We start from the raw sequence: 57,671 nt of genomic DNA, 5'->3' as shown, positions 1-57,671 counted from the left end.
CGCCTCAGTGACCGTCATCGGATTGGGCGAGCGGGCCGGAAATGCCCCGCTCGAGGAAATCGCGGTCGCACTCAAGCAGCTCTACGGGCGCGAGACAGGCATCATACTCCCGGAGCTCGAGAACGTCGCCGCGGTGGTAGCAGCCGCGGCCGCACGTGCGATTCCTGTGAACAAGGCCATCGTCGGAGAGCATGTATTTACGCACGAATCCGGCATTCATGTCGACGGCCTTTTGAAGGATCAACGCACCTATCAATCGCTTGATCCCGTTTTGTTTGGCCGCTGCAACCGCTTTGTGATCGGCAAGCATTCCGGACTTGGGGCGATCACCGCGTTACTCGATGAACTGCAGCTCGTCGCCAGCGCCGATGAAGCCAGACAGATTCTGTCGCAAGTCCGCAAATACGCCATTGAGCACAAGCGGCCGGTCGAGCGCGAAACCGTGGCGGCGATCTGGCGCGACGTGTGCGGATGCCTGGCAACCCACCCCGCGTGAAAAGCCGTGTCCAGCAGCGTTTGCGTAAACAGACGCGCCGCAAGGATGGCGTCGATATCGCTGATGGGCCCGGACGGCGTCCAGCTTTCGCACGTCAGGTCCCCTGGCGCGATCTCACCTCCAGATCTTACTTCCCGTTCCGCCATACATGCTGTGATCTCCTACCCAATGGCGAGCCGCCCCGCACTGCCAATCGGCGTCTTCTCGCGCTGAGTTCCGGTCCGGCGACCGTCCTGACTAGCGTCAGCCTCGATCGTGGTCTGGCCATTGATCCCGCCAGCAGTCAACAGGCGCACCCCATCTCATTTACCGTCCAGAGCTAATCCGAAGGAGAATTTTCCATGATCAATTCATCCCCGGCAGCCGGTATCCTCGATCGGCTCAGCAAGGCCTCATCGGCGGAGGATTTTTTTTCGCTACTTGGCGTCGATTACGACCCTAAAATCGTGAATGTCGCGCGCCTTCACATCTTAAAGCGCATGGGACAATACTTTGCAAAAGAGCAATTTGCAGGTGCCGCAGAGCCGGAAATCAGAGCTCGGTGCAAGGCGATGCTGGAGCGGGCCTATGCCGATTTCGTGGCATCGTCACCGATCGACCAGCGAGTGTTCAAGGTTTTGAAGGAGGCGGCCGCAGACCCTAAGAAGGCGGCGGCCTTTGTCCCATTGAGCGAGCTGAAGTGATCTAGCGTTCCACTGCAAGGTGTGCCCGACGGGCACCGTGGCAACCCGATGTGCGGCCTTTCGTCCTTATCCGGGTCAACTCTCTGCAGCTATCACCCGAGCGGCGGCTGTCGTATTCCCGACCCATGTCTGGACTGGTCGTGTCCACGGTACCAGCGGATATTTCAAGTGTCTGCCAAACCATTACTTTCGACTGACTTTCAGTGTTTTTTGCAACTGGTACGACACTTGCTGTTGTCCTGCCGATCCGATCATCGATGCCGACAGATGGTAGTCGTCCGAGATGAGATCGAAGGAAGACTTATGATGCTGCTTTTAGTGCCTGCCGAGCCCTGCGCCATCATCTCGTGGCCTACGATCGCGCCAGGTCCGTTCGAAACGGTCGTTGACACGATCAAGGCTCCGTATGGACGGTGAGATGGTGGTCAATGGATAAGTCGCCCGTTCGCGCTACACCTGGAGAGGGTATGCCCAGCGTCGTCCGGATCAAGTCGGCCCCGGATTCCGCTCAGATTTGTATCCATCTCATGGCGGATAGCAACATGCGTCAGGAAGAGGGCCAACGTCGGCCCATACGGGCTGTCCGCGCTGGAGGCTCGGCATGGATCGCGTGACAGGTGCGTTGCCAGGATCGCGCTCGTCGTCACAGTCAATGTGGAGCTGGTGGGCCGAAAGTGAGGCGCAGGTTTTGCGCAGCGAACGGACTCGCCAACTCAGGCATGGAAGCGACCGGTCACAACCACCGCGGCGCCCTGGCCGCTGCGGTGGCGCTCGTCGAACCTGGCGCGCAAGCGTCCAGTGTGGAAGACCGCTCCAAATCCGGCCGGACCGGTACGTCTATCGCGACGACGCCTCTTGTTGTGCGGCCGGTCGGACCAAGCAGACGGGGCAGAGCAGCCGGCCCCTCGCTGACCAAAAGTGATCTTCAGTTATCGAAGCTAAAAAGCAAACCTGTGGCGCGGGCGCGCCTATCTTTGAGGGGAATTTAGAGTATGAGCAATGTCACAAGAACGGCCATGCCGGCGGCGGCCGGTCGCGCAGGGGCCAAAAAAGAACTGCCGGAGCACTTTAAGGCCTACAAGCACGTCTGGGTCTTCGTTGAGCTGGAGCGCGGCCGGGTGCATCCGGTCTCCTGGGAGCTCATGGGGGCGGGCCGCAGGCTGGCCGACAGGCTAAAAGTGAATCTTGCCGCTGTCGTTATCGGTCCGGAGGGGCAGCACACACGTAACGCCGCGCTTGACGCATTTTGCTATGGCGCCGATATGGCCTATCTCGTGAGCGACAATGTTTTGTCGGATTACCGCAACGAATCCTACACCAAAGCGCTAACCGAACTCGTCAACACCTACAAGCCCGAGATCCTACTGTTGGGGGCGACGACGCTCGGTCGCGATCTCGCAGGTTCCGTGGCGACGACTCTGTCGACGGGGCTCACAGCCGACTGCACCGCGTTGGACGTCGACGCCGATGGTTCGCTGGCGGCGACACGTCCGACCTTTGGCGGCTCGCTGCTCTGCACGATTTATACCTTGAATTATCGTCCGCAGATGGCAACCGTCCGCCCGCGGGTCATGCCGATGCCTGAGCGCGTCGTACGCGATGCCGCTCGTATCATCGTCCATCCGCTCGGTCTTGTGGAAGATGACATTGTCACAAAGGTATTGTCGTTCCTACCCGACCGCGATGCAGAAACCTCCAATCTGGCCTATGCCGATGTCGTGGTTGCGGGCGGCCTGGGACTGGGATCGCCTGAGAACTTTCGGTTGGTGCGCGAGCTCGCAACTCTGCTTGGCGCTGAATATGGCTGCTCGCGTCCTCTCGTGCAAAAAGGGTGGGTTACGTCTGACCGGCAAATCGGCCAGACGGGCAAAACCATCCGGCCGAAGCTCTATATTGCCGCCGGCATTTCCGGCGCGATCCAGCACCGGGTTGGCGTGGAGGGTGCGGATCTGATCGTCGCCGTCAATACTGACAAGAACGCTCCGATCTTTGACTTCGCCCATCTCGCGATCGTCAGTGACGCCATTCAATTGCTACCGGCGCTGACGGCCGCATTTCGCGCTCGGCTTTTGCCGAATTCGCGCGCCCGGATCGCTGTCTAGAAGGAGATGATAATGATTGGAGAGAGATTCGATGCGATCGTGGTCGGAGCCGGTATGGCCGGCAACGCGGCGGCATTGACCATGGCCAAACGCGGCATGAAGGTGCTGCAGCTCGAGCGCGGCGAATATCCCGGATCGAAGAATGTGCAGGGCGCCATCCTCTATGCCGACATGATGGAAAAGCTGGTCCCCGAGTTTCGAGAGGAGGCGCCGCTCGAACGTCACCTGATTGAGCAGCGGTTCTGGATGATGGACGATCGCTCCCATGTTGGCATGCATTACCGTTCAGACGACTTCAACGAGGAACGGCCGAACCGGTACACGATTATACGCGCCCAGTTTGACAAATGGTTCTCTTCCAAGGTGCGAGAGGCTGGCGCGACCTTGCTGTGCGAGACGACCGTCACCGAGCTCGTACGGGACGAGCGTGAAAGGATCGTCGGTGTTCGTACAGATCGTCGAGACGGCGAAATACATGCCGATGTCGTCGTGCTGGCCGAGGGGGTCAATGGCCTGCTCGGGACGCGCGCGGGCCTACGCGCGCGGCCGAGACCCGACAACGTTGCGCTCGCGGTGAAAGAGATGCACTTCCTGCCCCGCGAGACTATCGAGGCCCGCTTCAATCTCAGGGGCGATGAAGGCGTCGTGATCGAGGCGGCCGGTACCATTTCCCGCGGCATGACCGGAATGGGTTTCATCTATGCCAACAAAGAGTGCATTTCGCTCGGCATCGGTTGTCTCGTCGCCGACTTCCAGCGCACGAGCCAGACGCCCTACGGCCTGCTCGATCAATTCAAGAGTCATCCTTCCGTGGCGCCCCTGATAGCAGGGTCCGAAGTCAAGGAGTATTCGGCCCATCTCATTCCTGAAGGCGGGTACAAGTCGATCCCGCAGCTTTATGGGGAAGGCTGGGTCGTAGTGGGCGATGCGGCCCAACTCAACAATGCAGTTCATCGTGAGGGTTCCAATCTCGCGATGACTTCCGGCCGCATCGCCGCCGAAGCGATAGGTCTGGTGAAATCGCGCGGCGAGCCGATGAGTGCAGCAAATCTATCGGCCTACAAGAAGATGCTAGACGATTCCTTCGTCATCAAAGATCTGAAGAAGTACAAGGATTTGCCGCCCCTAATGCATACCCAGTCACAAAATTTCTTTCTCACCTATCCGCAGCTAATCTCCAAGGCGATGCAAAACTTTGTGCGCGTCGATGGTACGCCCAAGGCTGAGAAGGAGAAGGCGACCCTGAAATCCTTTGTCAGGGCGCGGTCGTGGACAGGTCTGTTCGGTGATGCATGTCGTTTTGCCCGGGCCTGGCGCTGACCGCGACAGTGTGAAGCCCAACGATGGAAGGTCAAACCATGAATGTCGAATCCCCAGTGCGCGTCGAAGACAAGCTGTATTACAACCGCTATCTTGTCGACATCGGTCACCCTCACGTCAAGGTCCGTGCGCACACGACACCATCGCCGCAGCTACTTGCACTTTTGAAAGCCTGCCCCGCGCGATGCTACGAGCTCAACGACGATGGCAAAGTCGAGATAACAGTTGACGGCTGCATCGAGTGCGGTACCTGCCGCGTCATCGCCGAGCCCACCGGCGATATCGAATGGAGCCATCCGCGCGGCGGATACGGGGTACAGTTCAAGTTTGGGTGATGGTGAAACAGGGGGCCGTGGTGCGACTGAGTTAGGCGATAGGGTCACACCGCATCAGTGGCGCAGTCCGCGTCACTTGCGCGGCGGCTGGAATTCGAGCAAGACACTCTTCGTGGGGACGCTGCACAAGCCATGGCGTGCAGATGTGCCGCTCGTTCGGGAGCCGCGAAGGACTGGTTGTGGCGTTACTGAGTGGCGCCACAACGCAATCGATCGGATGGCAGAGGAAGGATCAGCCCCTCGCCTGAGAGGGGTTGGGCCTAGCGGCCTCGATTGCGATCGCCACTGACTGCATGATCGCGGCAAAGCGCACGGCGGTCTGGATCGCTTCGGAATTGACGCCCGCGGCTCTCAGTGTCTTCTCATGGGCATCGATGCAGGCACCGCAGCCGTTTATGGCGGAGACCGCAAGCGACCACAGCTCGAAATCGGACTTGTCCACGCCGGGATTTCCGATCACGTTCATACGCAGCCGTGGCGGCATCGCTTTGTATTCCGGGTTGGAAACAAGGTGAGCGAAGCGGTAGTAAACGTTGTTCATTGCCATCAGGCTGGCTGCGGCTTTCGCTGCGGCGATCGCCACAGACGTCATCACGGCCGACGCAGCCGATTCCATCGCGGCAATCAGGGCTGCATTGCGGGTGGCAATCGCGCTCGCCACCAGCAGCCCGTATTTTCGTTGCGGCGAAAGCGTCTCATCGGCCACCAAGGAGGTCAAGTTAAGCCTGACATCCTTCGCGAAGTCGGGAATCCTGTCGCTTATTTGTTCGATCGACGACATGCCTCAAGCAACCTTCAAGGTTTCGCCGCCGATTTCGCGGTTGCAGGGACAGAGCTCGTCGGTTTGCAGCGCGTCCAGAACGCGGAGCGTGTCCTTAGGACTGCGCCCGACACTGAGGTTGGTCGCATAGACGTGCTGGATCGTGTTTTGGGGGTCAACAATAAAGGTGTAACGATAGGCAACCCCTTCGGGAGAACGCACCCCAAGACCATCGACGAGCGTTCCCTTTGTGTCGGCAAACTGCCATATGGGTAGATTGTGCAGATCGACATGTGAGCGCCGCCAAGCGAGCTTGCAGAACTCGTTGTCAGTCGAACCACCCAGTACAACCGCATCGCGGTCGGCGAAATCCTTGGAAAGCCTGGCAAACTCAGCTATCTCTGTTGGGCAGACGAAGGTAAAATCCTTCGGGTAGAAGAAGATGATCTTCCATTTTTCTGGAAAACTCGATTCGGTCAGCGTCTCGAATGCACTCTGTCCTTCTTCTTCCTGCGCTTGAAAACACGGCTTCACCCCTGTGATTTCGAACGGCGGCAACTGACTTCCAATTCCGAGCATGCTGTCCTCACAAATTTGCTTTGAGTAGATCGTGACCTCACTGTTTAAGCAAACTATATGCCATCCGTTCTCAGGAGTGGAGTCCAGCGGCTTTGGTACAGGCATGTCTTCGCGCGCTTGAAGCGTCGATCAGCGCTAAGTTCAGAAAAATCTGTAGCCAAGCGCTTCCTTGCAAAGCTTCAAGTGGTTGACAGTCGTAGGCAGCGCATACAGAAATAATGAGAACAGCCTTGCTTTGCGCGGCCGCCTGAGATGTTCGCCTGCAGCGTCTGGTCAAAGCTCGTTCTGCGTCGTTCAGAGCAAACTGCCTCATTTCGCAATGCGCCGAATGAGTCGACTGCCGGCCTGCCAAGATCTAATGAAAATACTGAACCTGACGAAGCCGCGAGGTTTTGTGGAACCAACAAGAGCGGCTGTATCGCCGCGACAACAGATTGCGCTCATAAGGCCGCAGATTCCCGCCGTTGCCAAACAAGATGCGAGTAATCATCGGCTGCGGCGCCTAGCGCATTAAGGCGCTTGAAGCGGCGGCAGATCACCAAGCTCGAGGATTTGCCGGATCCTGAAACGCTTGAAAGCCAACCAGGCCCGCCGTCGGCGGCGATTGGGGCTTGAACTCAACGTAGCGTCAGGTTGTGCAGTCTGGATCATACATGCGGCGATCACTCTGAAGCTTCTTGATCACGAGACCTCAAGGTCTCAAGATCTTAGGTGCATTGGGTATGTGGCTGTGCAGGCACGACCGGCTTGTCGTGGATGTGAGGGAATCGGCGTAATTGAATGCGAAGCAGAATTTTCAATCGCAAGTATCAAATCCCGGTAGGTCTTCGAACGGCAATCGATCAGCCCAAGTTCGACCCCGATGTGCCGCATGCGATCTTGCCCGGGAGCAGTACGCGTTGCGCTTCGGATGAGGCAAGTTCCGCCTGAGGCGAGTTCCCCCGAGGCTTCAGCCGCCCGGTCGCATGAAAATATCCACCGTACGGACATTGGTGGTTCGATGCGGATGCCGCCTAGGTCCAACCTGCGGGACAACTCCTTCAGCAGTACGCGTTATAGTGTCGATGTTCCGCACGCTCACCTTGGCTCGACCGCAAACGCTTATCGGAACGCCGCGGCTATACTATCGTCATCGCGCCGACAACACGGCCCGTAAGGCCGGCAATATCTCCGAGTGGATCACGCGGTTCGGCGCCGTCTACGACTTCATGATCGTGCTCGACGCCGACAGTCTCATGAGCGGGCAGACCATCGTCCGATTGGTCCATGCCATCGAGACCAATCCCACCGCCGGCCTCGTCCAGACTCTTCCCATGGTCGTCAATGCGCGAAGTCTCTTCAGCCGCGTCCAGCAGTTCGCGGGCCGGCTGTACGGGCCGATGATCGCCGCCGGCGTCGCCTGGTGGCACGGCTCCGAAGGCAATTACTGGGGCCACAACGCGATCATTCGGGTGAAGGCGTTCGCCGAAGCGGCGGCGCTGCCGCAGCTGCGCGGGCGCAAGCCGCTCGGCGGGCACATCCTCAGCCACGATTTCGCCGAGGCTGCGCTGATGCGGCGGGCCGGGTGGGGCATCTACATGCTGCCGACGCTCGGCGGAAGCTACGAAGAGGTGCCGCCTTCACTGCTCGACTTCGCGGCGCGCGACCGGCGCTGGTGTCAGGGCAATCTTCAGCATCTCGCCGTGGTCCCTGCGCGAGGGCTCCACTGGGTCTCGCGGCTGCATTTTATGGTGGGCATCGGGGCATATCTGACGGCGCCGCTGTGGCTGCTCTTCCTGCTACTAGGGATGCTGATCTCGCTGCAGGCCCGCTTTGTGCGGCCGGAGTATTTTCCCAAGGGTTTCTCGCTGTTTCCGACCTGGCCGGCCCAGGATCCCGTGCTCGCCATCTGGGTGTTCGTCGCCACCATGGGGCTGCTGCTGTTGCCAAAGCTGCTCAGCCTGGTCCTCGTCTGGATGCGGCGCTCGGAGCGGCGTGAATTTGGCGGCGCGTTGCGTGCTTCGGCCGGAGTTATCGCAGAGATCATCGTATCCGCGCTGATGGCGCCGGTGATGATGATCTTTCAGTCGATCGCGGTCGTCGAGATTCTGGCCGGCCGCGATTCCGGCTGGCAGACGCAAAGGCGCGACGACGGCACCGTGGAGCGCCGCGAGCTCTATCGGAAATACGGCTTTCCAACCCTGTGCGGCGTTGCGATGGCGGCAAGCGCCTACGCCGTTTCGCGCCCCTTCTGCTCTGGATGTCGCCGGTCATCGTCGGGCTGCTGTTCGCCGTTCCCATAGGCGCGCTGACCGCCATGCCCGTCTCCGGAAGATTGTTTGTCACTCCCGAAGAACGAGAGCCGCCCTCCGTCCTGCGGCGAGCGAACGAACTAAACGCGTCGGCGGACCCAGGGGGCAGCCCCGCCTTGGTGGAGCTGCGCCAAGACGCCGCGCTCCTGGCCTTCCACCTCGCGCAACTGCCGCCTCCTCGCCCCACCAGACCCGACACGGTCGACGCCATCTGGCGGTCGGCCGTGCCAAGGTCGATGCCAGCGAGACTTTCGAGGAGGCCGCAGATCATCTATCCTCGCGGGAGATCTTCTCGATCTTGAACGACGGCTCAGCCCTCTCGACCGTATTGCAGAAGCCATGAACGCGCACCGAGTGCTTGGCGGACCTCGCTCGGACTCGAACCAGTCCTTGACCCGAGACAACTCCCGTGCGCTGCGCGCAACGGCGCTCTCGCCTCTGAGGGGGCGTACTGACATTGCTCGTGACCGATTCACCCTCAGCCAGTTGCGCGACGTCAGTTTTTGCCAGGTAGTGCTAGCTAGATCTCCCATCTTTGTATTTGTCGTGGAGCTTCACTAACTGGTAAAGCACCAACCCGCATATTCCGAAAAAGGCTGCTAAGAATTCTACGACGTGCAATGTCGCCGGCTCGAGGGTCCCTAGGGGGTCGTCGCATCGACAATTGTCCACTTTCATTGGAGGTATTAATGCCGTCCTCGCTTTGTGGCGTTCTAGCGCTCCAGGCAGAGGCTCTGCGACGTCGCGGGCTAGCAGAATTGGGGTCGCTGCCGCGGATGTCTCGGAGGCGGCGGATGGCAGCGCAAAAGTCGCGGCGGATGCAGGTGCCGCTGCAGAGAGCGAAACGATGGTCGAGGCCAGGAGCAAGATGAGTTTGCTCTTGCAAGCGACATATTTTGATTCATAGCCGTAGAACATTGCTCGTGCCAGACCCGATGTACTCTCAGCGCGCCGGTTCTTCTTGCATGCTTGAGCCAGCCGCGAGATGGTAGCAAAGATCGTTCCAGCTTTGGCACGGGCACTCATCAACATGCACCCACAGCCTGATTGATGCGATGCGAGTTGGATGAAGGCCGGGTAGTTGGCGGTGAGTTTGTCTTCGCGTGTCACGCGCCGGTATGCTCGACGTTGTTGAGGAAGCGCTCGACGGAATTCCGGGTCAAATAGAGATGCGGGCGAAGATTGATTGGATCTCAGCGATTGCAGCGCGGCGGAATGTTGGCCGATGCGCCTTCTTCCGGTCCGCATCATAACCTCGGCCGTCCAGGAGCATTGCTCCTGACTTTAGGTGAGATACAAGTCTTTCGGCGAGTCATTCGCCTCACGCGAACGTGCTTGTGACCAAATCGTCGGCGTTACTTCATCATCGCTTCGACCTCTGCACGAAAAGCTTGGCGCGAGGTATCTCGTGAATAGAACATATGGCCGCCCGGATAGACTACAAGCTTGAGGCGCGGCGCCGAGGCAAACGGCGGCAACTGATCCAGCACGATCTGCGATGCGAAATAGGGGGTGACGAGGTCAAACAGGCCGTGTGCGACGAGCAATTTCATCTTCCGATCCGTTGCCAGAATCTGGCGCAGCTGTGAAAGGGACTCTGGAGAGCCGCGACCGAAATCCCAAGCCCGCCCAACCGCGCCGTTGCGCAGCTCGTAAGACCCGTCCGGCCGCCAATTAAGCTTGCGCGTAAGCAGATCGACAGTGGCGCTGGTCAGAGGCGCCAATAGCGTATCGCTGGAGGGATCACCGGAAAGTGGGAAATCGGAGTCCGGATACGGATTGAGGCCACGCACCGAGGCGTCATAATTGCCAATTAACTTACCGTTTTTACGCTCGAGTTCACGGCGGAACTCCGGGAGGCCGAAGCGGCCCGCCAGCCTACGACTGACCTTCTGGTCGATGCCGGTCAGCGCTGCAGCCTTGTCGGCCAGGCGCGTGGTCGCTTCATTGTCCGCCTGGCCTTTCATGAGATCGACCAGAAACTCGCCGCGTGCATAGGCTTCCACGTCGGCAAGATCAGATCGCTTTACCGGACCCTCGGCTTCGCGCAGGGTCGCGACATAGCTTGGCAGGGTTGCGACGTATCGCAGCAGGCTCGTGCTGGTAAACTGACTGTAGTCGAACAGTGGCGAGACCATAATCAGTCCCTTGATGCCTATGCCCTGCTGCATCTGCAACTGCTGGACAACCTTTGGCCCGCGAATCCCGCCATAGCTTTCACCCACGATGTATTTCGGCGACAACAGCCGGTCATGCATTTCGAGCCAGCGGCGGACCACCAGCGCGAGCGCGTTGACGTCGCCGTCAACGGAATAGAGCTGCTTGCGCGCATCATCGCCGGTTCCGACGAAGCGGCTATAGCCGGTGCCTACGGGGTCAAGAAACACGAGATCGGTGAAATCAAGCCAAGTTTCCGCGTTTGGCCGCGCCTCCGGAAAGGTCGATGGCGTGACCTCGTCCGCATTGATCGGCAACCGCCACGGTCCGGCATTACCGAGGTGCAGCCAGGCCGATGATGAGCCAGGTCCGCCATTGAAGAAGAATGTTACGGGGCGCGAGCCGCGGTCGGCTCCGTCAAGCTGATAGGCAGTATAGGCGATGTCGGCCTGGGGCTCGCCCTTGTCGTCGAATAGGCGGATGGAGCCGGCGGTCGCGACGAAAGAAAGCGTCCGCCCGGGGAGCTCAAGCGTTTGCGCGGTGCTGGAGTCCGGCGGCAGGCGATGCTGCTCGGCCGGCGATCGCATACTCGGCGTTTGCCCAGCGCCAGCCTTCTGGCCGGGCGGCGTAGTGACCTGAACAGGCGCCGAATCGGCGGCTAGAGCGCTCTCCATTCCCCCGCAGGCAAACAGGATCAGCGCAAGAGAGGTGTGGCGCAGCGCGGTCAAATGCATCGAGTTTCTCCTGTCCCGGCGCGCACCCTGCGCGCGGAACCCATCTGTCAGAGCAATTCTGATCGCTAACTCATTTGGGGGTACAACAAACCTACTAGAGCCAGTAGTCGTCATCATCACCGCGTGCGCGCACAAAGGGGGAATTCCCTCCGTGCATACAAATCTAACCGGGTGGACCCCCAACTCGCCGACGAGCATGCGGTGTTATCGATGCGTGCTTCTGCCGGCTCAAGGAGGTTTCAGCGCGTTACAACCGGCTACGACAAGATTGCGAGAAATCTCCTGGCCGTCGTTTACCTTGCCGCCATCGTCAGAGTGAGTATTGGATCCTTGGCCTGACTCCTAGTTCAGCTTCGCTAAGAACCAATGGATCGCCTCAGCCCCTTGTTCTGGCTGCTGGCAACTAATGACCTATCTCTTCCGAAATAGTGAATTCTGTGCCGGCGCGCTCGGCACAGGGGCGCGCGAGCGCCTCCTCGCCGCAGAAAGATGGTCTTCTGTTGCGATCCAGCGCTTGGCTAGGTGTGGCGGCTCCCCCTCGCAAGCCCATCCCGAGATCACGATCGGTTGCGCGGCTGATGTGTACATGCGCCGGGATTGCCTTGCCCATCTCGTCTTGCGAACCAGCAGAGACCCTCGGCGCGATTGCCGTGATTATACCCAAGCTCTCATACCACTGGGCTAGCAACTGAGATGTCCACTGCAAGCGCATGATTTGTCCCCCACTCCAGTTATGCCGCACGAGATCAATCGGTTGCGTCAAGTTTCCGAGTTTGCTCCAAACCGGTAGCGATAAGCATCAACAGAACAGTTAAGTCGAGCGGGCCAGCTGCCCCAAATCTGGAAGGAAGAGCCAAACAATTTTCCTGGTCGCTCAGATGGGGCACCAGATCTCCCCAGATCGCCTCGATTTTGGACGACGCCACCGATGCGTACGCGTTGCTGCGCGAGATCCTAAGCAAAATCGGCCCGTAGCCTACGGTTACGGCGGTCGACAATTGCCCCACGGTATTCGAATCTCATCCATTCATAGTATCGATTCTCGAACGGGATCTGTTGATGTGGTTCTCGTATGAGGCACAGCTATCGAACGTTCTCATGCCAATTTGGCAAACGCTGCAAGAGCGGCTGGGCAGCCCCGAGTGGAACAGCGCGCGTGATTTCCGCCAATACGTCCGCTCCATCGCTGAGCCGCAGTGCATCAAAGGAGCGACGCGCGATGCGGGCCAAAAGCGGCACGCCAGAATTGCAAGCTCCCAGAGACAGAACCAAGGTGACCTCAGCCTCGTCGAACGGCAGAGAGGCTTTGATGCGTGCCGGAAATACATTAAGGATAGAGCTTGTACGCTGGGGCTTGCACGCAATGCTGACGTCGCCGGCTGCGATCCGGAGCCGCAGTCTCGTGCCGGGTCTCAGCGGCGCTCCAGGTATCAGAAGCCGCTCTCCCTTGAGGCGGAGCTTGAGCAGGCCATAGCGTCCGTCATAGCCGCCGACCAGGGTATCAAGACAGACTGCCGCTTCGTCCCGCCAGCCAAGCTCCGGAGCGCTCTGAACGACATTGAGCGGTCCGGCTGCAGTCACGGCGCCATCTTTCATCATGACAAGATGATCGGCAAAATGCTCAATATCAGCCATGTCATGACTAACGTATATCATCGCCAATGGGAGCTTGTCCCGCATGCGCACGAGAAATGGCATGATCTCGCATTTGGCGGAGCGATCGAGCACAATGAGCGGATCGTCCAGCAAAAGCAGTCGAGGCTGGCTTAACAACGCTCTGCCAAGGGCAAGTCGTTGTCGCTCGGCCATAGAAAGATGTGACGGCAAACGCTCGAGCAGCGGCGCCAAGGCGAGTAATTCGACCACACCATCAAAATCGATCAGTGCCGATGTCGATTTTGACGTGTTGTAGAGAAGGGTGCGCCGTACAGACCAGCCAGAAAAATGGGTAGGTAGCTGGAATACGTATGCGACGGGACGCAGATGAGGCGGTCGAAAGGTTGTCTTATCCTGCCAAATCTCTCCATCGATCGCACAGAACCCGTCGGGCAGACGCTGCACGCCAGCTATGCAGCGCGCGAGCGTGGTCTTGCCGCACCCGGGCGGACCAAAGATCGCTGTAACGCCTTTGGCTGGTAAGCTGAATTGCGCATCCAGCGGAATGTTCGCGAGAGAGCCGTTGAAGTAGACCTCAATATAGCCTGCTTTTGCTTCTCTCATGAACCTGTGCCTGTGCTGTATCTTTCCATCAAGCCGCGAACACAAATCGCAAATGGAGATGATGGCTGTGCCGTTGACCATTGACTCCGTCGCTCCAGAACAACCCCTCTGCTAGGAAGGGCATAGGTGCGGCGACGAACTGCAGAGCGATGTTAAGACCAGAGGCTTGTTGCATCCTCGCGCGGTGAGGATCGAGACAGTCGGTGGCGTCGCGTGCGCTTGCCAACGAGAAGCAAAGCCCCTTTCCGGCAGGCCAGGCTGTCAGCTCGCTTCGGCTCGCCAAGGGCTTCTGCTGAATGTCCAAATAACGCGCCTTGAGACTTGACGGCACGCAGGTCGGCTCACGCCAGAGTTGAATGCTGGCCTCGGGGCCGGGAATCCCTATCAAGGATCCCGTAGCTTTAGTAGCTGATTTGAAGTTTCCGCCGCGCGCGATAGTGATGGCGTGTGCATTCTCGTGTCCGAGGAGCGTCAAAGCCAGGTCGATCAGAATGTATCGGATAAGCCACATTGGAACTCCGGTCCTGCCGCCACCACTTTCTTCGCAGCAATTTGTTGTTCCTTGCCAGCAATTCGCGTGCCGCTTCTAGCGGCAAGGGGTGGCCTTGTATCGGTCTCCACCGGACCTCTTAAATCGCCGCATCTCATTGTAGGGCTTTGGACGCTCGCGTCACCAACCGCACATGCAGGAGCTAGGAGATGAAGCTGAGGATGAACCATCGCCTCTTGCATTTGAGATGTGCTTTGGCGAACACGCGGCCGTAAAACTCGTCAATGATGCACAAGTCCATGCGCCGATTTGGCACACCTTCCGATGTGCGCGCGGGAGAAGGTCGGCTGCCGGGCGCTTGGAAAAAGGACTGATCTGAAATGAAATGCGGTGCCCGCGAACTACGGGAAAGAATCTTCCTCGCAGCAGCGGCTACGCCGCGCATTTCAGCGCGCAGAGTCGTTGCAATGCCAGGTGACCCAGGATTGAGCTGCCAAAGATGGACAATTTGACTGGCCCCCTCAGGAATTCTTGCGTCAGCGACCAACGGGTTGGGGCTCGAGGCTCGCAAGGTGGGCCCACTGAATGCTCCAGCTTGGATCGCAACATCGCCTGATTTCGTTGCGGCAGCGCTATCTCCCTCCTAATCACAACGTAGCGTGTCGCTATCGTGAAGGCCTATTGTCTAAGGAGGGCCTCGGGATTGCAATGGTCCGGGTGGGCAGTACAGGGTAATCGATCTTTGGCAGCTGCCCGGTGAGCGAATTCAGAAAGGCGACAACCTCGTCAGCTTCTTCATCGCTGAGCTTTGCACCAAGCTGAACCGCACTCATTACGCCAACCGCTTGCTTAAGACTCCAAACCTGACCAGAATGGAAGTAGGGGGGCGCAATGCGACGTTGCGCAACGGCGCCGAGCGGAAAACATACTCATCGCCGAGATCCTTGGTGACGGAAAAACGACCCTTGTCTTCCCTCGGAGCAGGCTTTCGGCTGGCCTTTGATCATGCCGAACGGGAAGTAATCCTGTCCACCGACGTTGATCCCGTTGTGGCAAGAGGAGCATCCCTTTTCGATGAATAGTTTCAGCTCGGCTTTCTGCTGATCAGTGAGAGCATATCCGTCGTCATCGAGGTACTGATCGAGGGGGCGGCAGGAGTAGTCAAGGTCGCCTCGAAAGCCTCGATGGCCTTCGAGATTTTCAAACGTCACGGGCGCCGCATCATTGGGAAAAGCCTTACTGAACATAACGATAATCAGTCATTGAATTCAATGTGCTGAGCACGCGTTCGGGCGTCGCATTCGACCCTGGACTGGACAGGGCCTGCGGCCTGCGCCTTAAGATCGGCCGCGCGCCCATCCCAGAACTGCGCCACGTTGAAGACCGCGTTATAGACTGTTGGCGCACGACGCGACCCCAGCTGCCAGCGAGACCAATCGACATTGGGCCGGCATCTACCCCGCCAGTCCCAAGGTTATGGCACGTGTTGCAGCTAATAACCCCGCTCGCCGATAGCCTCGGACGAAAAACAAGGATTTGCCAAGTGTGACCTTTTCATGGGTGATAGGATTGTCCTTCACCGCAGGAACGATTGAGGGAATCGGCTTGAAAATCAGCTTGGCGGCGCTCATCTAATCCTCATTGGCGCCTGCTGCTCGCAAAATCAGAATGGCTGCGGCCACAACACTTAACCTGCCGGCCAAGGAAAGCTCGCGTACCGCTAATTTCCTCATGTGAAGGCTCGCTTTTGTCCTAGATCGTGGAATCGCGAACGTAACGCGCGGTCCGCGCCCGTCCGCAGAAAGACGTCGACCACGCATGGTGTCTTCCGGGTTCCGGCTAGGCTGCACCCAGGCTGACGCGCTGTCGGTGTTTGTAGCAATCGGCATGCCAGCGGCTCGAGGCCGCTGAGCTGGTTTTGAGCAATTGCCCACCGTGAATAGCAGCAGCCGGCTTGAGGCTGTGGTATCGACCGTAGGTGACAGTTACGACGATCACCATGCAGCCATGGTACCTTGGCCTGTCGGTCCAAACCTCTGTACTTCTCAAAGCCCATCGTACGAAACTCTTCTCTGCAGGTCAGCTGGTTGGAGCCGCGAACAAGCGAGCTGCGTCCACCCAGCTTGTCGCTGATCGTCTCGATGCGTGCCCTTGACGCCCTCAACCCAACACCAGGCAGAGCGTCATCGACCAACATCGGGGACGTTCGTCCCGAGGGCAGTCGGTCAGGCGTCCCGTTGTCGGGAGTTCGTCCTACTGCCCCTAATGTGGGTATGCTGCCCGTCTCACACATTTGACGACCCTCAAAGTGCTTGAATCGATCGTGGCGTCAGGTTGTAGCATTGCGAAGCAAAGCGCCGTATTGGGAGCCAGCATCGACACACAAGCGGTAAACGGCAGATCTCTGCTGTATCTCGGTCTTTGCATCAGCGTGCTGCGCGTGGCGCGACGATGATTCGCGAGCCCGCAATCATGGCGTCGGCCCGCAACAGCGAGACAGAGGCGGCCCAATCCGGTAAACAGGTTATGCTCGCGCGGCCGAGAACAATAGTGATGGATATGCGGCTTAAGAGAGGTTTGGTGAATCAAGAGCGACGAATGGGCTGGACTTGCAATGCGCGTCGCTGTGCAGCCGCCCTCGCCGGGATCGCGATCGCAGCGACCTGGTGCACAGGACACGCTCGCGCGCGAGATCGGCGGACCGAGCAAGTCTTGATGTCGTGCAGATCAGACGTGATCCGCTTCTGTGACCGCTTTACAGGGCGTAGCGAAGTGGACGTAGCGATGTTTTGTCTTAGGGACAATTTCAAAAACTTGCGCGGCGAATGCCGCCGCATGGTGCCAACCGCCGCGGAGAGAAACGACGGACCGAGACGACGTCTCAACAGGCTTCCGGTCGTCCTTCAACGAGAGTGAGGCGTCCGAGCGGCAGTTGCAAAAATGGAGCGGCAGTGAGGTATTCAGGCTGTCGGGCGCCGGAGTTTGGCCCGCTTGGTGGCCGAAAGTCGAGCGGGCTGGAAACTTCAGCCTGCCGAGCCGCAGTTCATCTATCAGGGCGGCTGAGCACGGTGAATCGATTGGCCTCGATCAGCCATCGATAGTGCGCCCATACGTGCTACGAGGTTGTAATGCGCTCTGAACCTCGATTTCGTGCTGCAGCAGTTGCGCTTTTTTCAGCGCTGCAGCCATCCGCCCACTTTAAGGCCGTCGTGAGATTGCCATCGGCCCCGCTGTAACCGGTCGAGAGGACAATCTGCGTAAACTGTGGTGGGTACAGCCGGACATCTGCAGGAATCCGTTCTGCGCATCAATCTACGGCGTTGTGGTCGGCAACCAAGTATTTTCCGGCAGATGGCCCAAATCGGCTATAACTTGCAAACGATCGGCGAAATGTGAGCATTGGAGGTTTGTTCGATCGCGTCTTCCTCAGATTTCTCAGCTGGGGATCAGTTTCGTTTCGACTGCCCGGCTCAAGGTACAGATAGATCGAGGAAACGTTTTTGTTAGCCCCCCATCGACTTCCCGAAGGAACCGCTTGATGCCATTGCGGCGTTCTCGACGGGCGCTTCAGGCGAGTCGCTTCGCCCGATCGTGGTGCTCTTGGCCGAATACACTTTAGGGCTCAAGGTCAAAGGAAACGCCGTCGACAAGAGCCGTTCAAAGGCAGAAAGCTGTTCAAGCAGACGCTTCTCAACGGCCTTGCGCTCCGCCCCAGGTAGGTCCCTTTTAAGGAATCGACGGCAGCGCCAGATTTCGTTCCGCAGCCATCTGATCTCACTCAGTGGATCATCAATTGAAGCCATCACAGATATAGTTCACTTCGTGTCCATGGAGTATCAATTATGGCGATCGTCATCGAGGGGCCATTCCTTGGCTCCGCATTCCTGCATAGCAACTGCATCCTAGGACTTGCGACGTCCCGCCCGTCTTTCGGCGAGCAGTTCAATGTATGCCACTCTTATCATCAATATCACCCTACACCGCGCGCGCGACGAGAAATCGAGGCAGATCCTCGCGTTTTCACGGCGCTGCGATCCTGTGCCTTGCACAATTCCTGCGCTCCACAGAATTGATTGCGGCGCGAAGAAAAACCGAGAACCGGAGCAGTTAAATTCATGTGCGACACGCAGACGGCTCAAGCAGGAACTGTTAACGCACGACGCATGTCCCCATGGTCGATGGCGGCGGAACTTGCAAGGGCTTGACGGCTTTGTTGCCTGTTGAGTCGCTGGGCGCGTCCTGACTTGGGCCACAGCTCGCGACTTGGACCTTAGCGATGTCGAGCTCTTGCGGCCCAAGCGGCGTAAAGCGGCGGCGGCTTCTTGCGCACGCCTCCTCTCTGATGCTGTCAGTCCCGCGGTGGTACCCGGCATTCGCAATCGCTTACCCGATAAATAATTTATGAGCGAGGTGGACCATCAACAACATGAGAAAGCCATGGGGACGATTGCTTAAGGAAGGAGAGCCAGCCTGACTGCGATCGTAGGCACGCGCCATCCAATCAAAGGACGCACGTGCCGGGATTGGGATCTTAGCAATCCGAGGCAAATGTCGGCTAGACGCAGTGTCGAGCCAAATGAGCAGTCCATGGACAATCTTGCTATCGACATCCGCTGTGCACAGTCCGCCTCAGAAGACCGATTTAATAGCTTGAATCTCACGCTGCGACAGGTTGTAGGCGTGCTGATGCGTAAAAGATAAAGGCCCACTTGGCAGGCGTTGATGGCGCATCGCAAGTGGAGGTCGATGGGAACGGCCTGCTGATTACCAGTTTTCTCGCTTGCGGGCGATGGCCAGGGAGCCATTTGCATCGTCTGCACGGGACGTCGGGTCAAAGTACATTGACCAGTTGGAATCGCGAGATGGCCTTGATGATGGAATGATACCGGCAGCAGAATATGTCTGACCCCAGCCGTAATCGTTTTTTTAGCGGTCCAGAGAAAGCGCGCTGGGTGAACAGCCCGCGCTCGCAAGCAAATACTCCAGCGGAATAGACTGTTCATATCCGGCCAGAGGCGATGACCGGCAGCACTGATGGCCGCACAGAGCGCTGCGGTGAAAGCTCGGGAGGTCTTATGTCCTTCCAAACCAGCCTCACGGGGGCGCTAGGCGAAATAGATCGCGCCAGCGTCATCGTTGCATTCTCAATAGTGGTGGTCACGCGCGAGATTGCGCAACGTTGACCATTCGGTGTTCCAGCAAAAGGCGGCGGTTGAGCTTCAATCTAGATTTCTGCCGAGCTTCGAGGAAAGCATCCGCGCCAAAAGATCGTGGGGCTACGCCACGACATGCAGCGCGTTGAGCCGAAAGGCCGGAGGTCAGGCCGGCCGGGACGTTTGCGAGAGAATAGCTTCTCGTGTGTCGCAACTTGATGATGGGAGCCGTCCAGTTTCGTCGCTCCGCGTCGTCAGCTTATCGACAGCTGGCTCTCGTATCATGAACATCGCTACTCGCTGGCAGAGTCGCCTCAAAGGGCCAATTTGGCAGGGGACACCGGGATAGACTCCAATATCAACTGATCCACGAGCGAGACTTCGGCTGGGTTCGCTGCCCGTCTGAAGTTATTCGGTAGCACTCGCAGCAGCATATTCGCGCCAGCGGTGCGTGACGGCCCCGCTGTGGTGATCGCACCTCATTGCAGTTAGCCGGTGGAGCGTTCTCCATGGCCGGTTACCAGTTCTAAGACGCGCCGCCCCGGCGCGTTTGCTTCATTTTGCTACCCATGAGACGACATCGATGAATGCAGAACAGCTCGGCGCTGGTACTCCTTCCGCAACGTCCGATTCGGAAAGCTCCGAGCCGGGCTCTCCGGCCGCATCGCAGTGGGGAGAGGCCTTAACGGACGTTCAGGCGTCCGCTGCTGAGGTGGCTGCCTCGCAGGACGAGATGTTGACGGACTGGGCTGCCGAAAACGGGCAGGGGCAACATGAGGATCGGCAACAGGCGGTAACGAGGGCTTGGCGGGGCGCGGGTGATCTCAATGAGCCGTTAGATCTGTCGTCTCTGTCCCTGACCGCCTTGTCGGCGTCCATTCCGGCCGGGTTGCGCCGCCTGAATGTCGACGATAATCAGCTTGACAGCCTGCCCGAGACCCTTCCGGCGAGCCTCCAACGGCTCTACGCCAGCAATAATCGGCTGACCAGCCTACCCGAGCTTCCACCTGGGCTGCGGCGGCTCTATGCCATCAGCAATGGGCTGACGCGCCTGCCCACAGAGCTGCCGCGGGGATTGCGGCGGCTGAATGTCGACAACAATCAGCTGACCAGCCTGCCAGAACGCCTTCCAGCAACGCTTCAGGAGTTGGACGCCAGCGGTAACCGCCTGACCCACCTGCCCGGGCTTCCAGCTGGGCTCCAGCGTCTGAACGTCGACTACAATCAGCTGACCGACCTGCCCGAGCCTCTTCCGGCCGAGCTCGAATGGCTCAGCGCCAGCCACAACCGGCTGACCAGCCTGCCTGAGACGGTCCCGCCCGAGCTGCTGTGGCTCGGCGCCAGCAACAACCAGCTGACCAGCGTGCCCGAGACCCTGCTGACGCAGCTAAGTCGTGACTCGAGCGTTGATCTGGAGAATAATCCGCTCGCCGATTGGGTGCAGGCCGGCCTTGCAACAGCGATGCATGCCGGACACTATGCCGGCCCGCAGGTTTTCTTCTCGACGGCGGATGGAGCGGTGGAAGTTCAGCCGCGGTCCCTGCAAGAGGTTGCCGCGGACTGGCTCGAGGACGAGCCCATGGCAATGGCCACTTGGCAGCACTTCGGCCATGAAGCGGGGGCCGCGGACTATGCACGCTTCCTCGACAGGCTCCGTGGCACCGTGAACTATGGCAACGAGGCGTTCCGCCAGGCGGTCGCCGAAGATTTGCGGCAGGCAGCCGTCAGGCCGCGTTTGCGCGAGCAATATTTCCAGTTGGCTTCGGGGGCGAACGCGAGCTGCGAGGATCGCATTACTTTGGCCTGGAACGGCATGCAGACCGCACGCCTGAACGCTGATGTCGAGGACGGCGTCTATGACGGGCGCCTTGGCGAACTGCTCCAGCACGGACGCGTCATGTTTCGCTTGGAAGCGCTAGACGAAATCGCGCGCGAGAGGGTCAACTCGCTTCGTCGTGCCGATCCCGACGCGGACGTCGATGAAATCGAGGTCTACCTTGCCTACCAGACCCAGCTGCGCGACCAGCTCGAGCTGCGGCACATCGCTCCCGACATGCGCTTCATGAACGTCTCTCACGTGACCGAGGATGATGTGGCCAGCGCTGGGGCATCGGTGCGGAATCAGGAAGCGGCGGAATTTGCCGATTATCTGGCAACACGCTGGCAACCGTGGGAAAGCGTGACCAGGCGCATCGCGCCCGAAGATTATGCTGCCATGCAGGAGCGGCTCGTCGACGCGATGGGCGAAGAGTTTCAAACCCGTCTGAATCTCCGACTGGCCGAGGAAGGTTTGACAGGCGATGCCGATGCCGAGCGGGTGCTCGGAGCCCAGATCCGAAACGAGATCGCCCGCGAGATCAAAAGCGCGGTCATGCACCGGGTGCTCGGGAAACTCGGCCTTGATCTATGAGCCTCCTCTGATGGAAGGGCCCGTCGATCCGCCTAGCCGCTCACAAGGTGAAGACAGTCATCGATCCTTTCGAGGACGGGCGTGTCTGCATGAGCTATTCGGCCAATGAGCTGCCGTCCCGCCGGTCGCGTGATCGGTGCGGACGATCACGGTAAAGATGGGCAATCCACTGCAGATTCGTACACCGCAATTCATGCGTTCGCGTCGCGTTGAGAACGCTATTGAAGACTGCTCATAGCCGGACGAATAGCTGGCAGGCAGATCGGAATCTCAAGTAGCCCTTGTGGAACGTAGGCTGTCGATATCCGTGCCCCGAGATCGATAGGCGTTTCGCAGCATCACACTCGTATCCAGATCACGAAACATGCTGTAGTTCCGTCGGATCCATTGATGCAGCTCGGTGGACCAGTCCTTCTCGTTGCGCAGATATCCAGTGAAGGAAAAGCTAAGCCGATCTATATATCTTTTGAGGAACAGCGGAAGCGCGGGAATCCGAAGTACCCGCTCGCCATCCATCGCTTCAGGTAATTCGCCGCGCAGCACGAATTCATTGTGGACGGTGACCAGCGATGCCGGCGGAATTCGCCGCCGCAGCATTTCATAACCGCGAAAGGAGATGCGGTCAGCGCCCGCGACGAAGAGGATGATAGGAGCGACATAGCAGCGGGCCGTCTCCTTCATGAAGCCGATCTCCTCGCACATCTTGAAGAATTCGTCGAAGGCGTGAAAGCCGAGATCGATTACCTTGGGTACCCGATCGTGGATGATAAGAGGGTCCATCAGCTGCATCTTGCCGTAAGTGTCGATCACATCCGCGGTCTCCGTGATATTGGGGAGGTAGTCGAGCAATGACGGCTCTTTCAAGTTGACATCAAACGACAGCGCTGTGCCGTTTTTCAGCAACAAGAACTCGCTCATGGCCCGAGCGATGAGAGTTTTACCGACCTGCGGGCTAGGAGAGCAGATGATGTAGATGGGGGTCGCTAACATAGCCAGCAGATCAATTTTGTTTCGTACGTGGGCCCAACCTGAGCTCGCCGAATATGCGACTACTTCTCGCCGGCCCGGGTTGCGGACTTGGCGCCGGCCAATTCCGTCAAGTTGATGCGATCAAACTCGCTCCAGACGTTTGCCAGCCAGTGCCGGACATAGCCGCGCAGCACGAACGAGTTGTTCGCGGGTTCATCGTTCCGCCCCTTGTTTGCGACAAAGTCTATGAATGGGACGGATGCGACTTCCACCTGCTCATAAGCCATCTCGTTAAGCTTCGGTATGACCAACTCAGTCGCATGTTTGATGCGGTGAAAATAGGAATTATAGGTCGCTTGATCCCACTGGAAGAATTGAGTGTCGTTGATGAAGTTCTTGACCAGGTAGTACTTTGCGCCGCTCATGAACGTCGCGGTTTCCGCGATCTCGTCTAGCGAAGCGATGGATGATCCCAGGATATGGAATACGGCAAACGTGATCTGGCCGGACCGCGCCGAGTCCAGAAATCCGATGTCGCGCAAGGAAGCCAACGCAGAGGACAGTAATCCTGCGCGAGCATCGATGACAGTGACGGACAGCCCTGAGTTTAGGGTATCGAAGATCTTCATCTGATCAGCCGTCGTCGTCATGTCGACGATCTCGGTGATCTCGGGATAAAAGCGCTTCAGCGTTCCCCGCGGCGACTCCGTGTCGAATGCGCGTATTTGCACGTTGTTGACGCTGAAGTAGTCCAGTAGCGTTCGTGATACGGTCGTCTTGCCGACTCCTCCCTTGTCCGCACCGACCACAATTACAACTGGCTTCACCATGGAAATCTCCTGAGATACTCGCTGTTGCCGCGCGCAAAGTGCGCACCGGCGCGTCTCTGCTTTGGGTGCGAACATGGCAGAAAGAAGGGGCAATGAACCTTCGATGCGAGAGCTCTGCAACCGATGAACTTTTTCAACATCAAGCGAGTGACGTCGTTGGATCGCAACGACGATGCGGGCTGAGAGTGGGGAGTAAATCACTTGTACTGGTGATCTACGTGAGGTTTGTGGGCGGCTGGAAATGCGCACCACCAAGAATCAACTGTTGCCTGTGGTGGTCGTTCGCGATTGCCATAGGTTATATATATATCGCTGCCGCTATCCAGATTGGCATGAAGCGACCGAATCTTACGTAGCGTCAGACTGCGAGCTGGTGGAAGTGCAATCGAGGCGGTGCTACGCTGTTCGGCTATGGCTTGGCAGATCATCCAAGGTCTGCTGGCTCAGATCGTCGTTTCGGCAGATAGCGAAGTGGCTGGTCAATTACCGAGAGATGACCCTGAACGACGAGCTCTCACTCTGCTGAGCGCTGAAGCGGGCTGGTGACGCAAATGGCAAGCATGCAGCTGCTCGCGCCGAGGCGAGATTAAAGTGTCATGGAGAACAAGATCGAAGGGTGAGCGGGGCCTCGGCCGGCGGCTCAACATCGCTCGCGAAGCGATATTGAGGACGCTCCGTCAAAAGAAGCCGGCGTCGTGCGATCGGAACCGGAGCGCAGATTTCGCCGATAACGCTGCGTGGTGCGGGTGCAGAAGAACCTTTACGGATGAACGATGGGCTGGCGCATGTGCGCTCTCGCTGGGCCGCTTCCTTGGGGGCGGTGTACATTACGGTTTGAAGCGCCCACTCTGATCACCACTACTAGGCAAGCGCGCCTGAACTGGGTTGCTAGGTGCGCGTCCAGTTCTCGTTCTTCTGGACGGTCGCGCTTTAAGATAATTCGTCTGCATATTCGGCCTCGGCATAAAGCGGCATCACGCTCGCTTTCATATCGGACAACCACCGAAGCGTTGCCAGGCGTCCCCCTTGAGTTTCTGCTGTAGGCGTCGATCCCGCTGGCGACACGGTACAGAGCGCCAGCCTACCAGGGCAGGGCAGCTCGAGCACAACTGAACGCGACTAAGGCGGATACTTACTGCAAATGAGGGGAGGCGTGGAAACAGAAAGCATCAACCTCATAGCTGCCGTTGAAGGCCGCCGAAAGTAGCGATCCCCTGGGACTGCGAAGAGCTCCGATCCGGGCATCGCTGGTTAAGCCGGAACTGAAAAGAATGAGGACCAAGCCATTTGGTAAGCGGTTATCTCTACGTCCGAGCCATTCCCCAATGGCACGACCACAGTGGAAGCTCGTCTCAGCGTAGCCCTCGCTGGGGCCGTTTTCTTGGTGATATCGCTATTTGCATATCGTTACCCTGATGACTTCAAGCCGGACTGCCGCCTTGTTTGGCAACGAGATTGAGCAAAAGCGGCACTCGACCGGCCGCATGGTCACTGCCCGACGAGCAAATATCTCCGCGCGGTGGCTAGACGCACTCTGCGCGCAACAGGGAGGCGCTTGCTAAGCGCTCGGGCTGCTAGAAGGTTAATTGGGTGGCGCCGTCGGGGCGGCGTCTAGCTGCTCGGCGCCTGGCGCGGGCGTGGTCCCCGATGGCACGGTGGTCGGCTGCGCTGCGTCCTTTGGGGAGCGGCCGACGATAATTGTGAGCAGACCCTCGCCCCACAGCCGCCGCGCTGCTCTCTTGGCGTCCTCCAACGTCACCCCATCGACCACGGCGTTGTGCTTTTCGAAATAGTCGATGGGCAGTTGGTCAAGCTGATGCCGCAGCAACCTTCGCGCAAGCTTTGATGATGTGTTGAGAGTCAGCACTTGCGAGCCCTTCAGGTAGGACTTTGCATCATCGAGTTCCTGCTGTGTCGGTCCTTCCTCGGCGATGTAGCGGACCTGCTTCTCGATTTCTTCCACCGTTTCGCCGGCACGATCGGCGCAGGTGCCGCTATTGCCGAGAAACATGGCTGAACGATCCAACCAGACCAGGTGCTCACGGACGGAATAGGCCAGTCCGCGCTTCTCGCGGACTTCGCGGAACAGGCGCGACGTCAGGCCGGCGCCGCCGAGGATGTGGTTGACGACATAGGTGGCCATGAAATCGGGGTCGCAGCGGCGGACGGCTGGACCCCCAAAAGTCACAACCGTCTGCGGCACGTCGAACGGAATGAAGACCCGGTGCGGCGGCTTTGCTGCCACGATTTCGGGAACCGGCGTGGCGTCCGCTTGGGCTGGCAGGCCGCCAAAGGTCTTGTCGAGCAGTGTGCAGAGGACCCCTGGATCGACGTCGCCGACCACCGAGATTTTGAGTGTGTCTTTTGCGATCACGCGTCGGAGATAGCCTTTGAGATCCCCGACCTCGATCTTCGGCACGCTTTCCAGAGAGCCCCGGACAGGGCGAGCATAAGGATGATCGTTAAAGGCGGCTTCGAAGAACTTGCGATTGGCCAGAGACGAAGGATCGGTCGAGTCGTGCCGAAGGCGCGCAAGCACGGTGGCACGGATCCGTTCGACATCTGCCGCGTCGAAACGCGGCGAGGTTAGCGCCATCCGTAAAAGGTCGAAGGCCTCGTCCGCGTTGTCCTCGAGCGTGCGCAAGGCACCGCGGAATTGATCATGGGTCGAGCGGAAGCTTAGCTCAATGGCACGACGGTCGAGCCGTTCATGAAAGGTCTTGAAGTCAAGGTGGCCGGAACCTTCCTTGAGGAGGCCAGCAACCATGTGGCCTACGCCAGGTTTTTGAGGGGGGTCCTGAGTCGCGCCGCCGGTGAAGGCATATTCCATCGCGATCAACGGGACAGTAGAATCTTGGACGAACCATGCTTTGATACCGCAAGACGAAACCAGCCGCTTGATCCTGGTCCGCGCATGCGTGGCGGCAAGTGAATTTTGCGAAGCGAGCATCGCGATTGAGAGCGAGGCTCCCCCGAGGAGGATCCCACGTCGTGTGCAAGGATGGATCACTAGGGCTTCTCCCCGTCTTTTGGCGTAGACTCTCTGATGAGATAGCCGGTCACCGATCGTTTCATGTCGAGCCATTTCCGCACGGCCCCGTGCACCTGCTGTGCACCGACCGCGCGGACGCCGTCCGACCAGCCTCGAATATCGTCGATGCATAGTCCCGTTGTCAGGCCGCGGCCATACCAGCGCGCGAGCATTTCCTGATCGTCCTGGGCGTAGGTTACCTGCGCGATCAAACGCGTCTTGACCCGCTCGAGATCTTCGGCGCTCGCGGGGTTACGTGCAAGGTCGGCGATTACCTCGTCGATGGAGCGCTCGATCTGGCTGAGTTTGACGCCAGGTTTTGGTATGGCAGAAATCTCGAATAGCGAGGGATCGAGCGCGGCAGAGTGGTAGCGCGCTCTGGCAGTGACCGCGAGCTGCTTTTCGACCACCAGCGAGCGATAGAGATATGAGTTGACGCCGCCGCCCATCAACTGCTCGAGCACGTCAAGCACTGGACCCTCGCCTGCGGCCGCGGTGCGAGCCGACGGTACGAGATAATAGCGGTGCAGGGCTGGCTGCTCGACGCGGGGATCGGCCAACGTCACTGTGCGCGGCGCGGCCGGCGTCGGCTCCTGCGGCCGCAGGCGTTCCAGGGGAATCGATGGTTGCGTGGGGATGCCGCCAAACGTCTCCTTGACCATCGAGCGGACTTCCTTGGGGGCGACGTCGCCAGCGACAATCAGGATCGCGTTGTTCGGTGCATAGAATCGCTGGTAGAAGGTAACCGCGTCCTCTCGGGTAAGCTTTTCGATTTCCTGGCGCCACCCGATAATGGGGCGACCGTAGGGGTGGTTGAGGTAAAGCGCCGCCATCATCTGCTCAGCGAGCCGTTCACCTGGATGGTTGGCGACGCGCTTATTGAATTCCTCCAGTACGACGTCCCGCTCGGACAGCACGTTCTCATCTTTGAGAGTGAGGCCGGTCATGCGGTCGGCTTCAAATTCCATCATCTTGCCGAGGTGCTCGCGCGGCACGTGCTGGAAGTAGCTGGTGTAGTCGAATCCGGTGAAGGCGTTCTGATTGCCGCCCGCGCGCAGCACGGCCTTGGAAAATTCGTTCGCCGGATGTTTGGAGGTGCCCTTGAACATCAGGTGTTCGAGGAAATGCGCAAGCCCCGATTTGCCAGGCGGATCGTCGGCGGAACCGACCTTATACCAGATCATCTGAGTCACAACGGGTGTGCGATGATCCGGGATCACGACCACATGCAGGCCGTTCTGAAGCGTGAAGCTAGCTGGTCGATCTGATCTGATCGTGTCGGCAAAGACGCTATCCTCATCGGGAAGGTATACCTCAGTGTGATCATCTATTCTGTGCTCGACCGCCGGCGCCGTGCGCCTCGTCGATTCGGAGGCATTAGCGGCGGTACTTCCCGCCTTGGCGGTGACCGAAATCCGGTTCTTCATGGCATCGCCTTCGTTGCAGGGCAAATCCGATAAGCGGGGAGCCGCAGGTCGTTTTGGAAAACAGCAGAGCAAAAACCGGACCAATTGCCGAATGGCGTGCTCAGAGCCGCGCGCACCTCAACTGGACACAAAACACAACCGGCGCATAATTGTTTGGCCAAAGGTGAACCGTCGACAGTCGTGAACACGACATTGCGCACAATGCGTCAGGACAACTTGGCGTCAACTGACGGAATGGAAACTTGCAGAAAGGGTGGATTGAGCGGCGATATGGCGCCAGTGCACTTTACGCAGGCTCGCTGTTACACATCTCGCTTTACACGATGAGTGGCTTGGCAATATTTCTCAGGGTCGCGAGGCGGGAGTCGGCGAGCAGCTCCTTGGAGTACACTGCGCCGAAATAGTCTAGGACGAAGGTGCCAGAATAGCGTAGATTATGCGACGCGCGGATTAGGTTATGGAGAATTGTGGCGGCTTGGTCGATGCGGTCGCGATAGCGTGCGCGGATAACGTTAACAGCGTTCATCGAGTGGACCGCCTCGTCGGCAATAACCTCCCGCAGCCAATGATGGAACGTGTTGTTCCCAAGGGCATCATAAAATGGCTTTTCTGCCGCATAGGCGCGGCAAGTGCACATCTCATCAAACGCGATTATAACCATTAGGGAGAATTCGTCCTTCAGGTGTTCAGCGATCGGACCAAAATCATGCGTTCGGGCGTCCAATCTCGCCCGAAGATCCTTTTCGGACCCGTTAGCAACAAGTTCAATGATTCGGATGAATCCGTCGGTGTGGCGCTCTTCGTCAATCGCCCAAGCGTTGAAGAATGCCGCAGCTTCATCGGAAGCAATAAGATTTCGCGCCACTAATTCTTGTTTTAGATACCGGGCGTCATATTCCGTGTACAGATCAGGCCACAATTTGTCCCAACGTTCTCGGACAGCCGACGGCTCGGCGGCGAACATTGCTGGCGTAAGAGCATCGAATAATTCTTTTGGACTCCAGTTCCGTCGAAACGGCGTGATCATCCGAGTGCCCCTAATCTCTTATCGTGCGAGCGCTCCGGCGCAACATTGTTGTCATCTGTTGTCAGCCGTACGCTCGCACAGCATATGCTACAAACAAACAAGAGATGCCGTCGTCTCCCTGTTTTGGTAGGCTGATGGCCAGAGGCCTTTCGGCTGGCTGACGCCTCCTCTTGAATGGCGCAGTAGCCTTTCGTGATGCACACGGCCGCAAAACCGGGGACACTCGTCATTGCTAGTCGCCGGTCCAACACGGCCTCACCTGACTCCGGCGGCGCCGCCATGCTGACAGGCACCATAGTTTCAGCAGATCCACGACGCCGCCTGTTGAGGGGGAGGACTGCGGCACGGTTTGAAGCACAATGAGCGGCACACGTGGCGTCGGATGGGAGGCCCGGGCACTAATCAGATGTGGACCATGGGGTGGTTAGTCTACGTCCCAGGAGATCCCGGCCGTTAGCCTCGCTCCAATAGGAACTTGCGGCGAATGAATCCCTGTGTACTCCCGCCGCGCAAGCGCACTGCTAAATCAAGTAAACCGAGCCACGGAAGGTTATGCGATTACCTACACGAGCTGGTAGATCGCCTAGTGTTGCGAGATTAAGAGGATTTGTCCCTAAGCAGCATTTCGGTTGTCGACCGGCGAGGTAAACAACTGCTCAGTCTCCCTAGCGTCGATGAGACGGAGGAAGTCACAGTTGTGTGCCGTTTGCTGTTTAAGGAGGCAAAGGGATGCTGACAAAGCACCGGCCCTCTTCGTCCTTCAAATCACCAATAAACGGATTGCTCATTACTCCTGAGGATTCGAAAGACAGGCCAGATCACAGTCGTCTGATTGAGATTGGAAGCCGAAACGTGCCTCGTTCCCGTTAGCTATTTCTACATTCCGCTATCCAACCAATAAGCTGAGGCAACGGGGTGCAGGAGTGCCCGGATGGAGCACTGCCGAGCCGGGTTTTATGTGGATGTGCTCCTTGTGGAAGACGTTCATTGTCGGTCCCCCTCATGCCGACAAGATTCTGCCAACCATTCACGCCTTCCACTCCGACCGCTAACGGATCGAAAATGGTTTTCGAGCAAGTTCTCGCCCGGGATAGCAGGGGAGGAGATCCACACATGACCGGACCGGCCGTTATGGAAAACGTGCGCCGCTATCGCGCGATAGCTTCGTTGTGCCGTCAGTCCGCCGCATTTCGGCCAATCCAACGGGACTCATTACTAGCGCAAGCTGCAGAGTGGGAGGAGCGCGCGATCGCGGAGCTCGAGAGATACTTTAGTTCCTCGGCCGCATGTTTTCGTTAACGGCAGCGGGCGCTTCGCAGATCCACGATCGAACAATAAGTAAGGTTCACGAGGGCGAACGGTGGCCAGGTGATCCGGTTGCGCAAGCCAGCCGTCGTGAAATCATGTCGGCGTTGGCGCTACTGTCTTGAGCTGCGGCAAAGATATAAGCTGCCTGCTCGCGGATTTGGCATCTTTGTTCTTGTTCCACTTGTCGCCCTGCTTGGCGGGATTAAGCGCCATCATCGAGTCACTTACCTCAGCAAAACACAACGCTGCTGCGCGAGCTTTCGCTGGGCGATTGGATGTGTAGAGAGGACGAGCGGTTCGTCGCCATTGAGCCGGAGCTGACGTTCCAGGAGGATATCGCCTGGGTTATTGGCCAGCGGATGAGTGACGCTGAGATCTATCGTCGAGGTGCTTTCATCTCATCCAACAAACTTAAGATTTTGAGATATCAACCACTGGCGGCTTGGAAATGAGCGAGTACGGCGGGTTGCCATCGAAGATCGACCCGGAGGAAGAATTCGATGGCGCCGAATTCTTAGTAGAGACTATGTCCTGGAAACGTTTGACTATCAGTTCAGTACTGAGCCATGTTCGTGGGTCGTCTCATTCATCCGTCGCGGATACACTTGGCGTGTGGTTGGGTTACTGATCCTGGTTATACATGTCGGTTTCATTGTACGAACGATATCTCTTCGCAGGGAATTTAAGTCTTGAACCTCCACGGCGGCTGATAATCGGCTAGCTGTCGGTAAGCTGAAAGACAGGCACCGAGCAACTGCGATCCGCTCTTGTTCGTTGACTACCTCTAACGGTGCGGGGCGTGCCGGCCATCCGCTTGCAGTTGTGGGTCCGGATTGCCGTTCTGCGTCGTCCCTTCAAGGGCGAGCGACAGCTTGAGATTGTTGCTCAACATCAGATTTGCTGGGTCAATTGCCAGAGCTTGGCGGTATAGCATTTGCGCCTCGTGATGGCGGCCCTCGTGATCGAGCACAACACCTTTGGCATTCAGTGCGCGCAGGTCGCCGGGTGCTGCAAGCAAGATGTTGTCGAGCACCTCAAGCGCCTCATCAGCGCTTTCACGCATCAGCAGGCCCCGCGCAAGGGGAATCGCCGCATCGACATTGTCCGGTCGTTGCTTCAGCGCAGCGCGCAACGCCTTCTCGTCAGCATCCCGACCGAGGGCGTGAGAGATGCGCTCGCGCATAGCTGGATCGACCTCCTTGGCCCCAACCAGCTCTGCCGTAGACGTCGGCTGCTGTGAAAGACCCGAGGTGTGCGAGTTAGCGCAACCCGCGAGCAGCACAATGGCAAGCATGGGGAGAAAGGCCGAGCACGAATGGCGACGAAAGTTACGCCAGCGCCGCAGAAGATTGATCTTACATGAATTCATAAGCGACCTCACGACCCCACACCTGTGCTCGTCAGCCGGCCGCAGGGAGGAGGTCACGATGCCCGCCTGTAGGAGTCTTGTCCTTGCCAGGCGCAAGTTTGACGGAGCCAATCGGCTGGACGGTGAAATCCGAGGCGAGATCCTGATACGAGAGAACAGGTAGGTCTATTCCATTGCGGGTGAGAAAGCCGCGGACGAAGCGCCGGATATCCATCGAGCCCAGGATAACTGGCTGGTTCTGACTGCGCGCGATGCTCGAATGGATCTGGCGAAATTGTGCAAGTAGCATCTCGCTTTGCCGATCCTCTAAAACGAGGTAGGGACCGACAGCGGTCTCGCGCACCGCACCCCGCACGATATCCTCGGTCTCACGCTCGACGATAAAGGCCGCCACAACACGATGGGCGTTGGCATAGCGGTGACAGATCTGCCGCTTCAGAACGGAGCGCACATATTCGGTGAGCAGTACGGCACTTTGCTCCCGTTCGCTCCATTCTGCAAGCGCCTCCAGAACCAAGCGGGTGTTCCGGATCGGGATGCCCTCGTCCAGCAAGCGACGTAGCACATCCGCGATGCGAGGGATCGGTGTCGTGCGCAGCACCTCCTTCACCAGATCGGCATATTCCTGCTCCATCCGGCTAAGCAGCTGACGCGTTTCCTGAATGCCCACCAGGCGCTGTGCATAGCGTGTCAACGTCGACTGGACGCGCAAGGCGATGATTTCGCTCGGACGGTGGTGCCCTATTCCGGCAGCTTTGAGAGCGGGCGCATGGCCTTGTTCGATCCAGATCCGATTCGTGTCTGGGTCCTGCCAAAAGGGGATCCCGCTCAGTTCAATGTTCGCCACGTCGTCGTTAAGTAAGAGTTGTGTCGGGTCAATGGCGCCCTCTTCCACCGGCACTCCTTCGACATCCACCCGGAATTGCGATTGGGCCAGGTGCTGTGCGCTTTGGGCGGGAATGCGTGGAATTGTGATGCCAAGATCAGCTGAAACCAGTGCCGAAACCCGTGCGACGCACTGCTCGAGTTCCCCTACGTCGATTGCCTGCATCAGGCTCGGCGCTAGCAACAGCGTAATCGGAAGTGCCTCCACGGGCACGGTTTGCTTCTGACCTTGTGCGGAAGCGGGAGCCGAACCGGTGGGACCGGCGCCTGCCTTGAGAGCGGTCTTGCCCTCTTGCACGCCAACCTTGAGAAAGCTGGCAGCGGAGAACAGCGCGGCCAGTATGACAAAGGGCGGCAAAGGGAAGCCAGGAACGAACCCCATCACAAGCAAGACACAGGAGGCCAAGCGTAGCGCTTGTGTGCTGGCCGTAAGTTGGTTGACGATATCGGCGCCGAGATTGAGTCTGGAAGGACCGTTGACACGAGTGACAATGGTTGCGGCTGTAATTGACAGCAGCAGGGCCGGAATCTGCGAAATGAGCGCATCACCGATCGTCAGGATGGTATAATGATGCACCGCCTCCTCGAGGGACATGCCCTTGGAGAGCGATCCGATCGTGATGCCACCCAGCATGTTGATGCAGATGACTATTAATCCGGCTATGGCATCGCCCTTCACGAATTTCATAGCGCCGTCCATCGCGCCGTGCAGTTGGCTTTCTCGCTCCAGCGCGCCGCGCCGGCTGCGGGCTTCGTGCTGATCGATATGGCCGTTGCGCAGCTCCGCGTCGATCGCCATCTGCTTGCCCGGCAGCGCATCGAGCGTGAAGCGCGCAGATACCTCCGCCACCCGCTCGGCGCCCTTGGCGAGAACCATGAACTGCACCATGGTCACGATCAGGAATATGACAATGCCGACGGCGATGTTGCCGGATATGACGAAATCGCCGAACGTATGAATGATGCTGCCGGCATCGCCCTCGGCGAGGATCAGTCGCGTCGTTGCAACGGTAAGAGCGAGACGAAAGACGGTGGAGATCAGGATGACGCCCGGCAGGGACGAAAAGTCGAGCGGCGTGTTGAGATACAGGGCTACCATCAACAGCAATATGGCAAACCCCAGATTGAAGCCGATCAACATATCGATCATGACGATCGGGATCGGCATGATCATCATTCCGATCGCCAGAAGAAGCATCAACGCGACCATCAAATCCGGGTGAGCCGGCGCGCGCGTGATAAGAGTTCGTAGAAGGTTGGCCATGAGAAGCCTTATTGTTGTTTGATTGCAGCTGTGCTGCCCCGCAACAAAACATAGCGTTTGAAGACGGCTTGCGCTTCGATCATGCGGCCAGCGTGGCGCAGGGCGTGGCTGCGCATCAGCATCAAGGGCGGACACGAAGACGGCTCGTCATCCAGTTTGTCAAGCCTGTCCAATACCGACAGTGCTTCGTCACCGCGACGCTCCGAGATGAGAGCGTAGGCCAGGATGCGGAGCAGGCCGATGTCTTGAGACTGTTCGTGAGCGACCAGCCGCAACAGAGCCAAGCTCTTGGCGCTCTGTCCGCACGCAAGGTAGACATAAGAAAGCACGCAGAGCAAATCTCGCTCCGGCCCGGAGATCAGCTCGATACCGCCGGCTTCGGAAACGATCGGCGGCTGTGTAGATGTGAAGTGTTGCACTTTGTCTGGCACGACCATTGCTAGCCTTTGATCAAGCCGTTGTGACTCTGCCGGAGCAGGATTAAACGTTGCAGCTCCAGTTGCAGAAGGGCGGCCCCTTCACGTGGCACCAAATCTTCTGGCGCGGCTGATAGCGTATCAGCCAAACGCTCCAGAAGAAGGCCGTGTTGCTCTGGACGCAGAACATGCGAATGACGTAAGCGCGGCGTCACGAAGGAGAGCAGACTGTGCGCGAGATTGGGCTCATTAAGCCAAGCGAGTTCCGAGCTTGGCTCGATCTGACCTGGCGGGGCGCGCGCCTCGTCTAGATTGATGCGCGAAACTGCATCGATCGAACTGAGCTCGAGCGCGCTCTTGATCGTGGCGTCCACCAACCGATCCGGCACGTCACTATGACGAGAAAGTGAGGTGTGGCTCTTGGGATCATTGCCACGCGTCCGGTCAATCCAGATGGACTTGGCTCGAGAATTGACCGGCGTGATGGCAGATGCATGATGATCAACGTTTGGCTCCTGAAAAGAGGTGCCGGGCTCGACGGGATTGGGGGGCAGCCTAGTCATGGCACTTTGCTTCCTTACCTGCGGCCTAAAACGCTAATAGGGTAGAGTGGCAAGCCGGCCATCCCGGCTCAGCAGAACACGCCCTTCCTCAATCCCGTAGACGGTCCATCCATTGCTTAAGAGCGCGCCGACGAAATACTTTTGACCAGCAATGACAATATAGGGGTCGCTCCCGCGCCAAACAGCTTGGACCCCAATTGCGGGAGGCGTCTTCTCATCCTTGATAGCCACCGCATTGACGAGCGTATAAGCGCCATTGCTATTGTGATCAAACCGCTGCTGGACGTCTCGCCATGTGGCGAGCGAGGCGGGCGTAACGGTGCCATCGGCGGTGACGACGCCCGCCCCAGAGCCGACCTTGATGCCGACAAGGCCCGCTCTGTCAACTTCCTCTTGCAACCGTTCGGCAGCTGCATCGGTGGCCAGAGCATCAGGAGCGCTGAGCGCCAGCTTGGGCGCAATGTCCGGAGCAGGGGACGACGGACTTGACGCCACGGTGGTGTCGGTCTGGACAAAACTGGGTGAGACTGCGCCAACCGCGGCAGAGCTGATCAGGACCAAAGCAAGAAAGGCGAGCGATATATGCCGGCGGTCGATGGAGCCAGCTTGTTTGTAGTCCTCGATCGTCCAGCGAATGGACATCGCCCCGGCATGCAAAACGACGGGAAGAGGGACAACAATGGATTCGTTCGGTAAAACAGTCTCGTGCCCCTCGATCCTAACGTCCCTCGCAAGGGCCTCGATCTCAATTGAATTGGAATGGGGGGTGACACGAAGATGGTGCGGTTCGAGGCCTTGTTCGACGAAGATCAAGTCAGCATCGAGGCTGCTGCCAATCAGACACGATCCGACCCCCACTTTACTTGTCAGCCCGGAGTAACACCCCGACAACACTTCGAAATGCGGGCAATTTGGTTCATTCACGGGTCGGTTTCCTGAACAGCGAACGGAACCGTACGGCAAAACCGTACGGCCCGTGCGACTTCACAGACTAAGCAGCCGGGGAAAGTGGGGCGGCGACGTCGCCCCATCTCATCCCTTACTGCACCCGCTCATCGGCCGCTTTCTTGACGGTCGAGAGCTCGGTCGAGACGACGCGAAGTTCCACATCCCTCTCAGCAGCCTTTGTGCTGGTCAAAGTCAGGGCGGCGATTTGCCGTTGGAATGCCGCCTCTCCAGCAGCTTCAGCAGCCGTGGAAGCGGCGGCAGCAGTAGCAGTGCCGGCTGCTCCACCTGCAGTCGAGGTATGAGACGCACCAACATTTTTAGACATACTATTCTCCTGTGTGCTCGAATTTCGCCGCGACGTGCGGCTCCTATTTCCTAACGTCGCAACATGCGATGTCAGGAATCCTCCTCTGTCTCGGCCATGACATCGTCGAAATGGCTCATTGCACTATTCGCAACTTGGAGAGCAGCGGCTCCCAAAGCGGCGCTGAACGCTTGCTGCATAGCGGCTTCGTGCGAGTTGCCGCCCGGAGTGGACGCGCCGCCGTTTACGGGAATGTTTGCATCAGGCGATCGGGCATGATCGTCGCGCTCGCCAGGCTTGTGAGATCCTTTTTTGCCGCCGCTTTTGCCGCCAGCCGCATGGAGGTCAGCATCAACGTGCCCAGCGGCGCTAGAGCTCGTAACGCGCATCGGGTTCTCCTATGTCAATTCGATCGTGCCAATGGAGGCAGTTTCCGCCCTCCACTATGCAAGTGTTAGCTTTCGACAAGCTGACGAGTCGTAGAAAATGCAATGAGCCGATGGTCGATCATCATTATACGTCTTCACCAGCCGACCGTATTTGAACAAGTTGCCCGCGAAAGCTGGAGATAACAATCGTTTGTGAAGCTTGATCGGGTGAGCACGTTGCTCATCGTTTCGAAAGCTTCAAAGCGGAATACCAAAGCCACCACTAACAAAAACGTTTTGAGGCCGACGTGCTGTAATCTCGGGCTCACGTCCCTTGCGATGCCTCCGAGCTCTTTCGACAATTTGCTTGCAGTCAGGCGAAGCGGCATGGAGCTTGACCTGGTCGGAGCGAGGCGGAAAGCCAGAGTGACGGCCGATTCAGCGGCCAAGAGCGGTCCCTCGGTCCTGGCGGGCCCATAGCAGATCCGTCAATCGCGACCTGCTTTCAGGGAGACCGAGCAGAAGCCCGCCAGTCGAGAAAGAGCCCTTCGGACTTCTACCGCTCTGGACCAATGTGCTCTCGATCCTTGCGCAATCGGCAGGCTCCGCGGCTGCGGCCGGCTGTCGCGTAGTGTTAATGCATCGCGATCTTGACAGGCGGCGTATGCAGTCGATGGAACTTCACAGCGGCAGACTTGGTTTGAGGTCGGATTCGAACGACCGAGTGCGGCCAACATAGTTTGTACGCAGTGAAGAGCCGAAATAAGTTCCTCGGATTCGGGGGCGGTCTCAAGTATGCTGGTAGAGCTTGCGCGACCTACTGCTCGGCAGAGAGGCCCAACCGCGCGGAGGCCGCGCAAGCTCATTAGCGTTTCCAGCGTGATCCTGAGAAGATAGCGTCGCTCCGCCTAGGCGTTAGCGCCTGCAGCTTGCAAGCGCTCGGATTCGATGCGAGCCTTTAGGTTATTCAGATAATCCTCCGCGTAGGACTGGGCCACCGAAACCGGCAGGTTGATGCCGGCCGTCGCGGCTTCTTGAATTGCCTGCTTCACCAAGCCTTCTCGCATTGCTAATTTGACCTCAGGTCCGGCGATGCAGCCCACCGCCTGTGCCGCAAGGCTCAGCCCGGCTTCTTCCAGCGCTTGCTTTATGTTGCCACCACTGATGGCAGTGTGAAGAAGATTTGCAGCTTGCGCCTCGGCTTCGAGCACCATTGACGCCAGATCGGCCAATTCACCCAAGCCTGGAATGAAGCCAAGTACACCGACTGCCGTCGCGGCCCAGTCGAATACCTTAGAGCCAACTTTGAGCACGTCATTAAGTGCGTGCATGAAGGCGCCACCGTTCTTTTTGGGAGACTTGATGTCGGGCTGGTCTGCCATGCCCATCGCCATGTCCGCGACCGCGTCCTGCTCGGCAGGCGTTCGGACGGCATGCGTCTTCACTTGGTGAACGGTGCGGTTCGCACCCGACATGTTGTTGAAGAACTGGTTGAAGTCGCTGTTGCTGATGTTGCCGGAATCGACCGTATGGCCACCACCGAAGTCGAAGAACTTGTGGTGGGTTTTGTAGCCCGTAATCGCGTTGTTCATCAACCCGAACAACACAGGATCGGAGAGCAGCTGGGAGGCCGCCTTTCGCACCTCGGGCGCGAGGCTCTTATCATCGACCATGCTCGCCAGCTTTTCCCGGGTCAGGTCACCCTTCCCGAAGAAAGCGTTTTTGTTCTTGCTGATCGTATTGAGCGTATCGAGCTCGGCTTGCGTGAGATTGATCGATGATGAAGCAACCTGCAGGAAGTCCTCTTTGTGGACCTTATCTATCGAGCCACCGTACAACTGCTTCCATTCATCCGGGTGGTCGAGGAAGTATTGAGCGGCCGCGAGGACCTGTGGCGGGCATTTGCCGGTTTTAGCTTCGCCGTCGACGATCCGCTTGAAATCGGCAAGGCTCAGGTTCTTAGGCAGGTTGTCGGCATAGCGATAGAGCTCGCGCAATGCATCGGTCTGGGTCATAACCGATGGCTCGCCATTCCGGGTGCCGTCGGAAGGGATGTAGTTTTGCGTATAGCTCTCTGCCCGCCGCTCCTGGAAAGCAGCAACCTGAGGGTGGTGATCGGAGAAGCCGGAGAGATCACCTGCTTTGATCTTCCCGCCGCAGCGGCCGTCACCTTGCGAGCCTATCGCATAGAAGAGCTCTGGGTCTAGTTGCAGAGCCTCGATCGCCGCCTTTAGATCCGGCGGTGTGGAGGGATCGTTGGCCAAATCTCCAAGAGATTTCCAATCCAGCGGGCATTTGTCTTTGTGTCGGTTCAGCACCGACACAATCTGCAGCTCGGCATCAGTCAGCGTGCCGCTGTTCCACGTGATCCTGGAGCTTTGTACGGGTGCCTCTGCAATCTTCGGGGCGCTCGCAGCGGAGGAGGACTCCGCGGAGGATGGCTCTGGGGCCTGCTGACATGCGTCCAGTGCGGCCTTGATCTCCGGCGGGAGGATGTTCCGCACCTCCTTCGTGAGTTCCTCCGTCAGCTGCTTGGCCGAGTCTGCAGCCGGCGGATCCTGTGGAGTGGAACGGTCATCGGCATTGTCTTTCAACGAGAAACTAGCCAGCATCGCCTCGAAGTTTGAAAGATCCCGCGCCGATGAGGGCCCGGGGGACAGCCCGGACAAACTCGAGCTGGCGGTTAGCGATAGGTTGTTGACTGACATTATACGTCCTCTGATTTGAGATCGCACCACAAGCCGGTCATGTGGCGCAGCCCGAGAATCGCGACGAGCAACGAGCAAGAAATGTCGATAGGCTTCGATGGCTCCTACCACTCGCTTCCGATTGCTCCGTGCGCCCCCAGCGCTCGGTTCCGCTACAATCTATAGGCACATCGCCGTCTAGATATTCACGCCACATGGTAGGTTCGATTAGCTTTCCAAAAGCTGACGGCGCTCAGAGGTTTCACAACGAGACGCGCAATGATGGTGTGAGAGGCGGTGATCGGTTCTCGATATCGGAATCGGCTTGCTTGTTATGCTCGATCGCTCGCCTCCGGGCCAACTAGGTCGATTAGCGAGGCCGTGTCTGCCGCTCTGCGGATGGTCACGTGCGCTGATTCGTGAAACAACGTCGCAGGTCTCCGCAGCATCTTATGGTGAAATCACCCACGGGTAGCGACCTCGCGCCTGCGCCCAACGAGAGTGTTGGCGCTTGCGTAGATGCTCGAAAGAGTCCGACGGTATTGTGAGGACCCTATTGCCCCGAGCGGATCGAAGCTCAGCTGCACTCCGCATTCTTCATGTCATCATGCTTAGCCGATTGGCGAGTGTTCGCTCGAACCTACAGGTCAAAGGCAAGGGTCCAGCGACGGTTTGAGACGAATAAAACCTTCTTCTCGCCATTCCGCCGTGTGAGGCACACCCCAGAATGGTGAACGTTGTTGTCCGGATACCCCTGGTAGGTTTGAGATCGCGGCTTCTTAGCATTTCGATCTGAGCGGGCGTAGCTGTTTGGCCAGTGAAGACCCAGTCGTTCTTGGCGCGACGACCGTTCGCCATGGCGAAATCTCCAATTTCCGGCGGAGCAACCCCTGCGTGCAATGTGGGCCCAGCTCGAGACGGCCTAGCGTGAGGTGACCGGGCCCGCATGAGCCAAGACTCAAGATCTTGCCAAACTCCGAGATCGGAGGCGTCCGCGCGGTGTTGAGCGATCGGCTGTTGGGAATTGGACCGCTCGCCGCCGCTCAACGATGGCTCGACACGCGATGCTGCCTCCGAGTTCCTGCCCAATTAGGTCCTGGCTGTATTCGGGTATTTCATGCAATGCCATTAGTTCACGCTCAAACTCCCTTGGACCGGCGGCGGGACGCTGGGCTGTTGTCCGCCCGGCTTAGCGCGTTGAAGTCCATCCTGTTCCTCCTTTTGGACAACGGAGTGGCTTTCATTCTTATGCGACGAAGCTCATTTGCATGACGGACTTCGTGGAGTTGTTCAAAAGCTCGCATGAGGCGCTAGAGTGGCAAAGCACGCTCACCGATGCTGCTGGCTAGAATTCTGGTTCGCATCAGTGGCTCCGGCTTGGACGTTTATTGCGCCACCCTGCGGCATCGGCCATCTACACATCCGCGCTCTGACAATGCAGCAGTAGCTTTCGAAAAGCTGTCAGAGGGCATAAGCAGACGCATTGCATCTCTTCCAGGCCATCTGTTGTCATCAAGTCATTTCTTACCTGCATCAGGTGTGTGAACCACGCCGTCTTGATGTGGTCCCTCCGGCGAAGGAGCATCGTTCGGTCGTCCTTCGCGAATGACCACGCTGGAGGATCCCCGAAACAGCATCAAAACCGACTCGTGCGGCGGCTTTTCGGCACCGCTCGGGTTTCGCCGTGCCTGTGCCTCTGCCGCAAGTCCTTTTACTGTTTGCTCCACAAGCGCGACAAAGCGGGGTGGACCGGAGGCGAAGACGAGGCCATCTCCCGGTACGGGTCTCACGATGTAGCGCTCGTCGGAGATGTTGAGCGCATCGAGTGCCGCCTTGAACGCATCAAAGCTGATTGGACTCAAGACCAAAAGGCGGCTTTGCGCCTCATGCGCATCGGATACGTAGAGCACCAACCCATCGTAGTACCATTGAAGATTGTAGAGATTAATCAACCGTTCGAGGAACTCTCGCGGTGGGAGATCCGGCATTCGCCCGCGAATCCGCCCCTTCACCCCGGTGCTGACATTGACCCTGATATTTAGGTTGTTGCCGAATTCCTGCAGTGCGGCCGAGAGGTCCTGATCCAGAACTGTGTAACTATAAGGCGTCGATGGCAGCGCCAGGGGAGCGCCGAGCGCCTCGACGACGCCAAAGCAAATGAAAACACCAGCATAGAGAACTTTCGTCAAGATGTGCAGCCTTGTGGATGGGATGAGCATTCCTGCTATTTTTGCACTTGAGAACAAGCGCCGGAATTCGTCCCAAAATGTGGAAGCCGATGCTTCGTCCCAAATTGGAAGCTAACCGTGATCATTAGATGACAGATGCTCGTCAGTTTTTGGTCAGCTTGCTTCTCCAAGGTGCGGCCCATTCGTGTGAACGAACGGCTCATCTCACCACGTGACAGAAATGATTTCCTCCATGTTGTTTGGCGTTACGTCGATCTCTGCCAACTCCGTCGAGTGTGCCTCCAACGGCTGTTCGCCGGCGCATGCTCAGTTTGGCGAGAGTCTTGCGCAGGCGGCCTCGAACCAAGGTGTCGCCTCTTCTGTGACCGAGCACGCGCCAGCTCCATCGCTGCCGGAAGTGCAGCGCGCAGTGGCGCCGGCGAGCCCGCTAGGCGATCGCGTCCTTCAGAGCATTTCTGCTATCCACCAGGGCAAACCACTTCCGTCGGGTACAGTTTCGCCGGCGCTCGTCGGCGAGCCTGAACCTACCAAGAGTCTGCAGCTTGGGCCGGCCGCGCAACCGGTCTTGCGTGTGCAGCAAGTGGAGGTACATCCAGTGGGCAAACCGGAGGGTGCGGATCATTTCGACTCGGCGCTGACGAATCTGCGGGATGTTTACAACGGCGTCATCCAGGTTTCGCTCATCTCCAAGGGGACAGGTGCTGTCAGTTCATCTCTGAATAAGCTTCTATCGGCGGGCTGAGTGGGCCGTTGGCTGTCTTGACAAAAGACAAGATCGGTAATGGCCGGCCCGCACGAAAGCGGCTTGATGCTCTCGTCCTGTTGCTGCTTTCGCTGACCCTCGCCGGTTGCAAAGCTGATCTGTATACCAAAGTTCAGGAGCGTGAAGCCAACGAGATGCTTGGGCTGCTCCTGAGCAAGGGCGTCGATGCCATCCGTGTCGTCGGTAAGGATGGGACCAGCACAATTCAGGTGGAAGAAAGGCAGCTCGCCTACTCAATCGAGCTGCTGAATGACCATGGCTTGCCGCGCCAATCCTTCAAGAGCCTTGGTGAGGTGTTCAAGGGGGCAGGCCTCGTTGCCTCTCCGGTTGAGGAGCGAGCCCGCTACGTCTATGCTCTCAGTGAAGAATTGTCGCGCACGATCAACGATATCGATGGGGTTCTCTCCGCCCGTGTTCATGTCGTTCTGCCTAAGAATGATCTTTTGCGACAGGATGCAACCCCGTCCTCGGCGTCGGTTTTCATTCGACACGCCTCCAACGCGAAGCTCTTAGCCTTGCTGCCGCAGATCAAGATGCTCGTCGCCAATAGCATCGAAGGTCTATCGTACGACAAGGTGGCGGTCGTGTTCGTGCCGGTTGAGCGAGCTCAGCATGAGGTCTCCGTTGTGCCAGCGGCAGCTTCCGCCGAACCAACCAAATTCATCGCAACTCACATTGCGATCGGTGCAGGAGGTGCGCTCGCCGCGTTGGGCATTCTATCTTACGTGCTGCTGAGCACACGTGGGCGACAGCTTCGTCAATCCTGGCGCAAAGTGACAAATCTCGGCAGAGGTGCCAGCAAGCCAGCGGTCCAGTCCGCCGGCAAAAAACTGTTCTCCGATCCGAAATAGGCGGCAAGCAGGTCCGTATCGATGGCATCCACTGACCCAAATCATTCACTCAACCCGCATTCCGATCGCCTGCGCGAGCTTGCCGCTTTGATACATCCCGGCAGGTTTGCCGGCCATCTTGATGGGCTCCTGTCGGCCGCCACAGTGCTGCAGCTGCAGAAGACTCCGAGACTGCAGCAAAGACTCGTCGAATTGCTAATGGGCAGTGAGCTGGTCTCGAACGGAACCGACTGGGGTAGGGACGTTCTGCTCGGGCATGATCCGCGTCGGGCGGCCCTGCTCGCCGGCAGTATCTGGCATGCCCGTTCGGTGCTCAAGCTTGTGTCAAAGCACGATGTAGCGATTCTGATCGAAAATATTGGTGCGGAAGCTCATGCTTTCGCAATCCGACACTTATCCAGCGCCGTCGCAACCACATCGATTGACGATCCGCAGAAGCTCGCGAGCCAGATTGAACATGACGGATGTGCCTGCCTTGGTGCTTGGCTCAAGGACGCAACAGAGCTTGACCGTGTGCGCGTTCTTTTCCGCTTACCTGTGGGGACCACCGCCGAATCCCCAGCAGCCGAACACCACAATTCAGCGGGTCATTTACTGTCTTTGGTGGTGGCCCACTTGGCCACGGAGGAGCCAGCGACATGACGGCCAACGAAACAGTCTTGCCAGATAGTCCGCGGATACGGCCGCTTGGTCCGCTCATACCAGCCGCGGAACTTGGTATCTGGTACGATGCGGTGCAGACGCGCGCGCTAGCCCAGCGATATCTGCGGCAGGTGCGCAGTTGGGCAAGGAAAGCCTATCAGCAGGAGCGGGAGCGCGGCCATTGCGAAGGTCTTAGGTCAGGCTCGGACGAAATGGCACAGCTGATCGCCCGAGCTGCTTCCGATGTGGCCCGGCGAAAAGCCGTCCTGCAACGGGAGTTGCCACAGCTCGTGATTGAGATATTGACCGATTTGTTGGGCTCCTTTGATCCGGGTGAGATGTTGGTAAGGACCGTTCGTCACGCCATCGAGCAAAGATATGGCAGCGCAGAAGTATGCCTTCACGTGTCTCCTGTGAATGCTGATGCACTAAGGCATGAATTCGTGGCGTTCGATGGAACGGATAGTCGGCCGAAAGTGAGAATTGATCCGGACCCGGCCGTGGGGCCTGACCAGTGCCTTCTGTGGAGTGAGTTCGGCAGTGTCGATTTAGGACTTGCCGCGCAGCTCCGCACATTGCGTCTCAGCCTTAATCCATCTTCTCAGGAAAGCGCTCCGTGACGACGCAACGATCAGGCCATGATCAATTGGCCGGAGAAGGAGATGTGCATGCGGCGATAGCATCTCTAAGACTCGCAGCAAAGGATGTCGATACGCGTGCCGTGCGGGGACGGATTACGCGTGCGATCGGCACCTTGCTCCATGCCGTGTTGCCGGGGGCCCGTGTTGGAGAACTTTGCCTGTTGCAGGATCACGCTTCCGGATGGTCACTTGAAGCGGAAGTCATCGGTTTGCTGCCGGACGGGGTGTTGCTGACGCCCATTGGCGATCTGGTAGGCTTGTCCCACCGGGCGGAAGTGCTCCCGACCGGGCGCATGCAGGAGGTGTCAGTCGGGCCCGACCTGCTCGGCCGCGTGATCGATAGCTTCGGCCGTCCACTCGATGGCAAGGGGCCGATAAAGACGGTCCACACGTGTCCGCTCCGCGGCAAGGCGCCCAACCCGATGAGTCGGCGTGGCATCGAGCAGCCGTTTCCGCTCGGCGTTCGCGTGCTGGATGGACTTCTGACGTGTGGCGAAGGTCAGCGGATCGGAATCTATGGAGATGCCGGTTGCGGTAAGTCGACGCTGATGTCGCAAATTGTAAAAGGCGCGGCCGCAGATGTCACCGTGGTTGCGCTCATAGGAGAGCGTGGACGCGAGGTGCGTGAATTCATCGAACGTCATATTGGAGATGCCCTTGCTCGCACGATCGTTGTCGTTGAGACATCCGATCGATCGGCAATGGAGCGGGCGCAATGCGCTCATATGGCGACCGCACTCGCCGAGTATTTTCGTGATCAAGGGCTGCAGGTCGTTCTGATGATGGATTCGCTGACGCGCTTTAGCCGTGCGATGCGCGAAATCGGCCTTGCCGCAGGAGAACCTCCTACCCGGCGCGGCTTTCCTCCTTCCGTCTTTGCGCTGCTGCCTGGTCTGTTGGAGCGTGCCGGTATGGGCGAGCGGGGCTCGATCACGGCATTCTATACCGTGCTTGTCGAAGGTGACGGCACGGGTGATCCGATCGCCGAAGAGTCGCGCGGCATTCTCGATGGTCATATCATTCTTTCGCGCGCGCTGGCCTCGCGAGAGCATTTTCCCGCCATCGACGTGCTGTCGAGCCGAAGTCGTGTCATGGATGCGGTCGCCTCTGGTCCACATCGAAAGGCGGCATCCGTCTTCCGCGATCTGCTCTCGCGCTACAATGAGGCTGAGTTCCTGATCAAGGTCGGTGAATACAAGCCGGGCAGCGATCCACTGACTGATCGGGCAATCGATTCAATCGAGGAACTGCGCGCATTCTTGCGCCAGGGACAGGACGAGCCGTCTAGCTTTGAGGAGACCGTTTCATGGATGTCGCGTCTGACGGCCTGAATCTCGTGCAAGCGTCGAAATTGCGGCTGGTGAAAGACATGAGAGAGCGAAGCGCGCTTCGTGAATTGTCGAACATGGAAGCCAGGCGCCGAATTGCGGTCGAAGCGCTGCAGCGAGCGTCTGAGAATCTTGAAGGCGCGGAGAATCGTCGCGCCAAGGTCGAAGCTGAACTTTATCAGGAGCTGGCGTCGCTCAAGACGATGTCCGTGACCGAGCTCGATCGTCGCTGTCAACTCGTCCTTGGGCGACTGGCAGCACAGATCGAATCGGCACGCCAGGCGCGTGAGCAGGCGCGCGTCGCGCATGAGCAGGCTCAGCGGTCAGTGAATGAGGCGCGGACCATATGGGCCAAGCGGTCGGCGGCGAGCCAGAAATGGGAGGAGATTGAGGGCGATGTCCAGCACACTACCGCTGTCCGTTCGGAGTGTGCAGCCGAAATCGATGCCGACGACGAGGTTTTGCTCCGATATCAGGGTGGTTCGCGCAGCCAAGCGGTCGATGGCTCGAACTGATGGCTCGTTCTCTTATGACGTCGCGAGCTGCGCCCGTGGAACCTGTCGGTAAATGCCGTGGGTGAACCCGCACTATTTCAGCCAGCGGTAAATTTGTCGCATGGCGTGGTCTCGTGGCTCAACGAGGTCGCCGCACCACGCACGGTTCTGCAGAGCCGCCTTGGCGATAAGCCGCTATCGATCCGTATAAGCCGGCTTGTTTGGCAGGCCGAGCCATATGCCATGTCGATGCTCGACTGCGTATTTTGCGCCGGAGGCGAGACCGCTGTCTTGTCCTTGCCCCGCCTTCTCGTCGAGGCGCTGATTTCAACGGTCCAGTATGGCCTTACTTTACCTTCCGACCCAACCCGCTCGCTGCTTCTCGAACTTGCTCTGGAACCTTGGCTCGCTCGATTAGAGATCATGCTCGCGCGGAATTTGCAGCTGATCCGCATCGAAGACGCGACGGCCAAAGACCCCTATTTGGAGCTCGACGTTACTTTCGGACCGCTGGCGGCCAAGGCCCGCCTGTTCTTGTTCGCGCCACTTGACGGTCTGGTTCCGTCTGCGTTTCGTGTGTTAGGCGAGTTGATCGGCCAATTAGCGCGAGACTTAGGCAAGATTTCTTCGGAATTGCCGGTCGTGATTGCGAGAGAGATCGGCTCGCTGCGGGCGCCCGTCAGGCTTCTTCGTCAAGCACAGCCCGGCGACGCACTGCTGCCCGACGTCATTCCATTTACCCATGGCCAGCTCATCCTCGCTGCGGACAAGTTGTGGGCGCCGGCGCAGGTCGCGGGCGACAGACTTATTCTTCGGGGACCATTCCGCCTGCAGTCCCATCCTCTAAGGTATGCAAATATGACGATACGATCCCAAGCGGAGCAAGCAATCCCGCCCTCGGAAGCCGACATCGACAGTGTTGAGATCACGCTTGTGTTCGAATGCGGACGCTGGCCCATCCCGCTGGGTACGTTGAGAAGCATCAACGAGGGGCACGTGTTCGAGCTTGGCCGGCAGCTGGACGGTCCGGTCGACATTGTCGCCAACGGTCAATTGATCGGCCGCGGCGACATCGTACGTGTCGGTGAAGCGTTGGGCATCCGGTTACGTAGCAGGTTGGCGGTCAATGGTTGACATTCAACCGAGCATCCTTGCGCTTGTTGCGGCGACCGTCGGCCTTGGCCTGTTGACGTTCGCAGTCGTCACAACGACGGCGTTCATCAAGGTTTCCGTCGTTCTCTTCCTGATCCGCAACGCGCTCGGCACTCAGTCCATACCACCGAACATCGTTCTGTATGGCGCTGCATTGATCCTTACCGTGTTCATAGACGCCCCGGTATTCGAGCAAACATACAACCGCGTGGCCGATATGCAACTTCGTTACCAAACCGCCGACGACTGGTTGACCGCCGTCAAGGAGGGCAGCGAGCCGCTGCGCGCCCATCTCAAGAAGTTCACCACTGAGGAGCAGCGCACGTTCTTCCTGTCGTCGACAGAACATATCTGGTCGGAGGAGATGCGCGGCAACGCAACAGCCGATGATTTTGCGATCCTCGTGCCGTCCTTTTTGATCTCGGAGCTTAAGCGTGCGTTTGAAATCGGTTTCCTTCTCTATCTTCCGTTCATCACAATTGACCTGATTGTGACGACAATTCTGATGGCCATGGGCATGTCAATGGTGTCACCAACAATGATATCCGTTCCTTTCAAGCTTTTTCTGTTCGTCACAATCGACGGCTGGTCACGGCTCATGCACGGATTGGTCTTAAGCTACGCATCTCCGGGGAGTTGAGATGGACGAGGCCAGCATCCTCACCCACCTGAGCCGATCACTGGTCCTGTTCATGATCTGGGTTCTACCGCCGCTCCTGGCAGCGCTCGTGGCCGGATTGGGTATCGGCATCGTGCAGGCAGCAACCCAGCTCCAGGATCAAACCTTGCCGCTTACCGTGAAGCTCCTCGTCGTCGTCGCCGTGCTCGTTCTGTTTGCTCCGGTGCTGAGCGCGCCGCTGATCGAGCAAGCCCAGCATATCTTCACTGAGTTCCCCGCGCTCACAGCGAGGTATTAGTGCGCGGAACGCACGGCTATCTAAGTTTCAGCTATAGCGCGCGTTTGTCGGCCTTGATTGTGAACCACAAAAGGGCGAGTTCGTCAGCTTATCGAAAGCTCGCCTCACTAGCATGCGACGGATAGATATCCGAACTGTCCTGTTCGGCTCCGTGAGCCTGCCGTATTCGGAGGAAGAATGACCCCATTTGGAATTTCTATCCGTTCGATTGCTTACGATGTGATGGAATTACCTGCTGAGACCTGGTCCTCGATGCACAGCCTGGCGAGTTGTCGACGCAAGTGAACGGGCAACCGCTTTGATTGCAAGCGGCCCCACGATTCTGGCATTCTGGTGAATGAGCCTGCGAATGAAGGTGCCGCTCGAGACCGATCTCCATAGACTGCGAAATTGATGGAAGCTTTGAGGCCCTCAGATCTCCAAACCGCGCTGCGGCCGGTGAGAGCGGAAGAAGCGTGGCTTGTAGGCCGCGCGCGATTTCGCCGGTGCTCTCATCGAATGGTCATACCTCTGCGCCGGATGGCTGTAGTCATATGGATAGTTGAAGCCGAAGTCATCTGCCCTGGGAGGCCTGTCGCTCTGCAACCGCAGGGACACGAGATCTGCAGAGTCCTTGACGTCTCACATCATGGCGACGTGAGTGCGACGGTTGCATTGGCTGAAGGAACGACGAACTGAGCTCAAATGGATGCCTTGTCACCCAGCGAGACGCAAAGTCTGATTCAGACTGCTGTCGAGTTCGTCGTTGCGGCCGGTCTTGGCGCGGCCCGGGCCCTCGGCATTATGCTGGTTCTTCCGGTATTCACGCGACCGCACATTGGCGGGATTATCCGCGCAAGCGCGACGGTTGTGATTGGATTGCCTTGCTTGATGCAGATCAGGAACGGCTTGCAGACACTAGATCCGGGCACCCGTATGGTTGCGGTCTCGCTCCTCAGTTTGAAGGAGATATTTATCGGCCTGCTGTTCGGGTTTCTGCTTAGTATACCACTTTGGAGCATCCAGGCCGTTGGTGACATCATTGATACCCAGCGCGGCATCTCCAGCCAGCTGGACGATCCTGCCACACGCAGTCAAACCGCCCCGATGGGGCTCTTCCTCGGGACTGCCGCGGTCACGATCTTCGTTGTATCAGGAGGTCTGCAGACCATGGTCAGATGCCTCTATGGAAGTTATCTGATCTGGCCCGTGTATCGGCTGCTACCGCCCCTAACCCACCACGGGGCAATGGAGTTTATCGGGCTTCTCGACCATGTCATGCATACGACCCTCGTGGTCGCCGGGCCCGTGCTGGCTCTGCTGCTTCTGATCGACGTATCCCTCATGCTGCTCGGGCGCTTTGCGCCGCAAATCAAGCTGAACGACCTCTCTCCGACCATCAAGAATGCCGCCTTTGGCATCATTATGGTCAGCTACGCCGTCTTCCTGATCGAATATATGGGAGCAGAGATCATTCGGTTCAACGGCGTGCTGGAGTGGCTCGAGAAGTTCTTGAAATGAACGACACGAGCGAAGAGAAAAACCTTCCACCAAGTCACAAGAAGCTGAGGGACGCGCGTAAGAAAGGGCAGAGCCCGCGCAGCGCCGACTTTGTGACCGCGGCAAGCCTTTGCGCTGGTTTCGGCTGCCTGTGCTTCAGGGCGGGCCCGATCGAAGACGGATGGCGCGAAGCCGTGCGGCTCACCGACAAGCTGCAGGAACAGCAGTTCAACAGTGCGGCCCGGCAGGCGTTGGTCGGATTGATGGACCTTTCTATAACAGCCGCGGCTCCCATCCTGGGTGCGGCGGTTGTTGCGGCGATTCTGGCCGGTGTCTTGGCCGGCGGCGGGCTGACGATTTCGGTTGAGCCGCTTAAACCCAGCTTTGAAAAATTGGACCCCGTCAAAGGGCTGAAGCGGATTGTCTCCCAGCGGTCGTTTGTCGAGCTTGGAAAGTCTATCGTCAAAGTTTTGGTTCTTGGCGCTACGTTCGTTTTCACTGTGCTCGCAAGTTGGAGGGCACTGGTATACTTGCCCGTGTGCGATTTGAGCTGCTTTGGTTTTGTCTTTAAAGAGCTCAAAGTGCTGATCGCGATTGCTGCCGGCGCTCTTCTGATTGGCGGCTTGGCCGATCTGCTCATTCAGCGTTGGTTGTTCTTGCGCGACATGCGCATGACGCAGAGCGAAGCCAAGCGCGAGTCCAAGGAACAGGATGGTAATCCGCAGATCAAGGGTGAACACCGCAGGCTCCGCCGGGAGTCGGCGAACGAGTCTCCGCTCGGCATCCATCGGGCGACAGTGATACTGATGGGGCGAGCGACATTGATTGGGCTGCGCTACGTTCGGGGCGAGACCGGCGTCCCGGTACTGGTGTGCCGCGGCGAGGGCGAAACGGCTTCACAGTTGCTGGCGGAGGCGCGCGCCCAACGTCTGAGCATTGTCGAGGATCATGTGTTGGCGCGTCAGCTGATCCGAAAAGGTGCGATGGGCAAGGCCGTTCCGATGGAGTGTTTCGAGAGGGTTGCAAAGGCAGTCTTTGCCGCTGGCCTAGTTTAGCGTCGCGCAAAACAGCGATGCGCTCAAATCTCTGGTCAACGACCCAACTGTCCCAGAACCTGATCTGCAAGCTGCACGATCCCAAGAAAAGGACCGAGCAAAGATTGAATTCCAGGAGGCTCGTCGGCCCATTCCAAGACTGATATGGACAAGAATGGCCAACCGACGTTCATGCTGCTCGGGTCTTACGAGCCGCTTATTGGGTTTCTGGCGCAACCCTGTTATGCGTTTCATCCTCCAAATTGCTCCTGTTGCCCGCCGACGTGGCCCCACGTGCGGTGATGGGAAGCACTGCACGATCACCACTGGTCGGCATGACAGCGCCATTGCCTAACAAGTCGCCAGGTTCATTGACCATGACCGCAAGGTTATTCCGGACTGAGCAGCCAAGGGTTGGATTGAACGAATTGTCGTTCACTGTGGGACCGACGATGGAGAGCGAGGGGCAGACCGGAGGATGGGCTTCGAAAGTGATCGCTTCGATCCTCACCCCGGAACGAGGCTGCAAATCCACACGAGAAGCGGACAGGCGGATGTTGTAGGTGGCAACGCCCATGGCGCGAGCCTCGTGGGCCACCTGTGCAATGAGTCTGGGGGGGCCGATGACATCCACATGGAGGGCATCCCGCCGGCCGCGACTGGTCGCTGCAATGAAGCTTCGCAGCCGATGCCGTTCGGGGCCACGAAGGCTCTGCAGGAACAGCACGCTACTCTTCTGCTCGACCTGGATCTCTTGGTCAGCCGGCGCGGGCTGGATCGAGGCAGTCATTGCGCAGCCCCCCAATGTTGCTCCAATAACGATCGGGTAGCACAGATGTCGCAAAGTCATTGGCGATCCTCATTCGATAATAAAGCCGGCGCTGCCGGTCAATCCTGGTGCGCTGGCGCGAGGCGCATCGCGCTCTCGCGGCGGCCGGGCCACCGTGTTCGTCAAAATCCGCCCCGCGTCTGAGGGCGGTGAGATGCGGTCGCTCGGCGCACTCATCCGGTTCGGATTCGGTCCGGGCCGCACGATGTAGGGCGTAACAATAATGACCAGCTCGGTTTCACGTTTTTGAAACGATGAGGAGCGAAAAAGCGCGCCCAGGATCGGCACATCGCCGAGCCAGGGAAACTCGCCGATATCAGTGTTGAAGTTGCGCCTGATGAGGCCGCCGATTGCAAAGCTCTGACCGCTGGCGAGCTCGACCACGGTGCTCGCCCGCCGAGTCGAGAGGGCAGGGACCGCCATGCCATTGATTTTGACTTCGCCTTCGCTCGACAATTCGCTGACTTCGGGCTTCACACGGACATTGATCTGATTATTGTTGAGAACCGTCGGAACGAACTCGAGGCTCACGCCGAACTGGCGAAATTGGACGGAAACCTGCCGGTTGTCCTGCATCACCGGAATGGGGAATTCGCCGCCGGCGAGGAAGCTTGCGGCTTCGCCGGACATGGCCGTTAGATTCGGCTCAGCCAGGATTGAGGCGAGGTGCTCGCTCGCGAGAGCGTCGAGAACAGCGCTCAGGTTGGTATTGCCGGCGCTAAACCCAATCCCGATCGTGCCGCCGCCGCCGGCCGCGCCGGACCCGCCCCCTTTGCCGGTCACAAGGAAAGCGCCGTTTGGGCTCGAGGCCGTGAAGTTGATGTTGAGATCCTTGACGGCGCTGCGGGAGACTTCTGCCACCCGTACGCTGAGATTCACCTGCAATGAGCCTGCGACCTGGATCTTGTTGACGACCAGCGCGCCCGCGCCAAGAAACTGCTCAGTGACCTTCCTGGCGGTCTCGACGACGTCGGCATTAGGCGCCGTACCGCTAAGGATCGCGCCGCGCGGGGTATAGCTGACCTGAATTGGATAGTCGCCGACCTCGGCCTTAAGCGCGGCCCGCAGATCCTCGATCGGTTGGGTGACGACAACACGCAGCTCGGCGAGAGCCTCTCCGTTGTCGTTCAGGGCAAACAGGCTCGTCCGTCCGGCCTTTTTGCCAAACACGAAAATCGTGGTGTTCGATGGCGCCTGATAATCCGCAATCGCCGGGTCGGCTATAAAAATGCTCGCAGCCGGCCCGGTCAGATGAACTGTCTTGCCCTGTGAGGAGGTAAGGTTGATCGTGCCCGTGGTGCTGCCAGGCGCCGCACGTGGCGGTTCCCCTTTGCCATCCCGCTTTGTCTGAGCTGTGACAGCAAGCGGAAATAGCAGAGCGAGTGCGCACAGGACGTAGCTGAGGCGGGGAAAAGCGGCATAGTGCGAGCCGCTGGCGACCATCGGCGGCTCGCCGGCGTCATTGTTAACCACGTTCAAGGGAGTGCTGCTTTCAAGTTCGATCGGCTAGGCAGCCGATGCTGCGCCGATGAGTTCGAGGGTGTAACCGACACCGCGCGCGGTCTTGATCCTGAGCGTTGCACCCGCTTGGCTCAAGTGCGTGCGTAAGCGATAAATCCCGACTTCCAGCGCATTGGTCGAGACCTCATCGTCAAATGCATACAAGCTATCTTCGAGCGATGCGCGCGGCACGGTACGGCCCGCGCGGTTGAGCAGATGTTCAAGAATGCACACTTCGCGGCGCGCAATTCTCAGTATTCGACCACCGATCGAGACTTGTCTCGCGATCGGATCGAAATGCAGATTCCCGAATGTCACAACCGGCGCCATCATTTGCGTTGACCGTCGCAAAATAGCTCGCATGCGGGCAATGAGTTCGTCGATAAACACGGGCTTGGGCAGAAAATCATCCGCGCCCGCATTGAAGATCGCAATCCGCCGGCTAAGATCATTGAGACTGCTCATCATCATAGCCGGCATTGATCGTCCCTCGCGCCGCAACTGCTTCAGCCAGTCCAATCCGTCTCCATCGGGCAAAGCCGATTCGAGCAGGACCATGTGGTAGTTCGCGCAATCGAGCGCGGCCGCCGCCTCATCCAGCGTGCGTGTCACGTCGACGGCGAAGCCACAATTTAAGAGCGCTTCCTTCACGTCGCGGGCAAAGTCCGCATGATGATCAACCAGGAGAATTCGCATTCATCGCCTCTCGTCCATCCTCGGCAGGACTTGAGCGTGTCACGCTGACCATGAGATTCGGCGGAACCAAGAGGCTGCCGCTTTGGCGTGAATTCGAAAAGCCGTAAACGACACGCAAGACGTTGTTGGCAGGCGACCCATGTCTGCGCGTCCATCGTCATCGGATTGGCGGCCTGCGGCGGATCGCCTGCGCGGGGGGGCGCGGCTCAAAATCTCCCTTACGCCGGCAAGAGCCCTGCAATCTCTCACGAAGCTGAGAGTCCTGGCCGCGCGCTGATGCATCTGTAGGCCGAGCATAGCCATGCTTGCATGCACTACACGAGCGCCTGCAGTAGCGATCGTGCCAAACCACCCGAACGAAACGAAAGCGCAGGCGAGAGCGGCTGTATTTGCCGCCGAACAGACTTGCGAAACCGACATTGGAAACTCCCCAAGTTCGCCTTGACCGCGGTCAGTCCTGCAAGGCTGTTGAGCCCGTAGTGTCGTCAAGTCACGACATCGCAAGTTTTCCGCGTTTGAAGACACTTCACGCACTATGCATCGGCCAATGGCTGGAAAAGGCCAAGATGCGCGACGAAACACGCCTATTGGCGGGATAGACATCCTCTCGATGGCCGGTGATAGCCGAGCAAGACGTCAACTGTCCCGAAGTTCGGTCGCTCCGGAGATGTTCTCCGCCGCAGTCGAGCGAATGCTGCCAACGAACGACAAATTGAGTCCGGCGTTGCTGTCGCGCATTGTCTAAGGTGGTTACGCCGCCTCCCTTTCGTCAGACAGGGTGAACGGCGCAAGAATGATCTAATCTCGAGCTTGGACTCGGCCTGTGGTCGGCACAGGCGAAATAGCGATTGCCCGCGTTGTTCTCGCGCGCTGGATCCTGGTCTGGCTGCGGGGAGGGCGCTGCGTCCTGCGCTTACAGAGCAGATCGCAAACTCTGAAGGGGAGCAGTCGAGTAGTGCGACGAGGCGGATCGGCTGAGCATTGAGGTTTTGAGACGTTCGCATTGCTACCTGTCAGGAAGAGTTCACGCGAGCGGATTCTGTCGCGAGACTGTCGGAAATCCTACAATCTGACGCTGGGTGCGATTCAAGTGCCTTTAAAGGCTCCTTGTAGCGGTGCCCTCAAACTCGGAATCGTTGTGAGGCAACGGCGACACAGTTCGGCCACGCCGTCGACCTGCGCGTGACGGTCGGTCTCGCTCTGTCCAACGTCGTGAGCATTTTTCCGTCCAATTGAACGTGGCGCCAGAAACCCTTTGAAATGCCCGAAAAGGCAGTCGTTCTTACCAAGCTTTGGGTAAGCCATGACTCCACGATCGGGCGATCCGATCCGCCTCATACGTGGCAATTTAGCGGGAAGACCGTGGCAAGGCGCGGGATGGGTCCACGTGACGACAGGAGCTAACGTCCGAGATGCAGACGGCCGATCGCGCGAGCCAAGTTGTTCAGCAAGGGACCGAGGAGAGAATCGATTGCCAGACGTCATCTTGAATGCGGGCTCCATACATTGCGATCGACTATGGGGCTTTTAGCCGTGCTCGGCAAAATCGATTGTTTTGATGGAACGCATCCAGGTGGCGGATCGGCCGTACTGCAACAACGCCGCTTGCTGCTGACGAGTGAATACCTGATACGATTGCGGCCGAAAGACCTGTTGGTTGACCGCGCGGTTAATGTCAGGCCGAGCTAGCTAAGGCGGGGAGCGTTCAGCGGGTTACCTCACCAAAGCCGCCGGCCAACCGTGGGGGCGGCTAACAAATTGATGCCGGGCGATGTCACAACGCATCCAATGCCAGAATGCTTTAACGAGCGGGCAGGGGAGAGAGGATGGTCCGGCGTCCTCCTAACCGTCGGGGGTGCATCTTCCGTCGCAGCCCTCAACCGCTGTACCGCTCGATCGGCGAATTGATCGGACCATCGATCACGCCGCCAATATGCTCAAGCTGTTGTGCGTGAGGCGGAGCTGGTGCGCCGTTTTCCAGTTCTTCCTTGGGGGGTGTTTTGGTACTTGAACGCCAACGAACCTGTCAAATGGCGCAGTCGACAGACCATCTACTCATTACTCTCGCGCTTGTAGGGATTTGCTTCGCTTGCGGTCCGGTAGCTTTCCAAATTGCCGCCCAGGAACAGGCATTCGGTTTCTCGGGTTGGCGTTCTGCCCAGTGAGCACATCGAATCGACGTCCCCATCGATGTTGTCCTGATCTTCGGCATTCATTCCAAGCCCAATGCTACTCAGCACGTCGTCGGGGGTCCAGACAGTTGGCTTCGGTAGGGGTGTGCAGAGCGTCCGCATTGTTGGCGATCGCTCTCGCCCAAGGATCGCGAGAAACGGCGAGTTTTGCCGGATCCTCGACCAACGATACGAAGGGTGATGCTGTTGTCTTGCCGCGCATATGTCAGCCAGCTTGGCGTCCATAGGATACTGCTCCAGAGGATCTCCAACGGAAGAATGATCCCGAGCCGTGTTGCGGACATGCGATATCGCGCTCGTGTTTTCTTCCATGCGCGGCTTGCAATCATTGTCCTGATTCCGAAAACGCCGCAGTGTGACATATGACGACCCACTACCTCGTCGAATAGGCGGTCCCGATCGACGGGAGCTGCGGTCGCCGATGACCAATGTGCTGCTCGGCGAGGTCGAGCTCGTTCCGAAGCGCTTCAAGAGTGGCACCTGTCAGTGTCGCGGCAGAGCGCGCGCGCTGACAAATGATGAGGCTGGATAGCGACTGGTTTCCGGGGCCACCTCGTTTGGCGCAGACGAGGACGTGGCAGTCGCGGAATTTGCCGCTAACGAGACTGAATCCGAGGTCGGGTAGACCGAATCTAAGTCGTCTAGATCCAAGTCATTCAGCTGCTGCTCAAAGCTTTCTTACTGTGTGCCGGTGCGCCGGTCTGGGCGCTAAGCTCGTCCGGTTGCCAGTCGACGCTGTGCGCGTGCTGCAGCGCGTCGTGAACCTGAAAGAGAGCGTCTGCGGCGTTCCGTGGATCAACATTCATATATCTCTCTCCCTTCGAGTGCCGGCTGTCGGCGTAGATTGTTGCAGGTGCAGCTTTCGAGAAGCTGACGGACCAGGAAGGAAGCCATTTAGCTTTAGCCTTTGAGAGATGCCGAATGGATTCAGTCAGTGAGGCGAGCGGTCAGCTGGACGCAAGCCGCGCAAAGCGACGGATCAAAAGTCGGTGCCGCCTTGTGCCTTCTGGTATTGCTGTTTCGACTAGGCCGAGATCGGGTGCCTTGACTGAGCTTGATCCGACCGCCGCGTCAGGTTCGCTCCGCCACCTCATTGCGGACACGTCGTCTAGGGCAGACAGTCCTTGCACAGCTATCAAGATGGACAAGCTGGCGCATGCGGCTGGTCGAAGTGTTCTTTCGTAGATCGTCTACTTTATGCAGATGTGAGAATTGCATGCTTTCGGTCGTTGGGCCTGCAATGGAGGAGCGCGACCGGTTGCCGTTTTGTGTTTTCCAAGCGGCCGACGCTCGATCAGATCGTTCTAGTCGACGTCGCGCGAGGCTAAGCCACTTCCGCAAACCTGACATACGAGGTCGTGATGTCGGAATAGCCATCACAACTACTTGCGCTTGGTTGCGACAGGATGTTTTTGTCGCAGGCGCGAGCGCGCTTGATGTGTGGAATCAGCCAAACGGTTTGCGAGCGCGACGTCTTGAAAAACGAGATCTGTGGCACTTATCGAGGGAGAAGAGCATATGAAGTTTACTGGCATAGGACTGACGATCCTGTTGTCCTTGCTTTCGGCCGCGAGCGGGAGCGCTCTGGCGAGAGCCGATGAGCCCTCGCCGAATTACACCGAAGTGCTCAATGCCCTGCAGGCCGGGAAGAATGTGAAGCTCATACTGGACATGAGCCGCTGTACCACCGCGGAGGCTGGCAAGCCTGCGTCGGCGACGCAGGCCGGTCTGGTCATCAATGCCTTCAGGGTGACCGCCCAGAACGGCATCAGCTTCGCCAATGCGCACCAAACGGTCGACAGCTCCGGACATGCCGTGACCGAGTACATCCGCCATAG

At 58.4% G+C, this 57,671-nt stretch carries 42 protein-coding genes and 2 pseudogenes (2 of these 44 cut by a window edge); 20 read left to right on the top strand and 24 right to left on the bottom strand.

Features of this window, described 5'->3' with window-relative positions; all coding sequences use genetic code 11:
- The 5 genes from nifV to GGD63_RS16800 all read left to right on the top strand — a co-directional run.
- On the top strand, window positions 1–496 hold the end of the coding sequence (gene nifV, locus GGD63_RS16820; protein WP_409334072.1) for a homocitrate synthase. Its footprint begins 695 nt before the window's first position; 496 of the gene's 1,191 nt are visible here — the last part of the coding sequence; the start codon falls outside the window, past its left edge; its stop codon occupies window positions 494–496.
- Window positions 497–837: 341 nt separating this feature from the next.
- The gene (gene nifW, locus GGD63_RS16815; protein ID WP_126261666.1) at window positions 838–1,179 is read left to right on the top strand and encodes a nitrogenase stabilizing/protective protein NifW; all 342 of its coding nucleotides are present in this window, start codon (window positions 838–840) and stop codon (window positions 1,177–1,179) included.
- Between the two features lie 992 nt (window positions 1,180–2,171).
- A complete protein-coding gene (locus tag GGD63_RS16810; protein WP_100233554.1) occupies window positions 2,172–3,281 on the top strand; it encodes an electron transfer flavoprotein subunit alpha/FixB family protein in 1,110 nt (369 codons plus the stop codon).
- A 12-nt stretch (window positions 3,282–3,293) separates the two neighbouring features.
- A complete protein-coding gene (locus GGD63_RS16805; protein WP_183243871.1) occupies window positions 3,294–4,601 on the top strand; it encodes an FAD-dependent oxidoreductase in 1,308 nt (435 codons plus the stop codon).
- A gap of 38 nt (window positions 4,602–4,639) precedes the next feature.
- Window positions 4,640–4,936, top strand: a complete 297-nt coding sequence (locus tag GGD63_RS16800; protein ID WP_183243869.1) for a ferredoxin family protein — start codon at window positions 4,640–4,642, stop codon at window positions 4,934–4,936.
- 232 nt (window positions 4,937–5,168) lie between these two features.
- On the opposite strand, the gene GGD63_RS16795 is transcribed toward GGD63_RS16800, so the two are convergent.
- Together GGD63_RS16795 and GGD63_RS16790 are read right to left on the bottom strand one after the other, a co-directional pair.
- Window positions 5,169–5,717 carry a carboxymuconolactone decarboxylase family protein gene (locus tag GGD63_RS16795; RefSeq protein WP_183243867.1) on the bottom strand — a complete coding sequence of 183 codons (549 nt, stop codon included), beginning with the start codon at window positions 5,715–5,717 and terminating at the stop codon, window positions 5,169–5,171.
- 3 nt (window positions 5,718–5,720) lie between these two features.
- Window positions 5,721–6,275, bottom strand: coding sequence for a peroxiredoxin (locus GGD63_RS16790; RefSeq protein WP_091956588.1), 555 nt, complete (start codon window positions 6,273–6,275; stop codon window positions 5,721–5,723).
- Window positions 6,276–7,381: 1,106 nt separating this feature from the next.
- Here GGD63_RS16790 and mdoH point away from each other — a divergent pair.
- Window positions 7,382–8,909 (top strand): annotated as a pseudogene (gene mdoH, locus GGD63_RS16785) (glucans biosynthesis glucosyltransferase MdoH); the annotation flags it as partial.
- Between the two features lie 1,012 nt (window positions 8,910–9,921).
- Here mdoH and GGD63_RS16780 read toward each other — a convergent pair.
- The 4 genes and pseudogenes from GGD63_RS16780 to GGD63_RS40970 form a co-directional block, all read right to left on the bottom strand.
- Window positions 9,922–11,457, bottom strand: a complete 1,536-nt coding sequence (locus GGD63_RS16780; RefSeq protein WP_179733769.1) for a S10 family serine carboxypeptidase-like protein — start codon at window positions 11,455–11,457, stop codon at window positions 9,922–9,924.
- A 1,083-nt stretch (window positions 11,458–12,540) separates the two neighbouring features.
- Window positions 12,541–13,677: a molybdenum ABC transporter ATP-binding protein gene (gene modC / locus GGD63_RS16775; RefSeq protein WP_183244210.1), complete on the bottom strand. Its 1,137-nt coding sequence runs from the start codon at window positions 13,675–13,677 to the stop codon at window positions 12,541–12,543.
- A gap of 28 nt (window positions 13,678–13,705) precedes the next feature.
- Window positions 13,706–14,188: a hypothetical protein gene (locus tag GGD63_RS16770; protein ID WP_183243865.1), complete on the bottom strand. Its 483-nt coding sequence runs from the start codon at window positions 14,186–14,188 to the stop codon at window positions 13,706–13,708.
- A 644-nt stretch (window positions 14,189–14,832) separates the two neighbouring features.
- A pseudogene (locus tag GGD63_RS40970) lies at window positions 14,833–15,798 on the bottom strand (cytochrome-c peroxidase).
- A 4,105-nt stretch (window positions 15,799–19,903) separates the two neighbouring features.
- Here GGD63_RS40970 and GGD63_RS16760 point away from each other — a divergent pair.
- Complete coding sequence (locus tag GGD63_RS16760) at window positions 19,904–21,730, top strand: NEL-type E3 ubiquitin ligase domain-containing protein (protein WP_183243863.1); 1,827 nt, start codon at window positions 19,904–19,906, stop codon at window positions 21,728–21,730.
- Window positions 21,731–22,000: 270 nt separating this feature from the next.
- Here the strand turns inward: GGD63_RS16760 and GGD63_RS16755 are convergent, their stop codons facing one another.
- The 5 genes from GGD63_RS16755 to GGD63_RS16735 all read right to left on the bottom strand — a co-directional run bounded on the left by GGD63_RS16755 (window position 22,001) and on the right by GGD63_RS16735 (window position 29,014).
- Window positions 22,001–22,720: a hypothetical protein gene (locus GGD63_RS16755; protein ID WP_183243861.1), complete on the bottom strand. Its 720-nt coding sequence runs from the start codon at window positions 22,718–22,720 to the stop codon at window positions 22,001–22,003.
- Between the two features lie 59 nt (window positions 22,721–22,779).
- On the bottom strand, window positions 22,780–23,529 hold the full coding sequence (locus tag GGD63_RS16750; protein WP_091956594.1) for a hypothetical protein: 750 nt from the start codon (window positions 23,527–23,529) through the stop codon (window positions 22,780–22,782).
- Between the two features lie 1,582 nt (window positions 23,530–25,111).
- A complete protein-coding gene (locus tag GGD63_RS16745; protein ID WP_183243859.1) occupies window positions 25,112–26,479 on the bottom strand; it encodes a pitrilysin family protein in 1,368 nt (455 codons plus the stop codon).
- A gap of 59 nt (window positions 26,480–26,538) precedes the next feature.
- The gene (locus tag GGD63_RS16740; RefSeq protein ID WP_246785523.1) at window positions 26,539–27,987 is read right to left on the bottom strand and encodes a pitrilysin family protein; all 1,449 of its coding nucleotides are present in this window, start codon (window positions 27,985–27,987) and stop codon (window positions 26,539–26,541) included.
- A gap of 316 nt (window positions 27,988–28,303) precedes the next feature.
- Window positions 28,304–29,014, bottom strand: coding sequence for a hypothetical protein (locus tag GGD63_RS16735; RefSeq protein WP_246785522.1), 711 nt, complete (start codon window positions 29,012–29,014; stop codon window positions 28,304–28,306).
- 1,113 nt (window positions 29,015–30,127) lie between these two features.
- On the opposite strand from GGD63_RS16735, the gene GGD63_RS40175 reads away from it, so the two are divergent.
- Entirely contained in the window at window positions 30,128–30,313 is a 186-nt protein-coding gene (locus tag GGD63_RS40175) for a hypothetical protein (protein WP_091881765.1), read from the top strand.
- Window positions 30,314–31,106: 793 nt separating this feature from the next.
- Here the strand turns inward: GGD63_RS40175 and GGD63_RS16730 are convergent.
- From GGD63_RS16730 to GGD63_RS16690, 9 genes are all read right to left on the bottom strand, one after another.
- Complete coding sequence (locus tag GGD63_RS16730; protein ID WP_246785521.1) at window positions 31,107–31,691, bottom strand: tetratricopeptide repeat protein; 585 nt, start codon at window positions 31,689–31,691, stop codon at window positions 31,107–31,109.
- A gap of 31 nt (window positions 31,692–31,722) precedes the next feature.
- Window positions 31,723–33,840, bottom strand: coding sequence for a type III secretion system export apparatus subunit SctV (gene sctV / locus GGD63_RS16725; protein ID WP_183243857.1), 2,118 nt, complete (start codon window positions 33,838–33,840; stop codon window positions 31,723–31,725).
- A gap of 8 nt (window positions 33,841–33,848) precedes the next feature.
- A complete protein-coding gene (locus tag GGD63_RS16720) occupies window positions 33,849–34,277 on the bottom strand; it encodes a M48 family metallopeptidase (protein ID WP_183243855.1) in 429 nt (142 codons plus the stop codon).
- A 2-nt stretch (window positions 34,278–34,279) separates the two neighbouring features.
- Window positions 34,280–34,819 (bottom strand): hypothetical protein, encoded by a 540-nt coding sequence (locus GGD63_RS16715; protein WP_183243853.1) that lies wholly within the window; start codon window positions 34,817–34,819, stop codon window positions 34,280–34,282.
- A gap of 33 nt (window positions 34,820–34,852) precedes the next feature.
- Window positions 34,853–35,743 carry a hypothetical protein gene (locus GGD63_RS16710; RefSeq protein WP_183243852.1) on the bottom strand — a complete coding sequence of 297 codons (891 nt, stop codon included), beginning with the start codon at window positions 35,741–35,743 and terminating at the stop codon, window positions 34,853–34,855.
- A 115-nt stretch (window positions 35,744–35,858) separates the two neighbouring features.
- Complete coding sequence (locus GGD63_RS16705) at window positions 35,859–36,092, bottom strand: nodulation protein NopA (RefSeq protein ID WP_100233319.1); 234 nt, start codon at window positions 36,090–36,092, stop codon at window positions 35,859–35,861.
- A gap of 71 nt (window positions 36,093–36,163) precedes the next feature.
- Complete coding sequence (locus GGD63_RS16700; protein WP_183243850.1) at window positions 36,164–36,460, bottom strand: hypothetical protein; 297 nt, start codon at window positions 36,458–36,460, stop codon at window positions 36,164–36,166.
- Between the two features lie 887 nt (window positions 36,461–37,347).
- Window positions 37,348–39,147, bottom strand: coding sequence for an HrpF/NolX family T3SS translocon protein (locus GGD63_RS16695; RefSeq protein WP_409334071.1), 1,800 nt, complete (start codon window positions 39,145–39,147; stop codon window positions 37,348–37,350).
- Window positions 39,148–40,643: 1,496 nt separating this feature from the next.
- Window positions 40,644–41,345: a secretin N-terminal domain-containing protein gene (locus tag GGD63_RS16690; RefSeq protein ID WP_183243848.1), complete on the bottom strand. Its 702-nt coding sequence runs from the start codon at window positions 41,343–41,345 to the stop codon at window positions 40,644–40,646.
- A gap of 190 nt (window positions 41,346–41,535) precedes the next feature.
- On the opposite strand from GGD63_RS16690, the gene GGD63_RS16685 reads away from it, so the two are divergent.
- From GGD63_RS16685 to GGD63_RS16635, 11 genes are all read left to right on the top strand, one after another.
- A complete protein-coding gene (locus GGD63_RS16685) occupies window positions 41,536–42,057 on the top strand; it encodes a nodulation protein NolB (protein ID WP_246785520.1) in 522 nt (173 codons plus the stop codon).
- An 8-nt stretch (window positions 42,058–42,065) separates the two neighbouring features.
- Window positions 42,066–42,929 carry a type III secretion system inner membrane ring lipoprotein SctJ gene (gene sctJ / locus GGD63_RS16680; protein ID WP_183243846.1) on the top strand — a complete coding sequence of 288 codons (864 nt, stop codon included), beginning with the start codon at window positions 42,066–42,068 and terminating at the stop codon, window positions 42,927–42,929.
- A gap of 21 nt (window positions 42,930–42,950) precedes the next feature.
- A complete protein-coding gene (locus GGD63_RS16675; protein WP_183243844.1) occupies window positions 42,951–43,571 on the top strand; it encodes a nodulation protein NolU in 621 nt (206 codons plus the stop codon).
- Window positions 43,568–44,191 (top strand): type III secretion system stator protein SctL, encoded by a 624-nt coding sequence (gene sctL, locus GGD63_RS16670; RefSeq protein ID WP_183243842.1) that lies wholly within the window; start codon window positions 43,568–43,570, stop codon window positions 44,189–44,191. Before GGD63_RS16675 ends, sctL begins: the two co-directional genes overlap by 4 nt.
- Window positions 44,188–45,543 (top strand): type III secretion system ATPase SctN, encoded by a 1,356-nt coding sequence (sctN, locus tag GGD63_RS16665; RefSeq protein ID WP_312013314.1) that lies wholly within the window; start codon window positions 44,188–44,190, stop codon window positions 45,541–45,543. The genes sctL and sctN overlap by 4 nt, the downstream gene beginning before the upstream one ends.
- Entirely contained in the window at window positions 45,519–46,055 is a 537-nt protein-coding gene (locus GGD63_RS16660; RefSeq protein WP_183243840.1) for a hypothetical protein, read from the top strand. The genes sctN and GGD63_RS16660 overlap by 25 nt, the downstream gene beginning before the upstream one ends.
- Window positions 46,056–46,112: 57 nt before the next feature.
- Window positions 46,113–47,168 carry a type III secretion system cytoplasmic ring protein SctQ gene (gene sctQ / locus GGD63_RS16655; RefSeq protein ID WP_183243838.1) on the top strand — a complete coding sequence of 352 codons (1,056 nt, stop codon included), beginning with the start codon at window positions 46,113–46,115 and terminating at the stop codon, window positions 47,166–47,168.
- Window positions 47,161–47,826: a type III secretion system export apparatus subunit SctR gene (gene sctR / locus GGD63_RS16650; protein WP_183243836.1), complete on the top strand. Its 666-nt coding sequence runs from the start codon at window positions 47,161–47,163 to the stop codon at window positions 47,824–47,826. Before sctQ ends, sctR begins: the two co-directional genes overlap by 8 nt.
- A 1-nt stretch (window position 47,827) precedes the next feature.
- The gene (locus GGD63_RS16645; protein WP_025038819.1) at window positions 47,828–48,103 is read left to right on the top strand and encodes an EscS/YscS/HrcS family type III secretion system export apparatus protein; all 276 of its coding nucleotides are present in this window, start codon (window positions 47,828–47,830) and stop codon (window positions 48,101–48,103) included.
- A 684-nt stretch (window positions 48,104–48,787) separates the two neighbouring features.
- Window positions 48,788–49,603 carry a type III secretion system export apparatus subunit SctT gene (gene sctT / locus GGD63_RS16640; protein ID WP_183243834.1) on the top strand — a complete coding sequence of 272 codons (816 nt, stop codon included), beginning with the start codon at window positions 48,788–48,790 and terminating at the stop codon, window positions 49,601–49,603.
- Window positions 49,600–50,637, top strand: a complete 1,038-nt coding sequence (locus GGD63_RS16635) for an EscU/YscU/HrcU family type III secretion system export apparatus switch protein (RefSeq protein ID WP_183243833.1) — start codon at window positions 49,600–49,602, stop codon at window positions 50,635–50,637. Before sctT ends, GGD63_RS16635 begins: the two co-directional genes overlap by 4 nt.
- 196 nt (window positions 50,638–50,833) lie before the next feature.
- Here GGD63_RS16635 and GGD63_RS16630 read toward each other — a convergent pair whose 3' ends face one another.
- The 4 genes from GGD63_RS16630 to GGD63_RS40170 form a co-directional block, all read right to left on the bottom strand.
- Complete coding sequence (locus tag GGD63_RS16630) at window positions 50,834–51,466, bottom strand: CpaD family pilus assembly lipoprotein (RefSeq protein ID WP_183243831.1); 633 nt, start codon at window positions 51,464–51,466, stop codon at window positions 50,834–50,836.
- 9 nt (window positions 51,467–51,475) lie between these two features.
- Window positions 51,476–52,924: a type II and III secretion system protein family protein gene (locus tag GGD63_RS16625; protein ID WP_183243829.1), complete on the bottom strand. Its 1,449-nt coding sequence runs from the start codon at window positions 52,922–52,924 to the stop codon at window positions 51,476–51,478.
- A gap of 27 nt (window positions 52,925–52,951) precedes the next feature.
- Window positions 52,952–53,641, bottom strand: a complete 690-nt coding sequence (locus GGD63_RS16620) for a response regulator transcription factor (RefSeq protein WP_183243827.1) — start codon at window positions 53,639–53,641, stop codon at window positions 52,952–52,954.
- A gap of 2,051 nt (window positions 53,642–55,692) precedes the next feature.
- A complete protein-coding gene (locus GGD63_RS40170; protein WP_246785519.1) occupies window positions 55,693–56,058 on the bottom strand; it encodes a hypothetical protein in 366 nt (121 codons plus the stop codon).
- A gap of 1,293 nt (window positions 56,059–57,351) precedes the next feature.
- Here GGD63_RS40170 and GGD63_RS16610 point away from each other — a divergent pair.
- Window positions 57,352–57,671: the 5' portion of a VirK family protein gene (locus GGD63_RS16610; RefSeq protein ID WP_183243825.1), read on the top strand. It continues 121 nt past the right edge of the window; the window shows 320 of its 441 coding nt (coding positions 1–320); its start codon is at window positions 57,352–57,354; the stop codon falls past the right edge of the window.

This window comes from Bradyrhizobium sp. cir1, from assembly GCF_014198245.1.
Lineage (GTDB): Bacteria > Pseudomonadota > Alphaproteobacteria > Rhizobiales > Xanthobacteraceae > Bradyrhizobium.
The sequence above is the reverse complement of the archived record's forward strand: the minus strand, read 5'-3'. Positions and strand labels throughout refer to the sequence as shown.

Excerpts from the sequence above, each read along its gene's own strand:
- GGD63_RS16795 (WP_183243867.1), bottom strand. The coding sequence starts at position 5,717 with ATGTCGTCGATCGAACAAATAAGCGACAGGATTCCCGACTTCGCGAAG.
- GGD63_RS16810 (WP_100233554.1), top strand. The coding sequence starts at position 2,172 with ATGAGCAATGTCACAAGAACGGCCATGCCGGCGGCGGCCGGTCGCGCA.
- GGD63_RS16745 (WP_183243859.1), bottom strand. The coding sequence starts at position 26,479 with ATGCTCGCTTCGCAAAATTCACTTGCCGCCACGCATGCGCGGACCAGG.
- GGD63_RS16735 (WP_246785522.1), bottom strand. The coding sequence starts at position 29,014 with ATGATCACGCCGTTTCGACGGAACTGGAGTCCAAAAGAATTATTCGAT.
- sctT (WP_183243834.1), top strand. The coding sequence starts at position 48,788 with ATGGATGCCTTGTCACCCAGCGAGACGCAAAGTCTGATTCAGACTGCT.
- sctL (WP_183243842.1), top strand. The coding sequence starts at position 43,568 with ATGACGGCCAACGAAACAGTCTTGCCAGATAGTCCGCGGATACGGCCG.
- GGD63_RS16660 (WP_183243840.1), top strand. The coding sequence starts at position 45,519 with ATGGATGTCGCGTCTGACGGCCTGAATCTCGTGCAAGCGTCGAAATTG.
- sctR (WP_183243836.1), top strand. The coding sequence starts at position 47,161 with ATGGTTGACATTCAACCGAGCATCCTTGCGCTTGTTGCGGCGACCGTC.
- GGD63_RS16740 (WP_246785523.1), bottom strand. The coding sequence starts at position 27,987 with ATGAAGAACCGGATTTCGGTCACCGCCAAGGCGGGAAGTACCGCCGCT.
- GGD63_RS16685 (WP_246785520.1), top strand. The coding sequence starts at position 41,536 with ATGATTTCCTCCATGTTGTTTGGCGTTACGTCGATCTCTGCCAACTCC.
- GGD63_RS16705 (WP_100233319.1), bottom strand. The coding sequence starts at position 36,092 with ATGTCTAAAAATGTTGGTGCGTCTCATACCTCGACTGCAGGTGGAGCA.
- GGD63_RS16770 (WP_183243865.1), bottom strand. The coding sequence starts at position 14,188 with ATGTGGCTTATCCGATACATTCTGATCGACCTGGCTTTGACGCTCCTC.
- GGD63_RS16755 (WP_183243861.1), bottom strand. The coding sequence starts at position 22,720 with ATGTTAGCGACCCCCATCTACATCATCTGCTCTCCTAGCCCGCAGGTC.
- GGD63_RS16635 (WP_183243833.1), top strand. The coding sequence starts at position 49,600 with ATGAACGACACGAGCGAAGAGAAAAACCTTCCACCAAGTCACAAGAAG.
- sctV (WP_183243857.1), bottom strand. The coding sequence starts at position 33,840 with ATGGCCAACCTTCTACGAACTCTTATCACGCGCGCGCCGGCTCACCCG.
- GGD63_RS16730 (WP_246785521.1), bottom strand. The coding sequence starts at position 31,691 with ATGAATTCATGTAAGATCAATCTTCTGCGGCGCTGGCGTAACTTTCGT.
- GGD63_RS16690 (WP_183243848.1), bottom strand. The coding sequence starts at position 41,345 with ATGCTCATCCCATCCACAAGGCTGCACATCTTGACGAAAGTTCTCTAT.
- GGD63_RS16675 (WP_183243844.1), top strand. The coding sequence starts at position 42,951 with ATGGCATCCACTGACCCAAATCATTCACTCAACCCGCATTCCGATCGC.
- GGD63_RS16780 (WP_179733769.1), bottom strand. The coding sequence starts at position 11,457 with ATGCATTTGACCGCGCTGCGCCACACCTCTCTTGCGCTGATCCTGTTT.
- nifW (WP_126261666.1), top strand. The coding sequence starts at position 838 with ATGATCAATTCATCCCCGGCAGCCGGTATCCTCGATCGGCTCAGCAAG.
- GGD63_RS16760 (WP_183243863.1), top strand. The coding sequence starts at position 19,904 with ATGAATGCAGAACAGCTCGGCGCTGGTACTCCTTCCGCAACGTCCGAT.
- GGD63_RS16790 (WP_091956588.1), bottom strand. The coding sequence starts at position 6,275 with ATGCTCGGAATTGGAAGTCAGTTGCCGCCGTTCGAAATCACAGGGGTG.
- GGD63_RS16750 (WP_091956594.1), bottom strand. The coding sequence starts at position 23,529 with ATGGTGAAGCCAGTTGTAATTGTGGTCGGTGCGGACAAGGGAGGAGTC.
- GGD63_RS16715 (WP_183243853.1), bottom strand. The coding sequence starts at position 34,819 with ATGACTAGGCTGCCCCCCAATCCCGTCGAGCCCGGCACCTCTTTTCAG.
- GGD63_RS16620 (WP_183243827.1), bottom strand. The coding sequence starts at position 53,641 with ATGCGAATTCTCCTGGTTGATCATCATGCGGACTTTGCCCGCGACGTG.
- GGD63_RS16720 (WP_183243855.1), bottom strand. The coding sequence starts at position 34,277 with ATGGTCGTGCCAGACAAAGTGCAACACTTCACATCTACACAGCCGCCG.
- GGD63_RS16645 (WP_025038819.1), top strand. The coding sequence starts at position 47,828 with ATGGACGAGGCCAGCATCCTCACCCACCTGAGCCGATCACTGGTCCTG.
- GGD63_RS40170 (WP_246785519.1), bottom strand. The coding sequence starts at position 56,058 with ATGGACGCCAAGCTGGCTGACATATGCGCGGCAAGACAACAGCATCAC.
- GGD63_RS16700 (WP_183243850.1), bottom strand. The coding sequence starts at position 36,460 with ATGCGCGTTACGAGCTCTAGCGCCGCTGGGCACGTTGATGCTGACCTC.
- GGD63_RS16800 (WP_183243869.1), top strand. The coding sequence starts at position 4,640 with ATGAATGTCGAATCCCCAGTGCGCGTCGAAGACAAGCTGTATTACAAC.
- GGD63_RS40175 (WP_091881765.1), top strand. The coding sequence starts at position 30,128 with ATGACCGGACCGGCCGTTATGGAAAACGTGCGCCGCTATCGCGCGATA.
- GGD63_RS16630 (WP_183243831.1), bottom strand. The coding sequence starts at position 51,466 with ATGACTTTGCGACATCTGTGCTACCCGATCGTTATTGGAGCAACATTG.
- GGD63_RS16695 (WP_409334071.1), bottom strand. The coding sequence starts at position 39,147 with ATGTCAGTCAACAACCTATCGCTAACCGCCAGCTCGAGTTTGTCCGGG.
- GGD63_RS16805 (WP_183243871.1), top strand. The coding sequence starts at position 3,294 with ATGATTGGAGAGAGATTCGATGCGATCGTGGTCGGAGCCGGTATGGCC.
- modC (WP_183244210.1), bottom strand. The coding sequence starts at position 13,677 with ATGAGAGAAGCAAAAGCAGGCTATATTGAGGTCTACTTCAACGGCTCT.